We start from the raw sequence: 57,381 nt of genomic DNA on the forward strand, positions 1-57,381 counted from the left end.
CGGATGCGTTCCTCTTCCGGGGCATCGACCACCAGTACCAGGTGGAAGTTGCTTCCTTGGCCGGTCTCGACCAGGAGGGGAATGTCCTGCACCACGATGTCCCCCGGTTTCGCCATGGAGAGCAATGCAGAGGCCTTTTCGCGCACGAGGGGGTGGACGATGCCGTTGAGCACCTCGCGGCGGTCAGGCTCGGCAAACACGATCGAACCGAGACGAGCACGGTCAAGTTGTCCCGCAGCGTCCACGATGTCTTCGCCGAACTCGGCGATGATCCTGGCAAGGCCGCGTGTGCCGGGTTCCACCACTTCCCGGGCCAGGACGTCCGCGTCGATCAGTGTTGCCCCCAACTCCTTGAGCCGGGCGGACACGAGCGATTTACCGGAAGCGATGCCGCCGGTCAGTCCAATCTTGAGCACCCCTCCACACTAGACTGGGTCGGTGGCAGAACAAGAAGAGAGCCGGGCAACCGCGTATACAACGTTGGCCGATGGCGAAGATTTCCGCCACGAACTCGAGATCAAGCGTTCACGGTTCATCACGGTGTTACGCAGGTCCCCCAACGAAGATGCCGCCCGATCCTTGGTCACGGAACTCCGCAAGGAATTCCACGACGCCGGACACCACTGCTCGGCCTTCGTCCTCGGACCGGACCGGGACGTCCAGCGTTCCAGCGACGACGGCGAACCTTCGGGGACGGCAGGCATTCCAATGCTGGAAGCCCTCATCAAACGGGAAACCCAACCAGGGGTGACCGACCTCAGCGACATAAGTGCCGTCGTCGTGCGCTATTTCGGCGGGATCCTCCTGGGCGCCGGAGGGCTGGTGCGCGCCTACTCCGAATCGGTCTCGGCGGCCTTGGATTCCGCTCCCCTGGTCCAGCGGAGGAGGCTGCGGATCTGCGCAATTCCAGTGGCCCGCCACGCAGCCGGACGGCTTGAGAACGACTTGCGATCCGCTGGTTTCGTCATGGCCGGCACAAGCTATGAATCAAGCCGCGCCGTCCTTCGCCTCGCCATCGCCGACGACGCGCAGGAAATACTCAACGCCGGCGAAAGAGTGGCCGCAATGACCGCCGGATCCTCGGAAATCCACACCGAGGGAACGGAGTGGGTGGACCTCCCCGCCTGACGCAGTTCAGCGAGGGACATGCCCATCCTTGGTTTCAAGGGCTGGACATAATCCGCGCCCTGCTGAGTCCCGCCGCGGCGCATGCCCATCTCTGGTTTCAAGGGCTGGACATAATGCCTATATGTCCGCTCCTCACGGGCAAAGCGGCGCATGTCCCTCTCGTGCTTCAAGGGCCGGACATAATCCGCACCCGACCGAGCCCCGCCGCGGGACATGCTCATCCCTGGCTTCAAGGGCTGGACATAATGCCTATATGTCCGCTCCTCACCGGTAAGGCGGCGCATGTCCCCTGGGAAACCGCAGAGAATCCGAGTTAACTGAGAACAGCGGCCCCGCTGATTCATTGCTGAATCGCAGGGACCGCTGTTCTTTATGGTCCGGATTCCCGGTGTAGTCCGGAATCCAGGGCCTGGGGCAATTAGTTGCCGGTCAGCTTCTCACGCAGTGCTGCGAGGGCTTCGTCGGACGCCAGGGTACCGGCGTTGGACTCGGCAGCAGCCGGCTCGGAGGAGTAGCTGGTTGCACCGGACTCGTTGTCGCCGGAAGCGGCAGCAGCGGCGTCGTCAGCAGCGTGCTGGGAAACCTGCTTCTTGTGGGCTTCCCAACGTGCCTGGGCGTCAGCGTACTGCTGCTCCCAAGCGGCGCGCTGTGCCTCGTAGCCCTCGAGCCATTCGTTCGACTCGGGGTCGAAGCCTTCGGGGTACTTGTAGTTGCCCTCTTCGTCGTACTCTGCGGCCATGCCGTACAGAGCCGGGTCGAACTCGGTGCTGTCGGCATCCACGCCCTCGTTGGCCTGCTTGAGGGAGAGGGAGATGCGGCGACGCTCGAGGTCGATATCGATGACCTTGACGAAGAGCTCGTCGCCAACGGAAACGACCTGCTCAGCAAGCTCAACGTGGCGGACTGCCAGCTCGGAGATGTGGACCAGGCCTTCGATGCCGTCCTCGACGCGTACGAACGCACCGAACGGAACCAGCTTGGTGACCTTACCCGGAACAACCTGGCCGAGGGCGTGGGTGCGGGCGAAGGTCTGCCACGGGTCTTCCTGCGTAGCCTTGAGGGACAGGGAGACACGCTCGCGGTCCAGATCCACTTCGAGGACCTCGACGGTGACTTCCTGGCCGACCTCGACAACCTCGGACGGGTGGTCGATGTGCTTCCAGGAGAGCTCGGAAACGTGAACCAGGCCGTCTACGCCGCCAAGGTCCACGAATGCACCGAAGTTGACGATGGAGGAAACCACACCGGGGCGAACCTGGCCCTTTTCCAGCTTGTTGAGGAACGTGGAGCGGACCTCGGACTGGGTCTGCTCGAGCCATGCACGGCGGGACAGCACAACGTTGTTGCGGTTCTTGTCCAGCTCGATGATCTTGGCTTCGATCTGCTGACCGATGTACGGAGCGAGGTCGCGGACACGGCGCATCTCGACGAGGGATGCCGGCAGGAAGCCGCGCAGGCCGATGTCGAGGATAAGACCACCCTTGACAACCTCGATGACGGTACCGGTGACAACACCGTCTTCTTCCTTGACCTTCTCGATGTCGCCCCAGGCACGCTCGTACTGAGCACGCTTCTTGGAGAGGATCAGTCGGCCTTCTTTGTCTTCCTTGGTGAGCACCAAAGCTTCGACCTGGTCACCAACGGAGACGACGTCTCCGGGGTCGACGTCGTGCTTGATGGAAAGCTCGCGGGAAGGGATGACACCTTCGGTCTTGTAACCGATGTCGAGCAGGACTTCGTCGCGGTCGACCTTGACGACGGTACCTTCGACGAGGTCGCCATCGTTGAAGTATTTGATGGTGGCGTCGACGGCTGCGAGGAAGTCCTCAGCGGTACCGATGTCGTTAATCGCGACTACGGGGGTACCGGGCTTCTCGGTGGAGGTGATGGTCATGTAGTAGGGGCTCCGTTGTGGATAGAGTATCGGTCAGGCAAACCGCCCGCTCGCCGTTCCCGGTTCGCAGGACACGGCAAAATGCCGGGTCATCCTGAATTGTGGATTGTTAAATTGCGCACACCTAGTACGCGCCCGTTCATTCTAGTCGTTCGGCTCAACAAGGGTCAAAGCGGCAACGCGTCACCAAGCCGCGCAAACGTCACGCCACGGTCGAGCAGGAAAGGCAGCACGCGCGCATAGCCTTCCGCGGTACCGCCCGTCGGCTGGTTGAAATGCGAAATCACGATCTGCCCGGCGCCACGGTTCGCCGCGATCTTACCCACTTCGTTGGCCACGACGGGGGCAGGAAAGGTCGCACCGCCGTCGCCGTTTACCGAGAAGTTCACCGGTATCAAGCCGAGCGAGCGGGTGATGGCCGCTGCGACGTCGTCGTAAAAAGCGGTTCCCGGCCGGAAGAACCGCGGGGCCTTCCCGGCCAGCTGCTGCATGGCTTCCTGGTTGCCCATGATCTCGTCATACACGTCACTGACGCTCGAAGTGCCGGCGATGCCGTAAGCCGAACGCCCGTTCACCGACAACGGCTCGTGCTTGAAGCCGTGGTTGCCGAGCTCGAACAAGGGATCCGCAGCCAGTTCCGCGGCGAGTCCCGGATTGGCCTTGATCCACCGGCCGTTCACGAACAGCGTGGCCGGAACGTTGAGTTTGCGGAGGGTCGCAAGCAGACGCTGGTCGCAATCGGTTCCGCGCGGGCCGCCGCACGCGTCGAAGGTCAGAACAGCCTGGGCCGACGCCGTATTCGTGACGACTCCGGTCACCGCGAGCCCCCATTCGACGGGCTTGCGGCTGGAATACTCAGCGACGATCTGCGCTTTCGACGGCGGTGGCGGAGGTGTGTCGTCACGCGTCACGGGAACTGCGAACGGCGTCGAAACGGGAGACGGAGCGGGTGAGGCCGAAGGCTGCGGGGAGCATGCGGCCAATGTTGTCGCGGCGAGGCCTGCGGCGGCTGCGAGGAACAGCCTCCTGGCAGGCAGGGATGAAGGGCCGGCGAGTCGGCCCCCCGGCGGGAATTCCCCCATGGAATCCTTCTAGTTGTCTGGCTTTTTGGGCGTGGGGTTGCCTAGAAATGCGTCAGGCAATGGGCTGGGCGTTCGACGGCGAACAAGTGCTGGGCGGCAAGAGATGCTCCAGGCGTATGTTCCCGGATCCGACCTGCCGAAGCCAAGGTTACCGGATTGACGGCACCCAAATAGACCGACCCCAGATCGGCGACATCCATGCTCAGGTCGGCACCCTCGCCCCGCGCCGCACGGACAGTGACAGTCCCGCCGTCGGACATGATTTCCCACGTGCCGTCGGCAAGGCCGAGGCTGTCCCGGACAGCCAGCACCAGGCGGCCGTCCGTGCCGTAGCGGCGGGCCGAGAGGGCACCGGGGACATCGAGGACACGCAGCCACAACATGTCCCGCTCGTCGGACGCTGTAACGCAGCGGGCATCGTCGAGCGCCCAGCCGAGGGGGTCCTCAGCCGGTGCATCCGGCCAGGAAACCTGGTCGACGAGGTCGATGGCTCCAAGGAACTGCCACAACTCCAGGTACCCGGTGTCCGTGGCGGCTACGAGGTCCACGATTTCCACCGTGTACGGCTTGCTGTCCCAGCCCAGGAACTTGTAGGCGACGTAGCCGTCAACAGTTCCGTCGGACCCGTAGTGCAGGGCGCACTTGATGGCTTTGTCCTCGCTGCCGTCACGGTTCATGGCGCCGGAAATATGGTGGCGATAGGATTCCTGCCGCACGATCGAACCTGGCGTACGGCTGTGAAGCTGCTCGAAGACCTCCGGCGCAAGCGAGAGGAGGACCTTCGGATCGGCAATCTCGACGCGGCCGGCGGCTTCGTGGTTGATGCGGAATCGCGGTCCCGTATCCACTTTGATGCTCCGCTCGAAGGTGGCGACGCCAAAGCCGAAGCGACCGTAGATCGAGGCCTCCGACGCGGTGAGCGCAGCCATGGCGAATCCGGACCCCTTGGCCGCAGCGAGGTCCGCCGTCATGAGGGCGCGAAGGATGCCTTGGCGGCGATGCGTTCCCCGGACAGTGACGGCGGTGATCTGGTGGGCGGGCAATTCCCGGCCGTAACCGATGTTCAGCTTGTTCGCCATCGTGCCGAACGTCGCCACTGGGAAGCCCGGATGCAGCGCGTGCAGCGGCGGTTCCTCATTGACGTAGACGCCCGTGAGCTCCCGCTTGTCCGCCTGGTACAAGGCAAGGATCTTGTCGATGAGCTCATCGCTTCGCTGCTCATCGTGGAATCCGAAACCTACCGCGCGGACCCAGTCACGGGCCTGATCGCGGCCCGTGTCCTCCGCGCCGGCGGAAGCGAAGCGCTTGATGGTGTATTTGCCGTAGGTTTCCTGGGAATCAGCCACCACCCGAGCCTAACCAGACGGAGCGGGGCACGCCACCGTGTTGGCGGCGTGCCCCGCTCCGCGGGTTTGTTGCTAGTGGCCCGCTTCGTACCAGCTCGAGCCGATGCCGATCTGCACGTCCAAAGGAACCGTCAGCTGGGCGGCGGCACCCATCTGTTCGGCGAGGAGCTTCTCGACGGCTTCGCGCTCACCCGGTGCCACCTCGATGACAAGTTCGTCATGGACCTGGAGCAGCATCCGCGACTTCAGGCCCTGGCTCGCCAGCTCGGCAGAAACACCCAACATGGCCCGTTTGATGATGTCCGCGGCCGAGCCTTGGATCGGCGAGTTCAAAGCGACCCTCTCGGCGATCTCACGGTGCTGGCGGTCCGTGCTGGTCAGGTCCGGAAGGTAGCGGCGGCGACCTTCGATCGTGGAGGTGAAGCCATCGATCCTGGCCTGCTCCACGACTCCGCGCAGGTAGTCACGCACCGCGCCGAAGCGGTCGAAGTAGTCCTTCATGAGGGTCCGTGCTTCGTCCACCGAGATTTCCAATTGCTTGGACAGGCCGAACGACGTCAGTCCGTAGGCAAGTCCATAGGACATGGCCTTGACCTTGGAGCGCATGGCACTGGTCACGTCCTCCGGAGCTACGTTGAAGATGTGCGAGCCGACGTAGCGGTGGAGGTCTTCGCCGTCCTTGTATGCCTGGATGAGCCCCTCATCCCCGGAAAGGTGGGCCATGATGCGCATTTCGATCTGCGAATAGTCCGCCGACAACAAGCACTCGTAGCCTTCGCTGACCACGAAGATCCCGCGCACCCGCCGGCCTTCCTCGCTGCGTACCGGGATGTTCTGGAGGTTGGGATTGTTCGAGGAGATGCGTCCGGTGGCCGCCACGTTTTGTGCGTAGGTGGTGTGGATGCGGCCGTCCTCGGCCACCGACTTCTTGAGTGTCTCCAGCATCTGGGCGAGCTTCGAGGATTCGCGGTGTGCCATGAGCTGGACCAGGAACTCGTGTCCGGTCTTGTCGAGAAGCGCCTTCAGCGAAGCGGCGTCCGTGGTGTAGCCGGACTTGATCTTCTTGGTCTTGGGCAAGCCGAGTTCTTCGAAGAGGACAGTCTGGAGCTGCTTGGGAGAGCCGAGGTTCACTTCGTGCCCGATTGCGGCGAAGGCCTGCTCCTGGGCGTTGTCCACCACCTTGGCAAGGTCCGTGAGCTGTTCATTCAACCGCTCGGTGGAGATCCCGATGCCCGAGAGCTCCATCTGGGCGAGGACGCGTGCCACCGGCAACTCAAGCGTCGTCAGGAGCGCCTCGGCCTTGCGCTCGGCCAGTTCCCGCTCGAAGTGCTTGCTGAGCGTGTGTACGACGGCGGCCCGCTGGACAAGCGCGGAAGCCGCGGCGCCGTCCGGAGCGTCTCCGAGTTCGAGTTCCAGTTGCCCGGTGGGGGCGGCGACCGTGTTCAGCGTGATCCGGAGGTGGTGCTGGGCCAGGTCCGCAAGTTCGTAGCTGCGCCGGTCCGGCTGGATCAAATAGCCCGAAATGGCGGTGTCGTCCACAACGCCTTCAAGACCCAGCCCACGGTGATGCAAGGCTTTGAGCGCGTCCTTGAATTCGTGCAGGACCTTCGCTTCCTCGGGATCCTGCAACCATTTCGCAACCACGGACTCGGCGGCCGCGTCGAGCGACGGAAGGCTGATGTAGGCCGCGGCATCGGCGCGCACTATGGCAAGGGCCTCGGCGTCGTCGCCGATCCGGCCGGGAACCAACTGCACGGCGACAGCGGCCCGGCTCCCGCTTCCGGCGGCGAAAAAGGCCTCAATGGCGGCCGCGTCCTCAAGTACCTGGAACTCGGGGGCATCGATGGTCTCCGCCGCGGCTCCGACGGTGTCGTCGCCGTAAAGTGCGAACAAGCGGGTGCGGAGCGTCTTGAACTCGAGGGTATCGAAGAGGGTCTCGACGTCCTGGCGGTTCGGGCGCGGTTCTTCGAGGTCGGCAAGCGTGACCGGAAGCTCGAGGTCCTTCAAGAGCTGGTTGAGGCGGCGGTTTCGTTTGACGGCATCGATGTTCTCCCGGAGGGCGCCACCGACCTTTCCGCCGATCGAATCCAGGTTCTCGAGGATTCCTTCGAGGCCGCCGTAGAGCTTGATCCACTTGGCTGCGGTCTTGGGCCCGACGCCGGGCACTCCAGCGAGGTTGTCGGCGGACTCACCCACCAGTGCGGCGAGGTCCGAGTAACGGGACGGCGGAACGAAGTACTTTTCTTCGATGGCCGCGGCGTCCATGCGCGGGATGTTGGAAACGCCTTGCTTCGGGTACAGGACAAACACGTTGTCAGTGATCAGCTGGAAGGCATCCCGGTCGCCGGAGACAAGGAGGACTTCCATCCCGGCGGCGTCGCCCTGGGCCGCGAGGGTGGCAAGGATGTCGTCGGCTTCGTAGCCGGGCATCTTGATGGTCTTGATGCCCCAGGCTTCCATGACTTGGTCGATGAGGTCGATCTGGCCGCGGAACTCCGGCGGTGTTTCGTTGCGGCCGCCTTTGTACTCGCTGTACTCGGCCTTGCGGAAGGTGGTGTCGTCCGAAACATCGAAGGCCACGGCCACGTGAGTCGGCTGCTGGTCCTTGATGAGGTTGATGAGCATGGACGTGAAGCCATGCACGGCGTTGGTGTGTTGCCCTGACGAAGTGGCGAAGTTCTCTGCCGGCAAGGCATAGAACGCCCGGAATGCCATGGAGTGCCCGTCCAGGACCAGAAGGCGCTGCCGGCCGCCCGGCGTGGTGCCCGCATTGCTTGTTGAAGGGTCTGGTGCTGTGGCCGTAGTTGTGGCCACGGGCGCTGCTGCAGGTGCTGAATCCGGTTTGGTTGTTTCGCTCACAGGTGCCAGCCTAGTTGCCATGATGGACAATTTCACGCCGGACCGGTTCGCTGACGAGTTCGACGCCGCTGGTGTTCCGCAGGAGTTGCGGGGCTGGCTTTCCCGATATGGAGTGGGCGCTCTCGTAGTGAAGATGGGCATCAAGTTCCTTGAGCTCGGTCCGGAGCGGAGCGTGGCGACCATGCCTGTGGAGGGAAACACGCAGGTCGCCGGGATCCTCCATGGCGGAGCGCACGTGGTGTTGGCGGAAACCCTGGGTTCGTTCTCGGCCGCCCTGCACGCCGGAGAAGGCAACCACGTGGTAGGAATCGAGGTGGGCGCGACCCACCACCGCGGAGTGTCCAGCGGCCTGGTCACGGGCACCTGCACGGCCATCCACCTCGGGGGCACCCTGGTGACCCACGAGATCGTCATGACAGATGAGCTGGGGCGTCGCCTATCGACGGCACGGATCACCAACATGATCCGGGAGAACAGGCACCGCTAGCAGGCCAAGCGTTTCAAGGCGGGCTGCCCCGGCTTAGCCCGTCTGGCGCGGGAACCGGTACCGCAGCTCGACCGCCGCCCCGCCCAAGGTGCGGGACGAGACCAACTCAAGTGGCGCCGTCGGGCGTTCAACGGGCAGGAGCCGCTTGCCGGAGCCCAAAGCGACGGGTATCACCGTGACGATCATCTCGTCCAGCAGGCCGGCCTTGCTGAACTGGGCCACGAGGTTTCCGCCGCCGACGAGCCAGACGTTCTTGTCGCCGGCGTCGGACACGAGGTCCGGCGCGAACTCCTTCACGTCGCCGCGCACGAACGTGACGTCGGCGCCTGGCGGGGCAGCGTACTCGTGGTGCGTGAAGATCCAGCAGGGAATGCCCGGGTACGGCCATTTGCCGGGTTCGTGGTCCATGAGCCACCGGAACGTCTGGCCGCCCATGACGATGCATCCGATGCCTGCCATGAAGTCTTCGTAGCTTTCCGTGACCCCCTCGGCTTCCTCGAACTGGAGCAACCACGCGAGATCGTCTTCGTTGGTGGCAATATATCCGTCGACGGAAGCGGCCACGTAGTACTGGAAATCCGACATGGCCTTACCCTACTCAACCCGGGGTTGGGTTCCCAGACTCAGCGAGCAGGCTCGAATCTCGTGGCTACCGCTACTTGTTGAAGTACGGGACGATCAAATAGATCCCGGCCAGCACTGCGACGCCGCAGGCCGCGAAACACACATAAGCCAGTGAACGGATGGCGACGGGCGACTTGCGCTCCGGATCGCCCGCAATGGCCGTCAGCCGCACGCCGAGCGCATAGAGGACCACCAGGACGACGGCGGCCACGAGGGTTGCCCCCGCAACCTCGAGCAGTTCCAACCATTTCATGCCTGGATATCCTTACTGACGTTCTTTCCGGACCGCTGTTTCCCCGACTTTTTCTTGCGGAAGCGGACAGCGGTTCCGGCTTCCTCGACTTCCACGGCGTTGTGGTGGCCCACGTGCGATTTCCTGGAGTACCAGAACATGTAAACCACGACGCCGATGCCCGCGACGGCGGCGATGACCACGCCGACGGTGCCGGCACCGACCAGGAGGCCGGTCAGCGCACCCACGACGGCGGCGGCCGGCAGCGTGAAGAGCCACCCGACGGCGATCCGGCCGACCGTGCCCCATCGCACCGACGTGCCGCGACGGCCGAGCCCGGACCCGATGACCGAGCCGGAGGCGACCTGCGTGGTGGACAAGGCGAAACCGAGATGGGACGAAGCGAGGATGGCGGACGCGGTGCTTGCTTCCGCCGAGAAGCCCTGTGCGGGCTTGACCTCGGTGAGCCCGGCACCCATGGTCCGGATGATGCGCCAGCCGCCGGCATACGTGCCGATGGCTATCGCGAGGGCACAGACGGCGATGACCCAGATCTGCGGTCCGCTGCCGGTCGGTTGGGTGCCCGCCGCAATGAGGACGAGGGTGATGACACCCATCGTCTTTTGCGCGTCATTGGTGCCGTGGGCCAACGCCACGAGGCTCGACGTGAAGATCTGGCCGGTCTTGAAACCGCCACGCTTCTGGGTCAGTTTGTCGCCGGTTTCGGGGTCGTGCCGCGAAGTCAGGGCGTAGGCGAGCTTGGTGCAGACATAGGCAACGATTCCGGCGAGGAGGGGCGAGAAGACAGCGGGCAGGATGACTTTCTGCAGCACAGTGTCGAAGTTGACCGAGTGGAATCCGATGCCCACGATCGCGGCTCCGATGAGGCCCCCGAAGAGGGCGTGCGACGAGCTGGAAGGCAATCCTTTGAGCCAAGTGAACATGTTCCACAGAACGGCGCCCATGAGGCCCGCGAAGATGATCTCGGGTGTGATGTGGACGCCGTCGGTGCCTTCCCGGATGATTCCTCCGGAAATGGTCTTGGCCACTTCCGTGGAGAGGAACGCGCCCACGAGGTTGAGGGCCGCCGCGAGGGCAACGGCCGTCTTGGGTTTGATGGCACCGGTGGCAATGGGCGTAGCCATCGCGTTTGCGGTGTCGTGGAACCCGTTGGTGAAGTCAAAGAAGAGGGCCAACGCTATGACAAGCGCGACCATGAAGGTGATTTCCACCTGGTGCCCAATCTGCAGAGTCTAAGATGCGCAGTTCCACTCCCCCGGGCCGGCCTAGCGCACCACACGTTCAGCAAGAGTTAATCTGGCCGCAGTGGTGATATTCATGATGGCGGGCATGGAACCTTATGAATCCTACGTGGCTATGCCTGCGAGGCCAAACATAAGAATCAGTCAAGGAACCGGCGGATGGCCGCGATATCGCTGCGCGACAGGCCACGCCGCGGGTCCGGTGAGATCCAAAGCACACGGTTTCCAAGGAATTCGGCCCACGAGCGGGCCGCGGCTTCGAAGTTGAGCTGGTCGTCCATCCAGACGATGCGTTCAGCTCCGGAAACCTCGATGTCCCTTTGCACCGCATCCAGCTTCCACCACTCGGGACTGAGGTCCCAGCCTTCGCTGGTCAGGACCGGCCAGTCCTCGCCATGGAGGCCGATCGCCGGGCAAAGAAGCTCCGGGGCCAGGTGCTGCCACGTGGTCAACCAGACGAACCTGGCCCGGGGGTGCGCAGCAAGTTCGTTGAGGCCCTCCACCAATTCGGCGGCGTAGATGACGTCGAGGATGCCGGCGTCGGCAATTTTCCATTCAGTACCCCAGTCCGTGAAGCCCATGGGACCGAAGGGGTTCACCACGCCGTCGACGTCAAGATACAGCGACACTGTGGTCATGGGTCCCCTCCCTGACGTGGCCACAAACCCAGAGTAAGGCACCCCGGGGATGTCAGTGCCGTGTTGGGGCGCTTTGCCTGACCAGTTCGCGTGCCGGGTTACCGGCGAAAACGCCTTTCGCGGGAACCTCTTCGCCTTTCATCAGGAACGAGTCGGTCATGAGTTCGGAGCCTTCATGCATCGTGGTGCCATAGTGGACGAAAGCACCGACGCCAAGGGTACAGCCTGGACCAATGGAGATGCCGTCCAGCTTGAAGGCGCCGTCCTCCATTGAATGGCACTGCACCACGGATCCCGCATTCAGGGTGCAGTAGTCCCCGATGGAAACCAACGTCCTTTCGGGTATCCCGCATCCGTCGTCGAAGACCTTTTTGCCCATGCGAACCCCGAGAATCCGCCAAACCACCGGCTTGAACGGCGTGCCGCTGAACATTTGCACGATTCCCCCGGCGGTGAGCTTCCAGTAGCGCTCGTGCCGCCAGAAGCGCAGGTCGTAGATGGAGCAAAAAGTCGGTGCAAGCCTTCCGAAGCCGAGGGATGCCCGCTCCACGATGACTGTGAGGAGGCTGGTGGTTGTGAGCATTGTTGCCACGGCGGCAAGCGCCCCGAGCCCTCCGGCAGCCGGAAGGAAGTCCTGCGCTGCCCACGCTGCGAGAAGAATCACGTACAGCTCGACCCACCGGGACAGCAGGTAGAAGAGCACTGTTACCGTGTTGTGCAAGTTCTTGGCCGGGAGCCGGCGCCGCAGTTCCGCGGGCGTCCTGAAGCTGTCGAAGGTGCTGTCGCGGTTCACTGTGCGCGGTATTTCAAAAGGAGGCGACCCGAGGAGGCCCACCCCCTGGCGGAGCGGACCGTCCAACGGCACCATGGTCTTTGTCCCAAGGAGGCAGTTGTCCCCCATCCTTGCCCCGGCCGGATAGGCGATGTTGTTGCCGAAAAAGCTCTTCGCCCCGATCACGGCGGGCGAGACGCGGAATGCCGTGCTTGAGAAGTCGGCGTTGACGATCGAGAGGCCATCGGAAACCATGGTGCCGCTGCCGACGGTGGTGAGGGTGGGGCTGTCATGCTTGAGCCCGACGCCGAAATTGGATCCGGTCTGCACCATGTGCGGCTGGCTGTACCCCAGTAGATCCAGGTAGTACACGATCAGGGAGCTGTCTCCGGTCAGCTGGAGCAGTGCCTTGAGGTTGGTCAGGCGCAAGACGGTCCGCAGGAATCCGAAGCGAACGCCGTAAAGGGGATAGTCCCTGCCCGGAACCAGGAGCAAGGCCAGCAGCCTCGGCAGCGTGGCGGCGAGGGCGAAAGCGGCCAGGATGCTGCCGAAAAGGAGAACGGCCGAGAGCAGCAGGAGTGCCTCCCAGAAACGCGGCTGGGCGGGGTTTATTTCCCCCGCAGGGAGCGAGGCAAGAACGACGTCGATGGCTCCAAGCCCGATGGATGACACCAGGACCACATGGACCATGACGCTCCAGAAGCTGAAGGCGGCCCGCCGGGGGCTCCCGCAGTTGGCCTGTCCCGCCCGACGGTAGCTGACGTTGGTGGGCTCAGCCGGCGACCCGGCCCAGGCGGCTCCCGGGGGAACGCTCTGGAAGCGATGCAGGGCTGAGCTGTGCCCCAACTGGGCGTCGTCGCCCATGGCAGTGTCAATGTCCAGTGTGGTCAGTTCGCCGATCAGGACATTGTTGCCCAGGGTGACCGGCCCGGTCTGGATCCGGCCGGCGTGGGCACGGTAGCAGTTGAACGTGGAGTCCTTCCGGATGACGGTGTCCGCCCCGATTTTCAGGAGGTCGGTACAGGCCGGAATCTTCGAGGAGAGGATGGTCACCCGCGGGCCGACCCTGGCCCCCAGTGCCCTGAGGTAAAGGGGGAAGATAGGCGTCCCGACGAACATCCGGACGGGACTCGTCGCGACCAGGGTCTTGACAAACCAGAAGCGGACGTAGGCCAGGGACCAGATGGGGAACTCCTTGGCCTTCCACCGGCCGATGAGCGCCCATTTGAGCATGACGGGCAGGACTGCCAGTGCCAGGAACGATATGCTGCCGACCACGACGGAGCGCGCCACGATGTCCCCGGGCCGCCGCGAGCCGCCGATCCACTCTTCGCCGGCGAAGGGGATGAGGACAACAAGGTAGGCGTAGGCCAGGGCGGCGATCGCCTGCAAAACGCCGCACAGCACATAACGGCCGGTCGCAACGCGCAGGAAGGGTTCAGCCGCGGCGGCTTCCCTGCCTTGGGCGCCGGCTCGGTAAGCCGTCGCGGCTTTCACGGCTGAGCCGGCGTTTGCAGCGTCCAAGGCAGCCGCCAGGGCTGCGATGGTCGGATACGTGTAGACATCGCGCATTGAGACCGAGAGTGGCGTGGCTCCCCTGCGCACGTTCGCGCAAAAATGCGCCATCAGCAAAGAGTTCGCCCCGAGGTCGTCGAAGAAATTGGCGGTGGTGGAAGCCCGATCGAGTTGCAAGGCTGCGGCCAAAGCCGGGGCGAGGAGTTCCTCGGTGGGCGTCGCCGGTTGGGTATCGGCAAAGTCCGCACCGATCGCGCGCGGACCGGTGGGATTCGGAAGGCTCTTGCGGTCCGCCTTGCCGCTGGCCAGCATGGGCATGGCCGCCAGCAACTGGAAATAGCCCGGCACCATGAATCCGGGAAGGCGCCGCCGCAGCCAAGCGAGGATGTCCCCCGTTTCCAGCATGACCCCGTCCTGGTGGACCGTGTAGTAGGCGGCGAGTTCCGTTGTCCCCGGTTCGGGCTCCCAGGTTTTCACCACAGCCAACGCAATCCCTGGTAGCTGCAGGAGCACGTTTTCGATCTCGGCCAGCTCGATCCGGTATCCACGGAGTTTCACTTGAGTGTCTGTCCGGCCGTGGTATTCGATTTCTCCATCGTCGTTGAACCGACCGAGGTCGCCGGTGCGGTAGATGCGGCGGGAGGGATTTCCCTCAAGGCCGAGAAAGTCCCCAATGAATGACTTCTCCGTCAGCTCGGGGCGGTTGATGTAGCCCCGGGCGAGGCCGATGCCTGCCAGGCCGATCTCGCCCAGCTCGCCGTAAGGCAGGGCGCGATCGTGGTCGGGGTCCAGGATCACCGCCGAATAGCCGGGAAGCGGGGTCCCAAGGGTGACGGGCCGGTGGGGGTCCACCACTCCCCAAGTGGCTGTCACCGTTGCCTCGGTGGGCCCGTAGACATTGAGGAACCGGCGTCCGGGTCGATGCCATCGCGCGATGAGGTCGGGCGGGCAGGCCTCCCCCGAAACGAGCAAGAAGCGCAGCCCGGGAAGGTCGTCGTCGAGCGTGGCGAGCAGCGTCGGTACGCAGCACAGCGCAGTGATGTTCCGGGTTCCGATGAACTCCGCCAGGTCCGGCCCGAGGAGGTTGTTCCCGGCCGGTCGGGGCACCAGCGTCGCTCCGACCTTCCACGGTACCCAGATTTCCTCGACGGAGAAGTCGAAAGCCACGGTCATGCCTTGGTATACGCGGTCGTGGAATTCGTATCCATAGACGTCGGCGGCAACCCGGACGAAGTGGCAGATGCTGGCATGGGCTATGGCCACGCCTTTGGGCAACCCGGTGGATCCCGAGGTGTAGATAATGTAAGCGAGGCCATCATCCGCGATCCCAGGCCCCGCGATCTCAAGCCCCGTCCAGTCCACCCGCCCTGGATCAAATGCCGCGATGCGCTCGTCCTCTTCGTTGACGCAGACGGCTTGTGCCGCTCTTTTCAGCGGCAGGCGCTCTGCCAGGTGGGACGTGGTCAGCACGACGGTTACCTCGGCGTCGGAGAGAATATAGGAGATTCTTTCGGACGGGAATGCCGTGTCGATGGGCACATAGACGGCATGCGCCTTGAGGACTGCAAGCATGCCGACGTATGACCGCACGGCCTCGTCGAAGAACAGGGCGATCCGATCGCCTTGGCGTACTCCGCGGGCCATGAGGTAACGGGCGAGCATGTTCGCCCGGGCGTCCAGTTCCGGGTAGCTTATGGCGCCGCCCGGCGTCTCAACTGCCGGATGGTCGCCCTGTCCTTCGGTCTGTAGTTGGTCGCATCGTTCCTCGAAGAGCTGTTCCAGCCGCTCGCCGGGACTCCACCGGATGCTCTTGTCCCGAAAGGCACTGGCTAGGACCGGGGAACGGTCCGGGACCCTACCGTGGCGCATCGCCCGGGATCCCCGCGGTGATGCTGCCCTGTTTTGCGACGGCAGTCTCTTCGACCAAGGCGGCCAGCAGCAGCTTGCACGCTGCGTCGGTGATCTCTTCCGTGATGATCAGCGGAGGAAGGAGCCTGACGACGCAATCGTCCCGCCCGCCGCACTCAAGCATCAGGCCAAGCTCCAGGGCCCTTCTTTGCACAGCACGGGCCAAGTCTCCGGCGGGGCGGCCCGTCACCGGATCGGCCAGCTCGATTCCCCACATGAGGCCCCAGCCGCGCACCTCGCGCACCCAGGGATTGCCGGCCAGCGGCTCGAGAAGGAGGCCGATCTGCGTTCCGCGCCGGCGGACGTTGTCCAGGACGTTATCGCGCTGAATGATCTCCACTGCCGCGGCTCCTGCCGCGAAGGCAAGCTGGTTGCCGCGGAACGTGCCCGTGTGGGCGCCCGGGAGCCAGCGGTCCAGCTTCTTGTCGTAGATAATCACGGCAACCGGAAGGCCGAATCCGCTCAGCGCCTTGGAGGCGATGATGACGTCCGGCTCGATCCCGAACTGCTCAAACGCGAACCAGGTCCCTGTCCGGCCGCCTCCCGTTTGGATCTCATCGACAATCAACGGAATGTCCAGTTCGCGCGTTACGCGCCGCACTGTCCGCACGAATTCCTGGGTGGCCCGGACCACCCCGCCTTCCCCCTGGATCATCTCCATGATGACGGCCGCTGGGCGCGGAATGCCCCCGAGCGGGTCCTTGAGCGAATTTTCGAAGAACTGCACGCAGTTGGTCGAACAAGTTTCGGGCCGCAAGCCAACGGGACACCGTGAACAATAGGAATAAGGAAAGAAGTGAACACCGGGCAAGCCGTTCGCGACCGGTGCCTTCTGCTCGACGAGTCCCGACAAAGCCATGCCGGCCGCGCTGCTCCCATGGAATCCGCCTTGGAAGGAAACAATGTCCCCCCGTCCCGTTGCCGTCTTGCATAGTTTGATGGCAGCATCGACCGCGTTTGCCCCGGCCGGTCCGCAAAAGTGGATCTTCATCCGGTTCGCGAGCCCCTGGGGAAGCATGGATAGTTGGGCCGTCATGAACGCGTCCTTGGCAGGCGTTGGCAGGTCAAGTCCATGGGTCAGCGTGCCCGCTTGGCCTGCCACAACCTCAGTCAACTCCGGATGGCTGTGGCCCAAGGTCAAAACCCCGGCGCCCGACAGGAAATCAATGAACACATTGTCATCGACGTCCCGGACAAACGCACCGGCGCCCTCGGCAATGGCTATTGGCAGGTGCCGCGGATATGTGCGGGCGTTGGATTCATCGCGTTCCTGGCGTGCCAGCAGTTCGGCGGACCTGGGTCCCGGCAGGGCTCCGGTCACGTGGGCCGCGCTAAACGTAGCCGGCCGCGGGAGAACGTTCATGGCAATCTTGTCCTTATCTCACGGATCCGCAGACGCGGGTCGGATTATTTGCCCTCCCGGGCCCAGGTGTCCAGCCACGGGAAGAACCGGGGACGCATTGGTCCGCTAAGGCGCTGGTGCGGCCTCCTCACTCGGGTCGTGCAACCGGAAGGACCGAAGCACAGCATTCCGGGCGTCCTCAAGGACGGCCGCCCGTATGGCGACATCTATCCGGATGTCCGAGGCCGATATCAGTTCGACGTCGATTCCGGCGGCTGCAAGGGACCTGAAGAGCCGGGAAACGACCTTTCCCCCGGCACGCATTCCCAGCCCCACCAACGAAAGCCTTGCGATGCCGGCGTCGTATTGAAGGTCCTCGAAGCCGATGGCGGGCTGGGCCGCTGACAATGCTGCACGAAGGCGGTATCCGTCCCGACGATGGACCAAAAGCGAGAGTTCACTCGTGGCTCCGCTCCCGGACGGGACGTTTTGCGTGATCATGTCGACGTTGGCCTTTTCGCCGGCTATGACCTCGAAGATACCGGCGGAGCTTCGCGCTTCGTCCGCCACTCCCACCACCGTCAGTTTCCCCACGGACGTGTCACCGAGGACGGCAGAAACGACAGGCTGCTCAACGCCGGATGCCTTGTTCCAGCGCGACCCGTGATTGAGTGCCGGGAGGACCAAGGTGCCCGCCGTTCCGTTGAAGGAAGAGCGTACATGGATGGGGACGTCGAAACGGCGGGCATATTCGACGCACCTGGGGGCCAGGATCCTGGAACCGCAGGCTGCCAGTTCCAGCATCTCCTCGGTGGAGATGACGTCGATTTTCCGCGCCATTGGCACGATCCGCGGATCCGCGGTGAAGACGCCTTCCACGTCTGTGTAAATCTCGCATATGCCGGCGCGCAATGCCGCGGCCAGGGCTATCGCCGTGAGGTCGGAGCCGCCCCTGCCCAGGGTTGTCACCTCTTTGCTCTTGCGGTGTTTCCCTTGGAAGCCGGCGACGATAGCCACTTCTTCATGGTTCAGGCAGGCGCGGATGCGATGCGGATCCACTGCGACAATATGCGCCCTGCCGTGGACGCCATCAGTGATGAGCCCCGCTTTCTTGCCGCTGAACGTCCGGGAGGGAACCCCCAGGTCTGCCAGCGCAATCGCCAGCAGCGTGACGGAAATCCGTTCACCGGTGGTCAGCAACTCGTCAAGTTCGCCACCAGGCGGACGGGAGCTGAGGGCTGCGGCGAGGTGGAGCAATTCGTCGGTGGTATCACCCATCGCCGATACCACCACCACCAACGGATGCCCGACCGTGCGTGTGTCGGAGATCCTCCGGGCAACACGCTTTATGGCCGCAACGTCAGCGACCGATGAGCCACCGTATTTCTGGACGATGAGATCCTTGGCTCGAAGATTTGTAGGCGGACGAAGCGGGTCCAAAGCCAGGGATGTTGCCGAATCCGGGCGGATCCGGACCCCGGCTGCCTGTTGGTACATGGTGCCTCCTGAAGACCGCACCCCCTTTTTGAGATTACAACGTTTTGGCAACACCGGCGGTTCACTTAGGCAACTTAAAGCTCCGCTTTCGGCGCGGGAATACAGCACCCGCGCCTATCTAAATTCAAAATCTTGACGTCCGTCATGAAAATGATATCTTCGAGATATGGAAAACCACACTCCGGATTCCGGCAATTCCCCGACGTCCGCCGAACTCGACGCCGCCGATCCCCTCGCCGCGCAGCGTGCGGCTTTCTTCTCTCCTGACGAAGGGCAACTGGCGGCGTACCTGGACGGCAATTCGCTTGGACGCCCCCTCAAGGCCACCGCCTCGAACCTCGCCTCCTTCGTCCAGGACGCCTGGGGAAGCCGGCTGATCCGCGGCTGGGACGAACAATGGATGGATGAACCCACCGTGGTCGGAGACCGCATCGGCGAGGTCACCCTGGGCGCGGCGGCGGGCCAAGTCACGGTGGGCGACTCAACCTCAGTGATGCTCTATAAGCTCATCCGCGCCGCAGTCGACGCGCAGCCGGGCCGCGACGAAATCGTGGTGGACCAGGACAACTTCCCCACCGACCGCTTCATCATCGAAGGCATCGCCGCCGAAAAAGGCGCGTCCATCGTATGGGTTTCCACCAATCCCGGCAGCGGGGTCCGCACCGCCGACCTGCAGGGACTCGTCGGCGAACGCACCGCCGTCGTCGTGCTCAGCCATGTTGCGTACCGCTCGGGCTTCCTCGCGGACGCAAAGGCGATCACGGCGATGGTCAAGGACGCCGGCGCGCTCATGCTCTGGGACCTCTGCCACTCCGTGGGCTCGGTGCCCCTGGAACTGGACGACTGGGGAGTGGACCTCGCGGTCGGATGCACCTACAAATACCTCAACGGCGGGCCAGGCTCGCCGGCCTTTGCGTACGTGAATGCCTCGCAGCAGGGCCGTTTGCGGCAGCCCATCTGGGGCTGGATGGGGGCGGACAACCCCTTCGGCATGACGGAAAACTACAAACCGGCCACGGGTATCCGGAGCTTCATCACGGGCACGCCGCCGGTCTTGGCGATGCAACCGCTCAAGGACATGGTGGAACTGATCGCGTCCGTAGGCATGGAGGCAGTGCGGGAGAAATCCATCAAACTCACTGAATACGCGATCTCCCTGGCGGAGGAGCTGCTGGTCCCGCTGGGCGTCGAAATTGCGAGCCCGCGCGACCCGGCAGAACGCGGCTCCCACATCATGGTGGACCATCCCTTGTTCGGCCAAGTCACCACGGTGCTTTGGGAACGCGGCGTCATTCCGGACTTCCGCCCGCCGCACGGCCTGCGGATCGGGCTGTCGCCGCTGAGCACGGGATACGCGGAACTCGAACTGGGCATGACCGCCATCCGCGATGCCCTCGCCGAACTCTTGTGAGTGCCGTCCTCGATGACATGGACTCCCGTCCGGGGAGCACCACCTCGTTGCTCCGGACGGTAATCGGCCTGTACCTGCGTGACGCCGGCGGATGGATGTCCACTCAGCACCTCGTTGTCCTCATGGCGGCGCTTGACGTCGCCCCGGCCATCACGCGGACTGCGTTGTCGCGGCTGAAGAAGAAAGGAGTGGTCGTCCCGCAAGTGCGTCACGGCGCTGCCGGCTTCGTGATCACGGAGGGCGCCGCAGCCATGCTCGCCCGCGGCGACCGCCGTATCTTCAATCCGCGCTCGATGTCCGCAGGCGACCGCTGGTGCCTTGTCTCGTTTTCCATACCGGAAAAGGAACGGGAAAAGCGGCATCAGTTGCGCCGCAGGCTGCATTGGGTCGGGTGCGGGATGGTCGCGTCAGGACTATGGATCAGTCCGGACTTCCTGCGGGACGAGGTCGAGGAGATCCTCCAAGACCTCGGTGTGCGCGGCAAGGCCACCATGTTTACCGCCGACACCCCGCAGGTGGGAGGCAGCCTGCGCGAGGCCGCGGCCGCTTGGTGGGACCTTGACGCCGTGTCGGAACTGCATCGCGATTTCATCGGCAGGTTCGCGTCCGGCCAGGATCCTTCGGCCGAAGCCTCCGCCGAAACCTTCGCCACCTTCGTGCGGTGCATCGACCACTGGCGGACCATTCCGTATCTTGATCCCGGTTTGCCGCCGGAATTCCTTCCGACGGACTGGCCCGGCGCGGAAGGGACCAATGTCTTCCGACGGATCGTCTCCATATCCTCGCAGCCAAGCAGGGAATTTGTCCGGTCGGTAGCGGCCAATAGTACGTGATGCCCCGGGAGACCAGGAGTAGTCTGGATTCGTAAGCTTCCCAACGGCGGTTGGTTTGCGAGGTTGCCATGAAACGTGCGTGGATGCGTTGGTTGCCGGCGGCGCTGGTTCCCGTTGCCTTTACGGCCGCGGCGTTGGCTGGTTCCTACCAGGCGGGTGCGGCGACGAGCCTGCCGCACAAGTCACCGGCGGAGGTCATCGCCATGATCGGCCACGCCAATGTGCAGGCCTTGTCCGGCACGCTCCAGCAGACTTCCGACCTCGGTCTTCCGAGCCTCCCGACCACGGGGCCGGCCGCCACGCAGGGTCCAGCCTCCACGCTCGAGCTATTGACCGGTTCGCACACTGCGCGCGTGTACATGGACGGGCCCTCGAAGGCCCGGTTCCAGGTCATGGACCTCCTCGCGGAACGTGACTTGGTCCGCAACGGGAATGACGTCTGGCTTTACAACTCGGCTGACAACAGCGCGGCCCACGTGACGCTGCCGGTCCGGCAGTCCGCGGAAAGGGCGCTCCCGTCCGCTCCGGCAACGCCGGGGATGACCACTCCCGAGGCCCTTGCGCAGCGCTTCCTCGCCGCCGTCGAACCCAGCACCGACGTGACTGTGGGCGATGGAACCATGGTGGCGGGGCGCACGGCGTATCCGCTCGTCATCACCCCGAAGAGCAACGGAACGCTCGTGGACTCGGTGACGATCGCCGTCGACTCCGCGACAGGGCTCCCCTTGAGCGTGGACGTCCGGGCACGCGGCCAGGCCGCTTCGGCGTTCTCGCTTGCATTCACGGATGTGAACCTGTCGGCGCCCGACGTCGGGCTGTTCGCTTTCACGCCGCCTCCCGGTGCCGCCGTGGAACAGAAGTCGATTCCGGCGGCTCCCGGGCAAGAAGCGAGGCCAATGGTGCCGGGCGCGTCCGGGAAGGCCCTCCCGGTCCATCCGACGATCACAGGCAGCGGATGGGACGCCGTCATGGCATTCCCGGCGGGAGCGATGCCTAGCCAGGCCAGGACCGCACCGTTGCTGTCCCAGCTCACGCAAGCCGTTCCGGGTGGTCGCGCACTGACCACCAGCTTGGTGACGGTTCTCATGCTCGACGACGGCCGCGTCTTCGCGGGGATGGTGCCACTTGAGCGGCTGCAGGCTGTGGCCGCCGCGAAATGACGGAAGACACCCTGCCGGCTGAACTGGCGATAGAAACCCGTAGCCTGAGCAAGCGCTTCGGCCACCGAGCCGCCGTCGACGACGTCCACCTCGCCGTCCCGCGCGGCTCGGTCTTTGGCTTCCTCGGACCCAACGGGTCCGGCAAGACCACCACCATCCGCCTCCTGCTCGGGCTGGCGGGGGCGACGACGGGCAGCATCCGGGTGCTCGGCGGGGACATGCCAGGCCAACTCTCGGCTGTCCTGCCCCGCGTGGGTGCCTTGGTGGAAGGACCAGCGTTCTACCCTTTTCTTTCCGGCGCCGCGAACCTGAGGCGGTTGGACAGCGCCGATCCCCACGCCCCGGCGAAATCAAGGGCGGCACGCGTCGACGAAGCGCTGGAAAGGGTGGGCCTGACCCACGCGGCGGACAAAAAGGTCCGCGCGTACTCGCTCGGCATGAAACAGCGGCTGGGGATTGCCCATGCCCTGACGAGGCCGAGGGAACTCCTCGTGCTTGATGAACCCACCAACGGGCTCGACCCCCAGGGCACTCGGGAAGTGCGAAGCCTCGTGCGGTCCCTGGCTGCCGGGGGAACCACCGTCTTCGTGTCCAGCCATCTCCTCGCCGAGGTGGAGCAAATGTGCACCCATGTGGGGGTGATGAGCACAGGCAGGCTTGTGGCACAAGGCACGCTTCGCGAACTTCGGGCGGCCGGGACGGCGACGATGCGGCTGCAGACGCCGGACACCGAAACGGCGATCCGCGTCCTGGCCGGGCTGGGCCTGCACTCCGAACTTTCGACCGCGGGGCCGGGCTCCGATGGCCAAAACCTGGTCAGCACCGGACCGTCCAGTTTGCAACTGGCTCCCGAAACCGTGGTGGCGGCACTCGTGGCCGAGGGCGTGCGTGTCAGGGGTTTCGGCGTCGAAAACGCCTCTTTGGAAGAGCGCTTCGTCTCGTTGACTGGAGAAGGCTTCGATGTTGCCGGCTGAAGCCGATCCCCCAGCAACGATGCCGCGGCTGACGGCACCCCGGCCGACGAGCCCGTGGGCACTCCTTGCCTCCGAGCTCGCAGTGTTGTTCGGACGGCTGCGGACGTGGGCCTTGTTGCTGGCACTCGCCGCGATCCCGCTCCTCATCGCCGCGGCGGTCAAGCTCAGTTCCCATCCGGTAGCCCCTGGCCGTGGCCCGCCCTTCATGGATCGCATCACCCAGAACGGGCTCTTCGTGGGCGTGACTGCGATGGTGGTTTCCGTGCCCCTGTTCCTGCCGCTGACCATCGGCGTGGTGGCCGGAGACACGATCGCCGGCGAGGCGAACCTCGGCACGCTCAGGTACCTGCTCGCGGCGCCCGCGGGACGGGTCCGCTTGCTGCTCGTCAAGTACGCCGCTGCGTCCGCGTTTTGCCTGGCAGCGACCCTGGCCGTGGCCGCCGCGGGTGCCCTGGCCGGCGTCGTGTTCTTCCCCGTGGGCCCGGTGACGCTGCTGTCCGGGGACACGATCGACGTCGGCGAATCCGTGGTGCGGTTGCTGCTCATCGCCGCGTACGTCACGGTGTCCCTCTTGGGGCTGTCGGCCGTGGGGCTCGCCATTTCCACCTTCACGGACGTGCCGGTCGGAGCCATGGCGGCCACTATCGTGTTGTCCGTGGCATCCCAGGTCATGGACAGCCTCCCGCAATTGGACTGGCTGCATCCGTGGCTGTTCAGCCATTACTGGCTCAATTTCGCCGATCTGTTACGGCAGCCGGTTTCCTGGGCAACCTTCGGCGACAACGCCATCCTGCAAGCCGGGTACATCCTGGCAGGAGGCGCCGTGGCTTTCGGCAAGTTCACGGGCAAGGATGTCCTGTCCTGAACAGCGGGCTGCCGTAAGCTCGAGGGATGGCGAGATTCTTTGATGTCCATCCCGAGGACCCCCAACCGCGGGCCATTGCGCAAGTAGTCAACATCGTGCGGTCCGGCGGGCTGATAGCGTACCCCACCGATTCTTGCTACGCGCTCGGCGCGCAGTTGGGCAACAAGGAGGCGTTGGACCGCATCCGCTCCATTCGGCGGCTCGACGACAAGCACCATTTCACGTTGGTCTGCAAGGATTTCGCCCAGCTGGGGCAATTCGTGATGATCGACAACGACGTCTTCCGGAGCATCAAGGCCGTCACTCCCGGTAGCTACACTTTCATCCTGCCCGCCACCAAGGAAGTTCCGCGCCGCCTCCTGCATCCGAAGAAGAAGACAGTGGGCGTCCGGATTCCGGACCACAACGTCGTCCACGCCCTCCTGGCCGAACTGGGTGAGCCGCTCCTCTCCAGCACTTTGCTCCTGCCCGACGAGGAAGAACCGTTGACCCAAGGCTGGGAAATCAAGGAGCGCCTGGACAACGTGGTGGATGCCGTGATCGATTCGGGTGACACCGGCGCGGAACCCACTACAGTGGTGGACTTTTCCAGCGGCGCGCCGGAAGTGGTGCGGCGCGGTACCGGCGACCCCTCGCGATTCGAGTGACCGTGCGGCCCGAAGAATCCCGTATCGCCATCGACGTGGACGGGACGCAGATCTCCGCCATCTACGCCCGGCCGGAAAAGCCGTTCGCTACCCTCGTGCTGGCGCACGGTGCCGGCGCGGGCATGGAGCATCCCTTCCTCGGCGGCCTCGCCCAGGCATTGAACGACTACGGCGTAGCCACCTTGCGCTTCAACTTCCCCTACCGTGAGGCCGGGAAAAAGTTCCCCGACCGCCCGCCCGCGGCGATCGCCGCCTGGAAAGCGGTCATGAATGAGGCGGCAGCACGTTCCGATGGTGAGCCACTTTGGGCTGCGGGCAAGTCTTTCGGGGGCCGGATGGCATCCATGGCGGTGGCTGAGGGAATGCCGGCAGCCGGACTCGTCTATCTCGGATATCCCCTGCATCCGCCGGGGAAGCCGGACAAGCTCCGCGACGAGCACCTTTACGGGCTCACGCTTCCCATGCTCTTCCTCCAGGGCACCCGGGACACTTTCGCAACTCCGGAACTGCTGGAAGGCGTCGTTGCCCGGATCGGGCCGACGGCCACCATCGGCTGGCGGGACGGCGGCGACCACTCCTTTGCCCGCAAGGGAGTCAAAGAGGGCGCAGGATCGGTGGGGGCTTCGTTGGCCCCCGAAGTGTCGGCTTTCCTTCGCGCGAACAGCTAGCGTCAAGCCCTCGCTGCAGCGACCGCAATGCCGGGCGGGAGTGGTTCGTGCCTCAAGTACTCCCGCCGGAAACGGCCCCCGCCCGCGGTCAATCCCCGCAGCACGATCGCATACCTCAGTAATTCCTGTTCCGGCACTTCGGCGCTGATTTCCGTGCTTTCCCCGCCAACCGACGTCGTTCCCGTCACCCTGCCGCGGCGGGAGGAAAGGTCGCTCATGACGGCCCCCACGTGGTCGTCGGCAACCAGTACGGTGACGGCGGATATCGGTTCGAGGAGTTGGATATTGCTCGCAGCAGCGGCCTCGCGGAGCGCCAGCGCCCCGGCGGCCTGGAATGCGGCATCCGAAGAATCCACGCTGTGCGTCTTGCCGCCCACCAAGGTCACCCTGATGTCCACCACGGGGAAGCCCGCGCGGACTCCCTTGTTCATCTGCGAACGGACGCCCTTTTCAACGGAGACGACGTACGTGCCGGGGATGACCCCGCCGACGATCTTGTCGACGAACTCGAAACCGGCTCCACGTTCAAGCGGCTCCACTTCGATGTCGCAAATGGCATATTGGCCATGGCCGCCTGACTGCTTGACATAGCGCCCATGCCCTGCGGCCTGGGCGGCGAAGGTCTCCCTGAGGGGCGTGACGACGTCGACGGTCTGGAGTTTCACGCCTTGCTCGCGCAGGCGGTCCAGGACTGCCTCTGAGTGCGCCTCCCCCATGCACCACAGGACCAATTGGTGGGTCTCCGCGTTGCGTTCCACCCGGAGCGTCGGATCGCCGGCGGCGACTTTGGCGAGGCTCTTGGACAGGGCGTCCTCGTCGCCGTGCGAAGCGGCCTCGACCGCCACGGGCATCAACGGCTCGGGCATGTCCCAGGTTTCCACCAGCAAAGGGGCCTCGCGCGCCGAGACGGTGTCTCCTGTTTCGGCACTCGCCACCTTGGCCAGCGCGCAAATGTCTCCCGCCACGGCAAAGGGCACCGGGCGGAGGTTGGCTCCCAAGGGCGAGTAAAGATGCGTGATCCGCTCATCGCTGTCGTGGTCCGGGTGTCCGCGATCCGCCAAGCCATGGCCGCCCACGTGGACGGCCGAATCCTCGCGGAGCGTCCCGGAGAACAGCCGGACCAAGCAGACGCGGCCGAGGAAGGAGTCAACAGTGGTCCGGACTACCTCTCCCGCGAGCGGGCCGTCGGGATCGCACGTAAGGGGTTCGACGGGGTTGCCGGTGAGGTCGGTGGCAGGCGGAAGGTTCCGTTCGGTCGGCGAAGGGAAGGCGCGGGTCAGTACCTCGAGCAGTTCGGCGGTGCCAAGCCCTGTGGTGGAGGATGCCGCGATCACCGGGAAGAACGTACCCCGGACAATCGCTGTTTCGAGGTCCTCGATGAGGGTATCCACGGAGATGTCCTCGCCTTCGAGGTAACGGTCCATCAGGGTCTCGTCTTCGCTCTCGGAGATGATCCCTTCGATGAGTTCGCCCCGTTGCTCATCGGACGAAGCCAGTTCGGCGGCGTCCGCCGGGCGGGTCGAGGGACGTTGATCGCCCGCCGAATATTCCGAAACCGATCCGGACAGCAATCCAAGCAATCCCGTGACGCTGCCCGCGGTGCGAACGGGCAGGTAGAGAGGGAGGACCGAGTCGCCGAAGGAGTGCCGGCACTCGGCCAGGACAGCATCGTAGTCCGCCCGGGGATGGTCGAGGCGGCTGATGACCACAGCCCTTGGCATGCCTACCCGTTCGCATTCACCCCACAAAGCGATCGTCCCGGCGTCGACGCCATCAACAGCGGAAACAACGAACAGCGCCGCATCCGCCGCCCTCAGGCCGGCACGCAGTTCGCCCATGAAATCCGCGTAGCCAGGCGTGTCCAGGAGGTTCACTTTGATGTCGTCGAACACCAGGGGCGCGGCGGACAGCCCGGTAGAGCGCTGCTGGTGGACGGCGGTCGCCTCCGAATCGCCCACTGTGGTGCCCTCCACGATCGATCCCATGCGGGATACGACGCCGGTGGCGTACAGGAGCGATTCGAGCAGCATGGTCTTACCGGCACCGGAACGCCCGATCAGCACTACGTTGCGGATGTTTTCCGGCCGATCGGCCGATGCCGCCGATGCGTCCGCGCGTCGAAGGTCGGGATTGACCCGGTTCGGCCCCTTCACCGACATGAGCACCTCCTGGAGTCGCTTTGCAACCGATTCCACACCCTGGCGCGACGGACGGCAAGGGGTCAAGGCAGACTCGGCGGAAACCAGGGACCCTTGGTTCGGCACACCCCGATGCTCAGATGAGCATGCTCCACACCAGGCGTACGGACAGTGCAGCGCTCGTGGCGATGACCGTGGCGAAGCCAAAGAGCCACAACCACGACGGTACGCCGGTGGATCGGGCCAGGATGAATGCGTCCGACGACGCCAGGCGGTTGCGGCGCCGGGTATGGACGGCAGCCACCTTGAACCAGTCCCGCACCGCACCGACTTCCAGCGCCATTCCAAGGCCCAGCACAACGTGGCTTACCGTGGCGGCGTTCGCGAAGACTAAAAGCAACTGGGCAATCGCAGCGCAGCAAACCGCCACGAAGATGCCGGCGAATCCCCTCAGGAAGACCAAGGCCACCAGCAACACCAGCGCGCCGATGGACATCGCAGCACCGGAGTGGCCGGCTGAGACAGACCAGATAAGTGCCACCCCGACCACCGCGGGACTCGGGTATCCCCAGAACCCGGACCAGACGGCTCCGAACTTGCCGCGGCCGCTGCTCAACAGCTGCCCGGAATGGTCCAGCCCGATCCGCAATCCGTGGACCACCCGTCCCGTCATCAGTGCAGCGAAGGCGTGCCCGAGCTCGTGGACGAAGGTCACATAGAGGCCGAACCACCGCCACGTCTGCCGCGGACCGCTCAGCAGGACCGCGGCAACGAGTATGCCGAGGACAACTGGAGCAGAGATGGGAGGAAGCTGCGTCGTGTTGAAGCCACTGATTACGGCGTGCCACCAGTCTGCCGCAAGGTCACCTGGCCCCGGATCCAAATTCGTCACCGTGGCATCCTAAAGGGACAGCCTGTGAATCCCTGCCAGCATCACATCTTCCGCTTCGTTTTGGCCGTTGCCGGCGCCGTCCAGGGGTCTTCGGGCCAGGGGTGTTTCGGATACCGGCCCCGCATTTCCGCACGGACCTGGGCGTAGGGTCCGGACCAGAACGAAGCGAGGTCGTCCGTCACGGCCAAGGGTCGGCGCGCAGGCGAAAGCAGGTGGAACAGGACCGGCACCCGCCCTCCCGCCACCCTCGGGGTTTCGGACCAGCCGAAGCACTCCTGCAGCTTCACCGCGACCACCGGCCGTCCGCCGTCGTCCGCTGCGTCCGGATAGTCGATGCGCACGCGCGAACCGCTCGGCACGTTAAGCGACTCAGGGGCCAGCTCGCCAAAGTTCGCGGCGTCGGGCCACGGGAGCAGCCGGCGCAGCGGCTCGGCAAGGTCGATGCCCCGCGCGGGAGTTCCGCTCGCCAAGGCGTCGAGCTCGGGACCGAGCCACGCGTCCAGGCTGGACAGCAGCGCCGCTTCCGAGACGTCGGGCCACGGCGCGCCGAGCTCCCTGTGCAGCATGGCCAGCCTCCGGCGCAACCCGTCCGCAGCCGTCGACCATCCGATCATTCCCAGTCCTTCGGAAGCCAGGGCGTGGGCCACCGCCTTTCTCCCGTCCTCGGCGGACGCACGCACTGGCGTCGAAGACAGGACGATCGCCCCAAGCCGGCGTTCCTTGCGGGCCGTGACGCGGCCTTGGAGGAATTCCGCCTCGACCGATTCGGCGATGAGGTGGTTGGCGGCCGCTTCCGCGGACTCCGGGTCCAACGGGGCGGCCGACCGGATCACGGCGCCCGTTCCTGCGGCGTCGCGCCCGTCCGAACGCGATACCTCCGCCACCGCAAGCCACTCGTGTCCGCTGAGCGAGCTTCCAAACGGCAGCCCCGCCCGCGTCCCGGAACTGAGAAGATAGCGTTCCGGCCCCGCGCCCGGAACACGCCTTGCCACGCGGTCCGGGAAGGCAAGCGCGATAACGTAGCCAAGGGATTCGGACGGACCCGCCGGATGCGGCACCACTGCAGTCTCTTCAAGGGAGCGCCCGACGCCGGATCCGGCCTGCCGTACGATTCCCTCCAAGCGCCGTGCCTCCTCTGACCAGCGCCGACTTGCGGGGTCCGTGCCCGGGCGTAGCATCGCCAGAAGGCGCGTGAGGTCGGCTCCCGGTGCCCGCTGGTCCCCCGCGACAAGGGCCACGGCCTCGGCGGCCGTCCGGAGGCCGACGGCGTCGGCTCCGTCCAGCAATGCGCGGGCGAGTCGCGGATCGGCGGGAATCCGCGCCAGTGCCTTCCCCAGCTCGCTCGCGTGTCCGCCGTCCGAGATCGCGCCGAGTTCACTGAGGACTTCCACGGCGTCGTCCATCGCGGCTGCGGGCGGCGCGTCAGGCAGATTGAGGCCGGCCCCGCGCGGGGATCCCCAGCATGCGAGGATGAGGGCCGCGCTTGTGAGGTCGGCTACCGCGATTTCCGGTGTGGGATGTGCCGGTGCGGCGGCGAACGCCTTTTGCTCGTAACAGCGGACCACTCGTCCCGGGCCTTGCCGCGCCGCGCGTCCCGCGCGTTGCTCCGCCGATGCCCTGGAACAGGAAACGGTCACCAATCCCGACATGCCGCGCCCCGCGTCACGCCGCAATTCGCGGGAGAGTCCGGAGTCGATGACGAGCCTTACTCCGGGGACGGTGAGCGAGGACTCCGCCAGCGCCGTCGACACGATGATGCGCGGCGGCCCGCCAGGCTCGCGGCCGGACACTGCCCTGTCTTGTTCCGCAGGGCTGGCCTGGCCGTGGAGCTCGAGGACTTCCGCGTCAACCCTGCCACGGAGACGGGAAGCTGTCAGGGATACTTCGCGGGCGCCAGGCACGAACACGAGGGCGTCAATGTCCTGATTGCCCGCGAGCATTTCCGCATGCGCTGCCGCGGCCGTGTCTGCCACGTGGTCGAGGAAGGCCGTCGCCACGCCGCGCCCGTCAACGCGCGGCACGGCCGCCGGTGCCCAGTCCACTTCCAAGGGGTGGAGGGCGGAAGGACAGTCGACGACGGCGGCCGGATTCCCGCCGTCGAACGCTGCTCCCTGGCTTGCACCCGCACCGCCGGCTCCGCCGATGAGGGCCGCGAACCGCGGGGCATCAAGGGTGGCGGACATCGCCACAAGGGTGAGGTCGTTCCGTAGTTCGCGGACCTCTATGAGCATTCCGAGCAGCAGGTCTGTTTCGAGGCCGCGTTCGTGGACTTCGTCCAGGATGACCGCGTGTGTGCCTTCGAGGCCCGGGTCGTCGAGCAGGCGGCGAAGGAGGATTCCCGGAGTGACGAACTCTACAATCGTGTCCGCCCCTGCCTTCCGTTCGCCCCGAACGGCATAGCCGACACGCCCGCCAAGTGTTCCGCCGTCGAGGGCCGCGAGCCGACGCGCCGCCGATCGCGCGGCGACCCTGCGCGGCTGTGTCACCACAACGCGAGGACGCCCACCTTCCGAAATAGTGCCGGCTGCGAGGTTCGCCAGGAGCGGCGGAACCAGGGTGGTCTTGCCGGTTCCCGGAGGAGCTTGCACGACGGCGGCGCCCGCGGCTCCCGGAGAAGCGGTGAGGGCTGCGGCGAGGACCTCCAACGAATCCCGGAACACCAGGCCGGCACCGATCGACTCAAGGTCGAAAGGGCGGTAACCGGTCCGGGCGTCACGTGTTGTGTCAGTGGGATTCACCCTTCCATTCTCCCTATCCGCTGGACACGCCTCGGACGATGGACTGCGTAACGGATCGGGAGGAGGATTAATGTGCAGTCGCTGGAAGGAGGTCTGTGATGTGCTACGGGTACTACAAGGATTACCGGCGGGAAACAAAGACGGAGACGAAGCCGGAACCCGAGGAACGCCCTGAGCCCAAGGTGGAGGTAAAGGACTTTACGTTCTGGCCCTTCCCTCGCCGCCACCGTGAGTTCACGAACGATCCCGAGCCTGTTATCGACCGGACCCGCGAGAGGGTCTAAGCAGGAAATATGAAAGGAATGCCCCAGGAGGGGCGTTCCTTTCGTTTGCGGACCCTCAAAGCCAGTAGCCTTGGGAACAGCATGAGCAAAGGAGGAAGACCATGACCGACCCCCGCCGGGGCCGTTCTCTCGCCTTCCTTCGCCGCGTAGGGCTGTTCGCGACTTTGTTGTCCGTGGTCGCCGGCATCCTGGGCATGCACGTCCTGTCCCCCGGCCACGGCACCCATGCCGTAGGCACCCATGCTGTGGGCACCGGGCACGGCATCATCGCGCATGCCGACCACCACGAACAGACCGCCATGGCAGCGCACTCCTGCGAAAGTCCAGGTACGTGCACCGCAATGTCAGCAGGCGGCGACATGTGCGTTCCTGCGCCGAGCCATGCCACTTTGGCCGCGCCCCTGCCGGGCGTCCTGGCGTTCGTGACTGAACCGGCCGGCTCGACGGCTGCCGGGATTTCACGTTACCCGCACCGTCCGGAGAGTCCTTCACCGGGCGATCTCTGCATCAGTCGCACGTAAATTGCACCCGCACCGGTCCTGCCGATCCGGTGCAGCAGATTTCGCCACCACGCGCGCATCCGCGGGCTTTGCCGTGCGCGTCCCATGCACATGCGCGCTCCATGCAGCCGCGACCTGCCGGCTGATGATTGAAGGACTACACACATGAAGAAAAACGTGACTATCACTGCAATTGCCCTCGCCGCCGCGATCGGACTTACCGGCTGTGCCGGCGGTAACGACAGCAACAACGGAGGCGCCATGTCCGGCATGGACCACCAAGGCACGTCGGCAACGGCATCGGCGACTGCCTCTGCAGCCGCATCTGCAACCGCCTCAGGACCGGCGGCTGCGACGGACCGCAACTCGGCCGACGTCAGCTTCGCGCAAATGATGATTCCGCACCATACCCAGGCCGTCCACATGAGCGACGTGGTTCTCGCAAAGAAGGACATCCCGCTCCAGGTCTCTGAACTGGCCAACAGGATCAAGGCCGCGCAGGGCCCGGAAATCGAAAAGATGCAGGGTTGGCTGAAGGAATGGAACCAACCGGCGGAGATGGCGGGAAGCCATGACATGGACGGGATGATGAGCGAAGGCGACATGAAAGCCTTGGAATCCGCCCAAGGTACCGAGGCAGCCAGGCTGTACCTCACCCAAATGATCGCCCATCACGAAGGGGCCGTCGCCATGGCCACGTCGGAAATCAACGACGGCACGAACGCGGACGCCCTGGCGCTTGGGAAGGACATCGTGTCCGCGCAGCAAGCGGAAATTGCGGAAATGCAGGGCCTGCTGAAATCCCTCTAGGGATTAAACAGGGTCCCTTAGGGATTAAACAGAGTCCCTTAGGGATTAACAGAGTCTCTTAGGGATTAAACAGAGTCTCCTAGGGATTAAACACAGTGCGCCGGCCTGCTGTGGCTTTCACCACAGCAGGCCGGCGCTCACGGAATGACCAGGCTCAGGCGAGGGCGTCCGCGGAGTCCTCCGTAGCCTGCAGTACGGCTTCGGCCACGTCTTCACGGAGGTGGTAGTCCCTGGCTTCGACGGGATAGAGGGAGCCACTGACGACGTAGTAGCCCCGGCCTTCCCCCGGACCGCCGGCGGCTGTATCAATCGCGTCGATCAAGTCGGAATCAAGGGATCGCTCCTTGCCGGATTTGCGTAATCGCGCGAGCTCTTCGGCCTCGAGCCGGCTGATCAATCCCGGAATATCGCACATGGAGGCACCGTCCTGTCGGTCCGTTGGAAAGGTTTGCGCCGTCGCCCCAGCCGTTGGTGCATGCCAAGAAGATTAAGCCCGGGCATGGTGCGTGGCAAGGGTCGGATGGTTAAGAAACCGATCATGAAGTGATGAGGCGAAGCCGGCCGCGAACCCACACTGTGGCCCCGATTAAAGGGGGCACTCCCAGTACCCCTATCAGCAGTGACTCCCTTGGTTCGAGAAAGTCCTGTTGGATGGATAGAGTCGTTCGGGGCCGAAGGGCCATCCCAGACTCAAGCGGCGTGGCGCCGCACTCGCCCTGGAAGACACCGCGAACACCGATCCTCCGTCCACAAGCAGGAGAAACATGCTTAGCGTTAATGCATACGCCGCCCCGTCCGCGAGCGAAGTCCTCGTTCCGACCACTATTGAGCGACGCGACGTCGGCCCACACGACGTGCTGATTGAAATCAAGTATGCGGGCATCTGCCATTCGGATATCCACACTGTGCGCGGCGACTGGGGACCCCAGGCGTACCCCCTTGCCCCTGGCCACGAAATCGCCGGCATCGTCACGGAAGTCGGCTCGGAAGTCACCCGGCACAAAGTCGGCGACCGGGTAGGTGTCGGTTGCATGGTGAATTCATGCCGCGAGTGCGCCAACTGCCTCGCCGGCGAAGAGCAGTACTGCCTCAAAGGCAACGTCGGCACCTACGGCGCCGTCGACCGCGACGGGACCATCACGCAGGGTGGCTATTCGACCCACGTCGTGGTTACCGAGGACTTCGTGGTGCGGATTCCCGAAGGCATCGACCTCGACGTCGCCGCTCCGCTGCTGTGCGCCGGAATCACCACCTATTCGCCGCTGCGGCACTGGGGTGCCGGACCCGGGAAGAAGATTGCCGTCGTCGGGCTCGGCGGACTGGGACACATGGCAGTCAAGCTCGCGCATGCGATGGGCGCCGAGGTGACTGTCCTGTCCCAGTCGCTGAAGAAGATGGAGGACGGCCTGAACCTGGGCGCCGACCACTATTACGCCACGTCCGATCCCGCGACCTTCGAAAAGCTGGCAGGCTCGCTGGACCTCATCATCAACACGGTCAGCGCGTCGATCGAGATCAGCTCCTACCTTCAGTTGCTGAAGCTCGACGGTGCCCTGGTGAATGTGGGGGCGCCTGCCGAGCCACTGCCGGTCAACGCGTTCGCGCTTATCGGGGGCCGCAGGTCCTTCGCCGGATCCATGATCGGCGGCATCAGGGAGACCCAGGAAATGCTCGACTTCTGTGCCGAGCACGGACTGGGAGCAGAGGTCGAAGTCATTCCGGCCGAGAAGATCAACGACGCCTACGAGCGCGTCCTTGCCTCCGATGTGCGGTACCGATTCGTGATCGACACGTCCACCTTCGCCTGATCAGTCGCTCCCGACATTCCCTTCGCGAAGTTAACGCCCCTGCGGTTTCGTCCCGCGGGGGCGTTCTGCGTTGACGAAGAGCCCTGCGGACGGGCGTTCTGCGAAGGTGCACTTTGCGAAGGTGACGCGCCACCAACGATGATGTGCTCATGGAGGCAACCCGATGAACAAGAACCGGCTCGAGGCATTCAGCGACGGCGTCCTCGCCATCATCATCACCATCATGGTGCTGGAGCTTCGCGTGCCTCCGGAACCCACGTGGCATGGCCTGCTCGAGGTGCTGCCCACATTCCTCAGCTACCTGCTTAGCTTCGTCTACGTGGGAATCTACTGGAACAACCACCACCACATGATCCATTTGGCCGACCGCGTCAACGGCGGAATCCTCTGGGCCAACCTGCACTTGTTGTTCTGGCTGTCGCTCTTTCCGTTCAGCACGCGCTGGATGGATGAGACAGGATTCGTCGAAGTCCCAGTGCTGGCTTACGGATTCAACCTGCTTTGCGCCGCGGTTGCCTACTTCGTCCTGCAGCAGGGGTTCATCCGCCAGCAGGGCCGGCAAGGCGCACTCTCCCTGGCCATTGGACGCGACTGGAAGGGCAAGACCTCGCCCTTGATCTATTTGGCGGGTCTGGGGCTCTGCTTCGTGCACCCGCTCCTGGCTGTTGCCGCCTACACCGTGGTGGCCTTGATCTGGCTTGTGCCGGACCGCCGCGTGGAGCATTACGTCGTCGCGGCGCACCAAGAGTAAAGGGAACTCGCGGGATCCCGCGCGGGCCTCCCCCGCGAAGCGACAGACCATTGTCCAGCCCGCTCACCCGGCACTATGCTCCGTGGAAACGCTACTTCCGTTCCTGGCCAGGAGTGTCCCATGAGTAACGAGCAGCTCATCATCATCGGTTCCGGCCCTGCCGGCTACACGGCGGCAATTTACGCCGCGCGTGCGGGCCTGAGCCCGCTGGTCCTCGCCGGATCCGTGACGGCCGGCGGTGCCCTGATGAACACCACCGAAGTAGAGAACTTTCCAGGGTTCCCGGCAGGTATCCAGGGGCCGGAGCTCATGGACGGCCTTCAGGAGCAGGCGGAACGGTTCGGCGCCAAGATAGTGTTCGACGACGTCACGGCGGTCCGGTTGTCCGGCCACCTTAAGAGCGTGGTCACCGGAGGTGGTAAAACCCATCAGGCACCGGCCGTGATCCTGGCGACCGGTTCCGCTTATAAGGAACTCGGCTTGCCGGAGGAGAAAAAGCTCAGCGGGCATGGCGTCTCCTGGTGCGCTACGTGCGACGGCTTTTTCTTCCGGGAGCAGGACATCATTGTGGTGGGCGGCGGGGACTCCGCCATGGAGGAAGCGATGTTCCTCACCCGCTTCGCGACGTCGGTCACAGTGGTTGTGAGGCGCGAACAGCTGCGTGCCTCGCGGATCATGGCGCAGCGGGCCAAGGGCAATCCAAAGATCCGCTTTGCCTGGAACTCGGCCATCACCGCGATCCACGGGGACACCAAGGTCAGCGGGGTCACCATTACTGATACCCGGAGCGGTGAAACACGTGAGCATCCAGCCACCGGAATTTTCGTGGCCATTGGACATGTCCCGCGCACGGACCTCGTCGAAGGCCAGGTGGAACTGGACGACGAGGGCTATATCAGGGTGGACTCGCCCACCACGGTGACAAACCTCGCCGGCGTCTTCGCCTGTGGCGACGCCGTCGACCATCGCTACCGGCAGGCCATCACAGCGGCAGGCACAGGTTGCTCGGCCGCTTTGGACGCCGAACGGTATCTGGCCGCCCTTGATGATGCGGACAGCATCGCCACTGCACTGGTGGAAGAAACCACCCACGCGTGAACCCGAACCGGACGCAGAAAGGAGTGGCAGTTCCGGCATTCATACAGTGCGCCTAAAAATAGCTTTTCGGTGCACCTAAATTTGCGGTATCCTCATTGTGTCCGTATCCCCGATGATGAGGAAACCATGGCTTCCACCCTCGCCCGGCCACCTGTAACCACTTCGCGGTGGCGTTCCAGGCTGCTCTTGCTGGGTCCGGCTTTCGTGGCGGCAATTGCCTATGTTGATCCGGGAAACGTCGCAGCGAACCTCACGGCGGGCGCGAACTACGGATACCTGCTCGTCTGGGTGTTGGTCGCCGCCAACATCATGGCGGTCCTCGTGCAGTACCAATCGGCAAAGCTTGGCTTGGCCACCGGCCACAGCCTCCCCGAACTCCTCGGCAAGAGGCTCGGCACCCGCCAACGCAGGCTTTACTGGGCACAGGCGGAACTCGTCGCGGGAGCCACGGACATGGCCGAGGTCATTGGCGGCGCCGTGGCGCTCAACCTCCTTTTCGGCGTGCCGCTCCTCTTGGGCGGAGTGATCATCGGGTTCGCGTCCATGCTGATCTTGACACTCCAATCATCACGGGGCCAGAAGACATTCGAATCCGCCATCATCGCGCTCCTCGCGGTCATCGCCGTCGGATTCGTGTCGGGGCTGCTCGTCAGCCCTCCGCAGGCCGGAGGCGTCCTGTCCGGCCTGGTGCCGCGGTTCGAAGGCCCTGACACCGTCCTCCTCGCGGCCAGCATGCTGGGGGCCACCGTCATGCCACACGCGATCTACGTGCACTCTGCCCTCGCGAGGGACAGGCACGGCTTCTCGGCGGACCCTGTTGTACGGACCAGGCTCATCCGCACAACCCGCGTGGATGTCATCGGCGCCCTCCTCCTCGCAGGAATCGTCAACGTCGCCATGCTCCTGCTGGCCGCCACCAGCCTGCGCGGCGTCGAGGGGACCAACACCATCGCCGGCGCCCACGCGGCAGTCACCTCCGCGTTGGGCCCTGCAATCGGAGTCGCGTTCGGGGTGGGCCTCCTCGCGTCCGGCCTGGCCTCGACCTCCGTGGGATGCTACGCCGGGGCCACCATCATGGGCGGACTGCTCAAGTTCCGCGTGCCGTTGCTGCTTCGCCGGGTCATCACGCTCGTCCCGGCCTTGATCATCCTCGGAGCGGGAATCGAACCGACTTTGGCATTGGTCTTGAGCCAGGTCCTGTTAAGCTTCGGCATTCCGTTCGCCTTGATCCCCCTGATCAGGTTGACCGGAAAACGCGAGGTCATGGGCATCCATGCCGATTCTCCCGCCTTGAAAATCGCTGGATGGTCCAGCGCAGCGCTCATCGTTGGCCTCAACTGCGTCTTGATCGTGCTGACCGTCACAGGGAAGTCTTAGGCCCCCTCAAGGGACGTAGGCTGGGGGCGAGCCCAGGAGGAACCCCGATGAGCAATCCCCCAACCCTGGCCAGGCGGCTGGGTACCTTTGACGCGGTTTTGATCGGGCTAGGCTCGATGATCGGTGCGGGAGTGTTTGCCGCGTTTACCCCGGCTGCTGCCGCCGCCGGCTCCGGACTACTCATTGCATTGGCCGCCGCGGCCATTGTGGCCTTCTGCAACGCGACGTCGTCCGCCCAGCTCGCTGCCGCCTACCCGACGTCCGGCGGAACGTACATTTACGGACGCGAGCGATTGGGGCCCTGGCCCGGATACCTGGCCGGATGGGGGTTCGTGATCGGAAAGACCGCCAGCGCCGCCGCCATGGCCATGACCTTTGCAGCCTACGCGGCACCGGCCGGGTGGGAGCGTCCCATGGCGATTGCCGCCGTCGTCATCCTTGCCGCTGTGAACTACCACGGTGTCACCCGTACGGCAGGCCTCACGCGCGTCCTCGTGATCGCTGTCCTGGCCGCCCTCGCCGTAGCGGTGGCCGCGTGCTGGGGCGGTTCCGCACCCACGCTGGGCAACGTCCCCGGAGACGGGCTCCTCGCGCATGGCTGGTACGGGATCCTGCAATCGGCCGGGCTTCTGTTCTTCGCCTTCGCGGGTTACGCGAGGATCGCGACCATGGGAGAAGAAGTCAGGAACCCGCGTCGCGCCATTCCGCGCGCTATCGGGATCGCGCTGGGAATCACCGTGGTGGTTTACGCGGCCATTGCACTGACGCTGTTGGCGACGCTTGGCCCGGACGGTATAGCGGCCACGGCGGCACCGCTGGTGGCCGCCGTCGGGCACGGTTCCCTCTCCTGGGCCGCACCCGTGGTGCGGGTCGGGGCCGCTGTTGCTTCCTTAGGCGCCCTCCTCGCCCTCATCGCGGGACTGGGCCGGACAACCTTGGCGATGGCCCGTCACCATGACTTGCCGCACTGGCTCGCGGCGGTCCACCCCCGCTACCGCGTTCCCCACAAGGCCGAGATCGCCCTTGCGGCGGCGATTTGCGTGATCATCAGCGTCGCGGACCTGCGTGGGGCGATCGGCTTCTCATCGTTCGGCGTGCTTATCTACTATTTGGTGGCCAACATCGCCGCGTTCACCCAACCGGCCAAGGACCGTCGATACCCGAAGGCGCTCCAGGTCTTCGGCGCGGTGGCTTGCGTGGTCCTCATCGCCACGCTTCCGCCGCTATCGGCAGGGCTCGGCGTCTTGATGTTCGCCGTGGGCATCGCCCTGCGTTTGGTGCGAGTTCGCCGTTAGCATCACGATGACGCTGCGGCCGGCGGCACCGCTTCGGCCTGTCGCTCCGTCGGCGGAGCGCCGCCTGCCTTCCTGCCGCTCAGCACTATGAGCGCCAGCGCCAGAACAGTGAGCGCGGCACAAGCAGCGAAGACACCCGGGTAGCCGATCGCCGTCGTCGAACCGAACGCGATGATCGGACCGGAGACGATAGCGCCAAGGCGCCGAGTGTTGGTGTAGAGGCCTGAAGCGAGGCCGGGCCGCGGGATCAACCGCTGGAAAAGCGTCAGGCCCACGCCCGCCACGATGCCGAAGAACCAGGCGTTCAATACTTGCAGTGCTATCAGCGCGGCGGGGTTGCCAACGAAAGCCATCAATCCGTAGTAGGCGATTCCTGCCACGCAGCCCGAGGCGATGAGCGCCCGGCTGGAGAAACGGCGGGCCAGCCTTCCGATCAGGAAGAGCGCCGGAATTTCGAGCGCAGCCGAGACACCCAGCGCAATTCCCGCCCACACGACGTCGGCACCAATCCCCTGGGTGACGAACAGTCCCATGATCGATACGGCCGCGCTATTGGTCGCCTGCAAGGCGATAAAGCCGATAACGACGGCGGCGACTCCCGCCTTCGAGAAGCCGCGGCCGCCGTCGGGGTCCTCGTGACGCGGCTGGTCGTCCGCGTCAACGGGGCGCCGCCGCTTCAGCATGGCCGCCGTGGTGGCGACGTTCAGGATCGCCACTGCGGCGAGGGCCAGCAAGATGGCGCGATTGCCCAGCGCCCCCATAATGAGGGTTGCCAAGGGCGGCCCCGCGACCCAGGCGAACGAAACAATAGCCCTCATGTTCATCACATCCGCCGGGCCTGCCCCGGAATGCTTGAGTTGGGCGAACAAGAGGGAACTGCCCACCCCGGCCGGCCCTCCTAGGACAATCAAGCCCACGACGGCGAGCGGCAGGGCCGTGCTGGCCGCGAGCAGCACGGACAACGCCAGCGTCAGTGCCCCGCAGGCCAACATGGGCCGCAAGTAGTCCTTTGCACGGTCTGCATAAGCGGGCAAAAGAAGCGAGGCAACGAACCCGCTCGCATTGTAGACAGCAAGCACCCAGCCCACCTCGGCCGGAGTCGCGTTGAAGAGGGCCACCAAGAGGAGGGCCAAGGCCGGATTGAGGAAGGCGAACTGCAGTCCCCACAACAACGCCGCGGACGGCACAAGCAAACGCCTCATGCCTTGGCACTCCCCTGGCGGGGTTCAATCGGTCGATCCATGCATTCCACCCTAGAATCGCGGCCATGCGCATGGGAGGGCCTGCCGGTACCTGTATGAACAGGCCTTCCCGCTGCTCAGGGGCACTTTTTGGCCATCCAACCGTGAGCGTCCCGGCCGGGGATCAGCTCGGACAATTTCCTGGATCAGGGGTGGACGGCGGGAGGCGCACAGAGCAGGATTGAGCCATGAGCAACGATGACGCACTTCTGAAGCAGGCCAGCATCACCGCCACGGAAGCCACGCTCGTGGCCAAGTTCGAGATCGAGGGCAACATCCCCGGTTCCGGCGCGTACGTTGTGGGCCTGGTCGCGGCGAGTCCCGACTACTCCTCCCAGCGAAGACTGGGCATCGAATTCATGAACGGGGAGGCGATTGCCTTCTTCTCGTTCAACCATGACCAAAGCGCCGAAGAGAACTACGACCTCAAGGGCGTGGAACACGAGGGAAGCACCATCACAGGCCATTTCCCCCTTTCCGCGATCAACGGCCTTGGCAAAGGGCACGTGATGACGGCCTTCAGTGAAGCGGACGGCCGGGATTTCCAATCGGGCGTCGCCGTCAACGAGGCCATCTAGGTTCGGTCCTGACCCTGTGGAACCGCGCGTCGATTTCATCTCTTTGGGCGTGCGCGACGTCGATGCGTCGCGCCGTTTCTATGTGGACGGCCTTGGCTGGCCGGTCCACGCCGAGTATCCAGGGGATGTCCTCTTCCTCCAGGTGAACCACGGACTGATGCTGTCCTTGTGGAACGTGGAGCAGATGCAAGGGGAAGCCGCCGTCGACCCACCCACGGGTGTCCCGTGCATCACTTTGAGCCATAACGTCTCCGGTCCCGAAGAAGTGGACCGGATGATGTCCGAAGCGCGGGCCGCCGGCGCCGTCGTCGTCGCTCCCCCGAAGTCCCAGCCTTGGGGCGGATACACCGGATACTTCGCGGACCCGGACGGGTTCCGCTGGGAGATCGCCTACAACCCGACCTGGACGGTCGACGACGGCGGAAAAGTCACCGTTTGAGCGCCGCCTCGACGTCTCCGTGGGCCGTGCGTGTCATGTGACACATGCGCTCCAAGGAATAGCCGGCACCGGGTTACCGTTGATGCGAACAGTTCGTTAAAGCATCGACAGGAGAAATCCGTGGACTTCACTCCCGAAGCCGGCACCATCACCATGTTCTCGACCACGTGGTGCGGCTACTGCAACCGCTTGAAGAAGCAGTTGGACGCCAAGGGCATTGGCTACAACGAAATCAACATCGAAGAGGTTGACGGCACCGCCGAACTCGTGGAGAAGCTCAACGGAGGCAACCAGACCGTTCCCACCGTCTTGTTCCCGGACGGTTCCGCCGCGACGAACCCGTCCGCGGCCGAGGTTGAAGCACGCCTCGCGGCCTGAGAGAGCAGCGTGCTGGCGGGGGCTGCGTGTACGGTGCCGCCCTATTGGGGCGGCACCGGGCTCCCTGTCGGCAGTGTGCTCGCCGCCGGCAGTGTGCTCGCCGCCGGCAGTGTGCTCGCCGCCGGCGCAGTGCTGGCTGACGGCGCAGTGCTGGCTGACGGCATCAGGCTCCGGAAGTCGCCGTCGAGCAATTCCGCGTATTCCGAATAAGCCGCGATAATCGCATCCTCGACGGCCGGCACATCCAATTGGGGCAGAAGGTCGTTGGCCGCCCCTGCCGTTGAAGGATCCCATTCGAGGCCTAAAGCCTCATAGCTCGCAGTCAAGACCGCGCGGATGGGCGCCGAGTCCTCCACGACAACCACCGAACTGAAGAGCCAACCGCCGGACACCACGCGCTGCGCGGTCCCGATCAGCTTGATCTGGTGGGCGGGGAAGTCCGGGTCAAGCCCGTGGACGCTGAATTCACCCGGGCAGTACTCGCCGGGAATTTCCCCTACGCCGGCGTGGAGTCCTACCCGGCGGAGCGCGCCCGCCAGTAGCTCGCCAAAGAGTGCGAACCGCGCCTTCGCCCCGGCGATTGCGTCCGCGTGCGGCTCAACGTGGTCGATCACCAGGGTGCCCCGGTGGTAGGCGGCGGCCCGTCCCCCGGCTTTGCGGATCAGTGGCTCGAAACCAAGTTCGCGGCAGGCCTCGGAGGCCGCCGGGAATCCCGCCAGCTTGGCATCGCGTTGGCCGAACGCAACCGTGGGCTGCGGCCGGTACAGCCGCAGCGTGGGCGCCAGGAGTCCCCTGCGCGCGCGATTGAGCAGTTCTATCCCGAAGTCGAGGTCCTCGGTGGCGCCAAGCGATTCCTGCTGGCGGACCACGGTGAGCGTACGATTTGCTCCCTGCATCTCGGCGGCCATCAGCTCTTCCTCAATGTGAGGATCTGTTCGGCGCGGCCGAACGGTCCCTCGAGGTCGTGCAGGACCGAGGACGTCAGCCCAATGCCGTCGCTTCCAAAGGAGACCATGTTGTCCACTCCGAGCCACTCGCCCCCAGGCTCGCGATACATGTGGATCTGGAGGTCGAGGTTGGGAAAGATGTAGCTGTTCTTGCCAGGTGACACCCGGGCAGCGATGCCGTTAGCGGTATCCACGAGTCCTACGAGCCTCGCGACGTCGCTGCTGTCATCAGCATCGGTGAGGGGGTGGTCGGTGCGGATCCAGACCTTCCCCGAACCTGAGCGGTGTCCTTCGGCGATCCTCATTTCGAGTGACCGGATGTAGCCGCCCGGCCACACACTCGCGCCGTCCCACGGTTTGCATTCATCCGGTGCGGGCATCGGGAAGTCCTCGATGGCGGCTACGGCGCTTGTGTCGCTCGTCGCCATTCGCCAAGCGGTGGCACGGATCGCCACCCGACCAGCCGCCGTGAGTTCCGCCTGGACCAGTTCGATGGTCCTGCCGGGGCGCAAAGTCTTGGTGGTGACCTCGAACTCGCCACCGGGAATGAGGCCCAGGATCTCGTAGCTCAGCCGGGCCATGCGGACGTCCCCGCGCGGCTCATGGCGGAGAAGCGCATCGGCCATGATGCCCGACGCCGGGGCCATGTGCTGCTCTTGTGGGTTCCACGCACCTTGGGCGTGAATAGTGGACCTGAACCGTCCACCTCCCTGCGATTCGTAGTAGAAATCGCCTTCCGCAAGTTCCGGAAGCTCAATACCCACGCTCGCCCTTTCGCTGGCCGGAAGTGGAAACTCAGACCACTGTATCTTCTGGAGCCACTGTATCCCCCCGAAGGTCCTGTTCCGGTTTTGCCTGTTCCGGGATTCCTTGTCCCCGGGCCTCGGCTGCCCGCCGCCTGCGCCAAACAACCGCTCCCAGGACGGTACCCACAAGCGCAAGGGCGAGAATGAGCGCACTCAGTGGCGAGGCCGCCATGACTGTGAGCCAAGCGTCGATGGCCGCAAGCCCGATCGTGGCATAGACGAACGCCCAAATCGCTGAACCCGCGATTGCTGCGGGGAGGTAACGCCGCAGCGGCATCCTCGCGGCACCGGCCGCGAAGTTGACGGCGGTCTGGAGTCCGATTGTCAGGAAGGTCAGTACGACGGCGTAGGGACCCAAGCGCTGTATCAGGACTTGGGCTTTGGCTGCTTGCGGGCCCTTCAATGCGGCGGCGAATCGCGTGCGTTCGACGCCCGCTGCCGCGCTCCTGCCGATCCAATACGTAGCGTTGACGCGGAGCATCACCACCCCGAACAGGGCTGCAAGCGCCGCTTCAAAGGGCAGGTCCAGGATCTGGTCCACGCGCCGCCCTCCCCGGTGTCATCAGCAAAGTAAGTCTTACCTTACCTCACTGCCGGACGCAGGCTTGGGCCTTGGCCTGGCGGGCTGCTTCCCTATCCTGGTGGGCTGCTTCCCTAGCCTGGTGGGCTGCTTCCCTAGCCTGTCCGGCTGCTTCCCTATCCTGGTGGGCCGTTCCCTAGCCTGGCGGGCTGCTTCCCTAGGCTGTCCGGCTGCTTCCCTATCCTGTCCGGCTTGAGTGATCGACGCTGAAATCGCCTCCCGGATACAGGATGGTTTCGTGGCCGTCGTCAAAGCGCACGAAATACGGCGGGGCACCGTTGTCACCTCGGACTTCGATGATCTCTCCGTGCCGGTCCGACGCGCCGACCGTCCTGCCATGAATGATGATGCGATCTCCCTGGGCTGCTTCCACAGGAACCACCTCCCAGGATCAGATTACGAGTCCCGGCCCGGAGAAGGAACAGGGCGCGTTGACCTATTGTGCGGGACTTGTCCTACGCGCCGATGGTCCGTTGCCTTCAATGTCCGACCCCCTCGCTAACTTCAATAACAGCATTCGGAAGTTCCGGAACCAACCGTGATCGAACAAGGCCAACAGGTCGAGGAGGGAGACCAGCATGTCGAGTCGAGGGGTGCAGAGCAGCCCGTCCACTGAGGTGGACACCGGACCGGGCACGCGCAAGCATTCCGGGCGCGCTTCTTTTCCGGGCACTCCGGCAAGAAGCACCATGCCCGGGTGGTACAACGAGCTACTCGACTCCATCTCGCAAAGGGTTGAGCTTGGCCGGCGTGCGGCTACAACCGCCGTCAACCGCGAACTCATCGCCACAAATTGGGCGATCGGCAAGCTCATTCTCGATCGGCAAGGCAGTGAGGGGTGGGGCGCAAAAGTCATCGACCGGCTCTCCGCCGACCTCCAGTCCGCGTTCCCCGGGTCTGCCGGCTTTTCTCCCCGCAACCTCAAATACATGCGCGCATTTGCCGAAGCGTGGCCGGACTATGCAATTGTGCAACGCATTGCACAATTGCCCTGGGTCCATCAGATCTCCTTGATCCAGAAGCTCAGCGATCCCGAAAGCCGCCTCTGGTACGCAGCTGCCGCCGTCGAACACGGCTGGTCACGGAACGTGCTGGTCCACCACATCGAGACCAAACGCATGGAACGTTCGGGCAAGGCCATCAGCAACTTTGGCTCCACCTTGCCGCCAGTCGATTCCGATCTGACGCAGGAAGCCACCAAAGACCCGTACGTCTTCGACTTCGTCGCCATGACGGACCGGCGCAACGAACGTGAATTGGAATCGCAATTGGTCAAGCACGTCGAGAAATTCCTCTTGGAACTCGGGCACGGTTTCGCCTACGTCGGGCGCCAGGTCCGGCTCCTCATCAATGACCAGGAGTTCTTCGCGGACCTGCTTTTCTACAACTTCAAGCTACGCTGCTTCGTGGTAATCGAGCTCAAGGCCACGGACTTCAAGCCGGGATACCTCGGCCAGCTCGGCATGTACATGGCGGCCGTGGACGATTTGTTGGCCCACCCCGATGACAAACCGACAATCGGGCTCTTGTTGTGCAAATCAAAAGACAGCCTGGTAGCTGAATACGCCCTGCGAACTACATCCATGCCAATCGGAGTCTCGGAGTGGAAGACGGAAATCATGGAATCGATGCCGGAGGAATTCGCTTCCAACCTGCCCAGCATCGAACTCATCGAAGCCGAACTGGCCGGCGGACCTCCGCTGCGCGACTCCACAACAAACCGCGACTCACGCAACTGACGGAGGGAATTGCAACTCCGGCCGGCGTTTCGCCAATTCAGCCAAAATGGTGGAAACTGCGTCGCGGACTTCCGCTTCATCTTCCCTGTCCCGGGCGGCATCGAGCGCCGAGGAGGTGTCCTTGACGAAGGCATCCCAGTCCCCTCCTCCGGAGCGGAGGCCAGCCAGCGGCGACATCAGGGCCGCGCGGCGAAGCCACTTGTCGGACCCGGTCAACCAACGCTGCCGGACGCCCTCGGCACGGGCCTTCGCTTGACCTTCCAGCCCCGCGATCAAGGGTCCGATCACATCTGCCGCGAGGGGATCCACGAGTTCGCGGACGCGCGACTCGCGGACAAATCCCTCAAGGCGCGTCAGGTCGGTGTTATTGAGCAAACGGACTTTGGACTGCAACAGCACAACGGCAGCGAGGCGACGCTCATAGACCGGAAGCTCCCACAGTTCCGAGCTCAACATGGTGATGTCATCGTGCGTGAGGTCCGGGTGGCGCCGCAGCGCGTCACGCACGGTTCCGCGAATAGCACCTACCGACGAACCATAGAATCGCAGGTCTGTTCCGAGCCGAGCTTCGGTCTCTTCAGCCCGGAGCCACGAGCTCTCCCTCTGCAAAGTCTCATCGATGAACTCAGCGGCCTCACTCATGCAGACATTCTTTCGCAGCCTGCTCGGCCTCAACGAATTGGCCAGGTGCATGGAGAGGCCGGGACTTGCGCGCCAAGCGGTGGGAGACTCGACTCCATGCGCGAATTCGTGGTGCTTGGCACTTCTTCCCACGTTCCTACCCGGGAGCGCAACCAGAACGGCTACGTCCTCATCTGGGACCGCGAAGGCTACCTCTTCGACCCCGGAGAAGGGACGCAGCGACAAATGATCCACGCCGGCGTCTCGTCGAACAAGATCACACGCATTTGCATTACCCACGTCCACGGCGATCATTGCCTCGGCTTGCCCGGAGTGGTGTCGCGCATGGTTCTGGACGGAGTGCAACATCCTGTCCACCTGCACTATCCCGCCTCCGGCGAAGACGCGATCCGTGCGCTGCTCTCTGTCGCGACCCCGGGCCTGGACCTTCGGCTCCATGCGCATGGCAGTTCGGGAGAAGTCGCCCCCGGCCTGGAGGTGCGGCCCCTCCTGCACCGGATCGAAGCCTTCGGTTACCGGCTGACCGAGCCCGATGGCAGGCGCCTCCTCCCCGCGCGGTTGGCCGCTGCCGGGATCGCAGGACCCGACATCGCACGCTTACTGCGCGAAGGCAGCTTGCGTGGTGTGCGTTTGGAGGATGTAAGCGTTCCGAGGGCCGGGCAAGGTTTTGCCTTCGTCATGGACACTGAACCTTGCGCCGGCGCTGAGGAGCTGGCCGACGGCGTCGACCTCCTCGTCGCGGAGTCCACCTTCAGCGACCACGACGCCGGGCTCGCGGCGCATTATCGCCACCTCACCGCCGGGCAGGCCGGCTCCCTGGCGGCCACTTCCGGCGCCGGCGCTCTTGTCCTCACCCACTTTTCGTCGCGCTACCCCGACGTCGGAGTGCTCGCCGAACAGGCCAGTGCACGCTCTGGAGCAACCACCGTGGTGGCCGCGAACGATTTTGACCGGATTTCCCTCCCCAAGCGGCCAAGGTCAGCTTAACTGGAAGGAAAGTCGGCTTGGGTGAACGGCGGCCGGAAAACAAGTAGGCGATACTCGTGCCTTGGAGCCGCGTTCGCGGTTGAATATTACTAATAGAACATCCGGCAGTCGATGAGCTACCGGCCCTACGGGACCGGCAAAGACGGGGCCGACGGCGGGAGGGCCCCTGGAGCCCGGGGCTCGGGGCTCTCTACCCCAGACGCCGCCGGCCCCCCATTTTGCGCGGCGGCGGGTTGTTCGGCGCGAGATCCTGCGGGCCGCTACGTCAGCGGCAGGAGAATAATTCGATCGCCGTCGCGTGCACGATTCGCTCTTTGACTGGGCCAAGGCCTTCCGCGGCCGCGCCTGCGTACGGCTGGGTGACTCTGTTCCTGACCCTCTTTGGGTCCACGAGCGTCCGACAGGCCGTGATTTGCCGGCGCGCCGCCGTAGGAGTCTGGTCAAAATCGGTCAGGAACACTGTCAGCCGCATCGCTTCACTGGCCTTTCCGGGCGTGGACCATCACAGTTGAATCGTCAACTGGGAGCATTTGTTCGCCTTATGGGAGGACTATGTCGCGACTCAAATCGCGAAAGCGGAGAACGGGACATCTCCGGCCTCTTCGATGGCCGCGTAGTTGGCGAGCCTTATTTTGTCGTACCCCTTTGGCAGGCTGGAGGTATGGAGCGAGGGGCAGCGTGGAGCGCGGAGGGCGCGGCGGCAGTTGAGGCTGTTGCGGCGTCCGTCGCTGTGCTTTCTTCGCTCGTGACCGGTGCGACCAATCCGTCTGGCGTGGCTGGTTCAGACGGCGTGTCCGGTCTCGACGGGGTAGTCGGCGGCCGCCGCGTGGCTGCTCCCGACGGCAGGGCCAGCGGTTCGGGACCAGATGCCGCGGTTGAACCAATTGGTGCGGCTAAACCAGCCGGGACCGGTTTTGGTGCCCTTGACTCAGGGTCTTCCCGCGCCCGGGCCCAGGGCCTGGAACCTTCCCGCGGCGCCTGCACGTCCGATTCCCCGGACTCGGCGTCATTCGGTGCCGATGCGCAAGGCCTGGAACCTTCCCGCGGCGCCTGCACGTCCGGAGCCGGTTTTGGTGCCCTTGACTCAGAGTCTTCCCGTGCCGGGGCCCAGGGCCTGGAACCTTCCCGCGGCGCCTGCACGTCCGATTCCCTGGACTCGGCGTCATTCGGTGCCGATGCTGGAGCGTTGGAAGATTCTGATCCGTTGCGGGTGATGGCGGATGGGTGTCTGGATGCGTTGGCGGAGGTGGCGCGTTTGGAGGCCAGGACGGCGGCGTTAAAGGCCCGGCTGCTCACGCAGTATGTGGACGCGGCCAGGGGGTTGGCACCGTCCGCAGGCTCCCCTGCCGAGGCGACGGCGCAGGAACTGTCCGTGGTGGCGGAGATCGCGTGCGTGCTGACCGTGTCCGAACGCACCGCGTCCGGACTGATCGGTGACGCCCACGCCCTCACTGGTCTGCCATTGACCGCGGCCGCGCTCAGTGCGGGGAGGATTTCCTGGCAGCACGCCCGGATCATCATCGACCAAACCGCGACCCTGGACCGTGCCGGAGCGGCGTCGTTGGAGGAACATTTCCTGCACCCGGACACCCCTGCCCTAGCGAATTCTGCCGGGGAATTGGTGCCGGCACGGTTCCGGGCCAAGGTGCGTACCTGGCGGGAACGGCACCACCGGGACAGCATCGAAGAACGCCACGCCAAAAGTGTCCGCGACCGCAGAGTCGAATACGTCCCCGACGCCGACGGGATGGCCTGGCTCTCGGCCTACCTGCCGGCCGGGACCGCGGCCGGGATCTGGAACCGGACCACCGCCGCCGCTCGCGCCTGCCAAGGCCGCAACGAACCCCGCACCCTGGCCCAACTCCGCGCCGACATCACTGCCACCTGGCTCCTCACCACCAACGAACTACCCCGCGTAGGTGGACTGCCCGACGGCGGTCCCGGAGTCAAGGGCAGCAGCGCCCCCGCCACTGGTGTAGCCGTGCTCGCTAGTGTGCCCTCGAATGGTGCTGACGTGGCCGGCGGCGCACCCACCGTTGGTATCGCCGTGCCCGGCAGCGCACCCACCAATGATGTAGCCGTGCCCGGCAGCGCACCCACCACTGATGTAGCCGTGCCCGGCAGCGCACCCACCAATGATGTAGCCGTGCCCGGCAGCGCACCCACCACTGATGTAGCCGTGCCCGGCAGCGCGCCCTCGGATGGTGCTCACGTGCCCGGCAGCGCACCGCCGGCTGGTGCTCACGTGCCCGGCAGCGCTCCCTCGGATGGTGCTCACGTGGCCGGCAGCGCGCTCCGCAACCTGGAGGCAACTGACGACGACGGCGTACCTGGACTTCCCGACCGCGGAACCGGCGACGCCGATATCCTCCGCAACGGACCAAGGCTCCCCGACACCGTGCCCGGACTCCCCGGTGGTGCCGACGTCATTCCGGATGGCGTACCGCACGAGACCGTTTCTAATGGCGGGGTGTGCCAGACGGTTCCGGTGCCGCGGGCCCAGGTGCTTGTCACGGTGCCGGTGCTCTCATTGCTGGGCGTGACGGAGGAAGCGGCGATGCTGGACGGGTACGGGCCGATCCCGCCGTCGATGGCCAGGGATTTAGTCGCGGGCGGGGCGGGGTCGTTTTACCGGGTCCTGACCGATCCGCGGGACGGTGCGCCGTTGGAAATCGGGCGGACGAGTTACCGGTTGACGAAGGCTATGCGGCAATGGTTGCGGCTGCGTGATGGCAAGTGCCCGTTCCCGGGCTGCGGCAACCAGTCTCCGGACAACGAAGCCGACCACCTGCTCGCCTGGGCAAAGGGCGGCACGACCGGAATCAGCAACCTCGGCCAGCCTTGCCCAAAACACCACCGCCTCAAACACGGCGCCGCCTGGACACCGACCCGTGCGGACAAACACCATCCACCCGGCTGGACCTCACCCAGCGGACGGCAATACCCCAGCGAACACCAAGACTGGGAACCACCCCACCTCCCAGACACCATCACCCACCGGAACCAGTCCCCGGGCCGGGACGCGTCTTCGGCGATCCCACCTGCGATCTCTCCGCACCAGGATGTCTCCTACCCGCCCGCGCCCGGCTACGATCCGGACCTGCCCGAGGACCTGCTGCCCGAAGACCCTGACTTGCAGCAAGACCGGGAGCTACCCCCGGACCCGCTGCCGGACTGGCGTTCTTTCATCACTGCACACCCTTGGCCCGAATCAGACCCCCATGACCTACCCGACGACGAAGCCCTGCCCAGCTACCCTGTGCCCATCGACGACCCGATTCGGGGCCACCCCTATGTCCGGGCCGCCTAAAACATGCGGCACCCCTACAACGACAACCGAGGCAACAACCCAACGCACGCACCGCCGTCGGGCACTGAGCCGGTCCCGCCCGGGACCTAAGAGGTCGCGATTGATCGTGGACCGAGCCAATAAGATCGCCACGCCGTTGAGGATATGGCGTCCCGACAAGATGCCAAGATCTCGGCGTCCGGCAGAACGCCTGCACGGCGGCAACCAGGCAACCAGACAACCAGGCAACCAGGCAACCAGGCAACCAGTGAGCCAGTTCCGGCGCCGCCGCGCCGGCCTCACCTGTTGACGCAAACCTGTCGCTGATCACCAGCGGGCGACGGCCCACAAGGCCTGTCCACGAATCCGGGGCCAGACTACGATTTTCTCCCCGGGCGCAATAGATTGTGCCAAGTGCCGCAGCAGCAAAAGACAACATGCAAAAAGTCGTGAGGACAGCGTAGTGACCAGACGAACCGAGCCGGGAGGTCCGCACTGGCGGCGAGTGATGGCCGCCCTCGCCAATAAGGACGCGCGTATCGTCTACGCAGAAACAGTGCTCGGCGCAAAAGTCCCCGGCGGTCCGCACGGAAGCACGCTGAGCGACCGTCGTCGAAACCAAGCTACCGCCCTCCTGCTCGAATCCGGCCTCATCGAACGGAAGGCAGAGAACCAACTAGCGGCGTCCGAGACAATCTTTCGCGACCTCCTCACGCAGCAGCCCAGGCGCCAGGCCCAAACCGGGTTGGACCGCTTCATGCGGCTGGGCAGAATCGAAAGGTATCCAGCAAACATAAGCGAACGACGGGAACTGTTGGCCCGGATCGTCAGTGAAGCATTCAGCCCCGGAGAACACCTGACTGAGAGGCAGGTGAATGAACGTCTCCTCAGCTACACCGACGACGTCGTCATGCTGCGGCGCTACCTGGTCGACTTCGAATTCTTGGATCGGACACCGTCAGGCTCATCGTACTCACGGAAGATGGCACCATAAGCTAGTTCCCGCAGACCCTACACACTCGCCGTTTGCCGGGCGCGATAGGCGTCAGCGGCATACACGCCCAGAATCCGAATGTCCGTGGTGAAGAATTCCAGCTCTTCCAGTGCTCGCCGAAGACGTGGGTCATCGGGGTGGCCTTCAACGTCGGCAATGAAGGTGGTAGCGGTAAATTCGTTGCCCACCATGTAGCTTTCCAAGCGGGTCATGTTGACGCCGTTCGTCGCGAAACCGCCCAGCGCCTTGTAAAGGGCGGATGGGACGTTTCGGACACTGAAAACGAAGCTGGTGATCGCGGGACCAGTGAGTTCGTCCCTTGAGGGAAGTTCCCCTTCCCGCGCCAGGACCACGAAGCGGGTGGTGTTCGTGGGGTCGTCCTCGACGCTGGACGCCAGCACCTCAAGCCCGTAGAGCTTGGCTGCCAGCGGCGGAGCGAGCGAGAGTTTGCGGGGATCGTTCCAGTCACGCACCTCCCGGGCTGAGCCGGCGGTGTCTCCGGCAATAACCGGCTTCAGTCCTGCCTGGCGGATGATCCGCCGGCACTGGCCTAGGGCATGGATGTGGCTGTGTACCTCGGTGGCGTCTTCGATGGTGCTTCCCGGTATGCCCAAAAGGTCGAAACGGATGGGCAGGAAGTACTCGCCGACAATCTGCAGCTTGGACTGCGGAAGCAGGATGTGGATATCGGCGACACGGCCGGCGATCGAGTTTTCGATCGGGATCATGGCCAAATCCACGGACCCCCCGGAGACCTGTTCAAATGCGTCCTCAAAGCTGGCACAAGGCACGCTCCCGAGCTCGGGAAACATTTCCCTACACGCCATATCCGAGTTGGCTCCCGGCTCTCCTTGGTACGCAATCTTCTGGGTCATGCTGCCCATCGTTTCACGCGTCGCTTGGCGGCCCAACTATGTCGTCAATGGGCTAGCGGGCAGCCAATGCCTCCAGCACCTCGGCGGTGGTCCCGAGCTCCCCCAGCTTTGGGAACTGGTGCTTGACTGAGGCCTAATGCGCTTCGGCATTGCCGTCAGTCATCGCGTCCAGCACGAAGGCAACGTGGTAACCAAGCTCGTAGGCCGAGCGGGCCGTCGACTCCACACCGGACGTGGTGGAGACCCCGGTCAGCACGATCTGGTTTGCCCCGACTCCCTTGAGCTTTGCATCGAGATCGGTCGACAGGAAGGCACCAAAAGTCCTCTTCGTGACGGTGATGTCACTCTGCTGTTGGTTCAACTCCGGAACGAGAACGGTGGCCTCAGCCGGCAACGACTGCGGACCGGACCTCCCCAGCGCTTTGTTCCGCTCAGTGCGGCCGGGTGCGGTGGCATCGACATTGACGAGCACAACGGGCAAACCCTTCGCCCGGAACGCCTCAGCAAGCTCCGCCGAATTCCTGATGACCTGCTCGATCGGGTGCGCGGCCGGCTGACCGACAATGCCGGACTGCAGATCGATGACAACAAGGGCAGGAATCTGTTCGAGTTCGATGCTCACAGTTCTCCTTTGCAGGGGCTTCCTTGGCAGGAATCCGGTCCCTCCATCCTGACAGTCTGCGTGACGAACTCCAACTATTCTGCCCGGAGGCGAAGAGACGAGCACGGCACTGGGCGAGGTCCGCCACTATTCTCGAGTAGTTGCTCGTAATCGCTGCGCATGGCGCCAATCCGGTTTTCAGGTACCAGGCACCCAAGGGGTGGAATGCTCTGAGTGGGTCGATCTGGCGCTCCATCGGTTAGGCGGTTTCTACATCGCAGGGTCGATTCCCGAAGGGACCCGAGCCTGTTCATCGATGCATTGGAGCGTCCCGGCTCAAGGGAAACTTCCATACGCGTGCATCCGGCCAGGGCTTCCGGCCGGTAGTAAGGGTGTAAGCACAACCACAGCCCCCTGTGGGCCTCAATGAGGAGTTGGAAATGCGTAAAACACTCTCTGCGGCCGCCGGAGTAATGACGCTGCTCGCAGCGCTGGCCTTGGCTGCCCCGGCCCAGGCCAGCACCTGTCATCATGGCGACGACGGCACAGCGAAACTGTCCGTCCTCCACGGCGTCCCTGGCCTGACGGTGGACGTCTGGGTCGATGGCAAACTCACCCTGGACAACTTCGCCCCAGGCACCTTGGCCGGGCCGCTGAACGTCCCCGACGGTGATCACAAGATTGCCATCACCGGTGCCGACGCCACCAGCGCCGACAATCCTGTGATCGGCCCCGTCACAGTGGACCTGGAAGCCGGCCGGGACTACACGGCTGTCGCGCACCTGGCCGCTGACGGCAGCCCCACGGCCACTCTGTTCACCAACGACACCTCGGCCAGCCCGGACGGGCAGGGCAAGCTGACCGTCCGCCACGTCGCTGCGGCTCCCGCCGTCGATGTCTTGGCTGGCGGGACGCCGGTCATTGAAGGCTTGGCCAACGGGCATCAACGGACCCTCACCCTGAAGGCAGAAACCGTCTCCGCTTCGGTCGCCGCCGCGGGAACCACAGCTGCCCTGATCGGCCCCGCTGACCTCACGGTCGCTGCGGGGAAGAACACCATCGTCTACGCTTGGGGAAGCCTGGCCGATAACAACCTTGGCGTTGCCCTCCAGATCGTAGACTCCGCATCACACGGACACGAACACCACGGCGGGTAGCCCTCCGTAGCTCCCGCACCCAGCAGATTCCCTCCAGGGCGGGACCGCGTTGACCGCGGTCCCGCCCTCATGTGTACCGCAACCACCCGGACGGCTACGAGACCCGGCCATGGCGCAGCTGGCGGGTCGAGCGGCATAATGTGGTTGAACAAGGCCCGTTGCCGCTCGAAGGAGCACCCCATGGAGGCTGCCGCCGCGCATGATTGGGACCCCGGTCTCGATCAGGCCTTTGCCGGCGGCGACGAACGCGTCCTCGCCGAGGCCTACCGGCGGTTCAGCCCGCTGGTGTACACCCTGGCGATGCGGTCCCTGGGAGAACGTGCCGCCGCCGACGACGTTACCCAGGAGGTCTTCATCCGGGCCTGGAAATCGCGGACCAGCTATCGCCCCGAGGCGGCACGGCTGCCGGCATGGCTTATCGGGATCACGCGCAATTCCATCTCCGACGCGTTATCGGTGCGATCCCGACAGCACCATCTGGAACAAGCCGCCATCCAACTGGTCGCAGACCCGTCTGCGGGACCGGATACCGGCGATGTCGAAGAGGTCGCCGACCGCCTGACCCTGGACGAAGAACTGGAACACTTAGGGGATCCACAACAGACAATAATGCGGCTGGCATTCTACGAAGACCTGACCCACGACCAGATCTCCTCGCGACTGAACCTGCCGCTAGGCACCGTCAAAAGCCACATCCGGCGCAGCCTCGCCCGTTTGCGTACCCGCTTGGAGGTGGAACATGGAACACCTTGACGCCGAACTTCTCAGCCTCCTGGCCCTTGGCGAGCCCGTGGGAACAGACACGGACGCAACCCATCTCGCCAACTGCCCTCAGTGCACCGAAACCCTCCGGAGCCTGCAGCACGCCGTGCACATCGCCACCCTCGATCCCACGGGCATCGAACTCGAGAAACCCGGCAGCCAGAACTGGACCGCCATCCATCAGGCCCTCGGGCTCTCCCCCGACCTAGCACCGGACCCCCTCACCCGGGAAACCGGTTGGCCTGCTGCATCAGCGGGGACGCCGCCGATCAATCCGGCCGCAGATCAAACACCCGCACGCCACGGCGAACAACCACAGGCCGCACCGATTCCACTACAGCCCGGCCCCAAAAGCCGGCATGCCCGCCCCCGGTTCTGGATCAGCGCCGCCGCGGCCGGCATCGTCCTGGGCACAGCAGCCGGATGGACCGCAGCGGGAGTCCTCGGACACGCCGGCTCCCCCGCCCCCGCGCCCACCCAATCGGCCCCCGCCGCCATCATCCTCGCCCGAACACCCCTGGCTCCCCTGCCCTCGCACACCGCGAGCGGAGACGCAACCGTCAAACAACTCCCGGACGGAACCCGCCAACTCGCGATCCAGCTCTCCAACGACCACATCACCGGATTCCGTGGAGTATGGCTGGGGTCCGCCGACCTATCCAGAATGGTCAGCCTGGGCGTCCTCGCCAACGATTCCGGCGTCTTCACCATCCCCGCCGGCGTCGACTTGGCCCAATACCCCATCGTCGACATCTCCAACCAGCCATACAACGGAAATCCCGCCCACTCGGCAGACAGCATCGCCCGCGGAACCCTCAACCCGAAAACCTGACTCTCCCGGCTTTCCTCCGAAGCCCACACGGCTGTTCCGGTTCAAGCGGTTCTCAGCAATACGAAGCCTCTCTGGCGGCGGGCGAAAATCAAGCAAACTCGATATGCGGCGAGGCCCAGTGAGGGTGGTGGCGCGCGTCGCCGACGCCCTACGGAGCGATGTGTCGCCGCATTGCGTTTGTGTACAGTTCGCGCCTTTAGGACGCCCCTCGAGGGTCATAATCTGTCCACAAGCTCTCAGCCGGACCGCCGCCAGAGCGTTCGCCGTATTCCATGATGTGAAAATTATATTTCCTCTTGTGGAATGATGTGAGCGGGATTACATTGAAATCAGTCCCCGAAATCAGGGGCCATCCTCAAACTGATTGGTTCAGATCAATGAAGATCCCAGACTCTGCGGCGCTGAAGGCGAGTTCGGCCCCGCGGAAGAAGAAGCCACTGTACAAGTCGCTCTTCTTCCAGATTCTGATCGCCGTCGTCGCAGGTGTACTCATCGGCCATTTTTGGCCGAATATCGGGTCCGCCCTCCGGCCACTGGGCGATGGTTTCATTCAACTCATCAAGATGATCATCGCTCCGCTGATCTTCCTCGTGATCGTCACGGGCATCTCAGCAGTCGGCGACGTCAAGGCGGTCGGAAGGGTCGGGATCAAGGCGCTCCTGTACTTCACCGGCGCAACGGTATTCGCATTGGTTTTCGGCTTGATCGTTGGAAACCTTGTCCAGCCTGGTGCAGGACTTCGCATCGACCCCAGCACGCTGTCGCAGGACGCGCTCAACGCTGCCACCGGTACCGCGCCGCCCAAGAACGCGGCATCGTTCATCCTGGATATCATCCCGACCTCCGTCATCGGTGCGTTCGCCAGCAACAGCCTTCTCCAAGTTCTCTTCTTCTCGGTCTTCTTTGGTGCGGCCATCGTCGTGATCGGGCGCGAACGGTGCCTCCCGGTGATCAGCCTCATGGAAACGGTCCTGGAGCTTATTTTCAAGATCATGTCGTGGATCATGAAGGTCGCCCCTATTGGTGCCTTCGGTGCCATGGCGTTCATCATCGGCCAGTACGGGCTGGACACCCTGGGGACCTATGCCCTCCTGATTGCCTCTTGCTACGGGGCTGCTGTGATCTTCATCGGTCTGCTGTTCCTGGTCGCCTGGAGCTTCGCCCGCGTGCCCTTGTGGCACTTCTTGAGGTACACGCGTGAGGAATTCCTCCTCGCGCTCGGCACTGCGTCCACTGAAGCTGTCATGCCGCGGATCATGACCAAGCTGACCAACGCGGGATGTTCCCGTGCCACGACCGGCCTGGTGGTTCCGACCGGGTATTCTTTCAACCTCGACGGTGCCGCGATCTATCTTTCGATCTCACTGCTGTTCCTGGCCCAGGCCTTCGGACACCACCTTGACCTCGGTCAGCAGTTGGCTGCCCTCGGCGTCCTGCTCCTGACCTCCAAGGGCATGGCCGGGGTCCCAGGTTCATCCTTCCTGGCACTCTCGGCCACGGCAACGGCTCTGGGCATCTTCCCAGTCGCTGGCGTCGCGCTCCTCCTGGGCGCAGACCGCCTCATGGACTCCATGCGCGTCGTCGTCAACCTCCTCGGCAATTGCGTGGCAACCTTTATCGTCGCGAAATGGGAAGGCCAGTTCGACCGTTCCGTCATGGTCCGGGCCTTCCGCGGTGAAATCACCAACGAGGATTCCGC

52 protein-coding genes (2 of these 52 running past the window's edge) are annotated in these 57,381 nt (G+C 64.5%); 28 read left to right on the plus strand and 24 right to left on the minus strand.

The window, feature by feature from the left end:
* Positions 1 to 416, minus strand: partial view of a dephospho-CoA kinase gene (gene coaE / locus ABCW42_RS12060; protein WP_423181477.1) — the 5' end (the start) only. 814 nt of this gene lie to the left of the window's left edge; 416 of the gene's 1,230 nt are visible here — the first part of the coding sequence; the start codon lies at positions 414 to 416; the stop codon falls past the left edge of the window.
* A gap of 22 nt (positions 417 to 438) precedes the next feature.
* Between coaE and ABCW42_RS12065 the strand changes: the two genes are divergently transcribed.
* Complete coding sequence (locus ABCW42_RS12065; RefSeq protein ID WP_423181478.1) at positions 439 to 1,128, plus strand: IMPACT family protein; 690 nt, start codon at positions 439 to 441, stop codon at positions 1,126 to 1,128.
* Between the two features lie 418 nt (positions 1,129 to 1,546).
* Here the strand turns inward: ABCW42_RS12065 and rpsA are convergent, their stop codons facing one another.
* The 4 genes from rpsA to polA all read right to left on the minus strand — a co-directional run bounded on the left by rpsA (position 1,547) and on the right by polA (position 8,165).
* Complete coding sequence (gene rpsA / locus ABCW42_RS12070) at positions 1,547 to 3,022, minus strand: 30S ribosomal protein S1 (RefSeq protein WP_133203004.1); 1,476 nt, start codon at positions 3,020 to 3,022, stop codon at positions 1,547 to 1,549.
* A 167-nt stretch (positions 3,023 to 3,189) separates the two neighbouring features.
* Positions 3,190 to 4,104, minus strand: coding sequence for a polysaccharide deacetylase family protein (locus ABCW42_RS12075; RefSeq protein ID WP_423181479.1), 915 nt, complete (start codon positions 4,102 to 4,104; stop codon positions 3,190 to 3,192).
* A gap of 41 nt (positions 4,105 to 4,145) precedes the next feature.
* On the minus strand, positions 4,146 to 5,450 hold the full coding sequence (locus ABCW42_RS12080) for a GNAT family N-acetyltransferase (RefSeq protein ID WP_423181480.1): 1,305 nt from the start codon (positions 5,448 to 5,450) through the stop codon (positions 4,146 to 4,148).
* A 72-nt stretch (positions 5,451 to 5,522) separates the two neighbouring features.
* Entirely contained in the window at positions 5,523 to 8,165 is a 2,643-nt protein-coding gene (gene polA / locus ABCW42_RS12085) for a DNA polymerase I (RefSeq protein ID WP_423184877.1), read from the minus strand.
* Positions 8,166 to 8,328: 163 nt separating this feature from the next.
* Between polA and ABCW42_RS12090 the strand changes: the two genes are divergently transcribed.
* Positions 8,329 to 8,796, plus strand: coding sequence for a hotdog fold thioesterase (locus tag ABCW42_RS12090; protein WP_423181481.1), 468 nt, complete (start codon positions 8,329 to 8,331; stop codon positions 8,794 to 8,796).
* A 33-nt stretch (positions 8,797 to 8,829) separates the two neighbouring features.
* Here ABCW42_RS12090 and ABCW42_RS12095 read toward each other — a convergent pair whose 3' ends face one another.
* The 7 genes from ABCW42_RS12095 to ABCW42_RS12125 form a co-directional block, all read right to left on the minus strand.
* Complete coding sequence (locus tag ABCW42_RS12095) at positions 8,830 to 9,381, minus strand: dihydrofolate reductase family protein (protein WP_423181482.1); 552 nt, start codon at positions 9,379 to 9,381, stop codon at positions 8,830 to 8,832.
* A 70-nt stretch (positions 9,382 to 9,451) separates the two neighbouring features.
* The gene (locus ABCW42_RS12100; protein ID WP_423181483.1) at positions 9,452 to 9,673 is read right to left on the minus strand and encodes a hypothetical protein; all 222 of its coding nucleotides are present in this window, start codon (positions 9,671 to 9,673) and stop codon (positions 9,452 to 9,454) included.
* Positions 9,670 to 10,884, minus strand: coding sequence for an inorganic phosphate transporter (locus ABCW42_RS12105; protein ID WP_423181484.1), 1,215 nt, complete (start codon positions 10,882 to 10,884; stop codon positions 9,670 to 9,672). Before ABCW42_RS12105 ends, ABCW42_RS12100 begins: the two co-directional genes overlap by 4 nt.
* Before the next feature lie 170 nt (positions 10,885 to 11,054).
* Positions 11,055 to 11,552: an HAD domain-containing protein gene (locus tag ABCW42_RS12110; protein ID WP_423181485.1), complete on the minus strand. Its 498-nt coding sequence runs from the start codon at positions 11,550 to 11,552 to the stop codon at positions 11,055 to 11,057.
* Positions 11,553 to 11,604: 52 nt separating this feature from the next.
* Entirely contained in the window at positions 11,605 to 15,708 is a 4,104-nt protein-coding gene (locus tag ABCW42_RS12115) for a Pls/PosA family non-ribosomal peptide synthetase (RefSeq protein ID WP_423181486.1), read from the minus strand.
* Positions 15,695 to 17,110 carry a diaminobutyrate--2-oxoglutarate transaminase family protein gene (locus ABCW42_RS12120; protein WP_423181487.1) on the minus strand — a complete coding sequence of 472 codons (1,416 nt, stop codon included), beginning with the start codon at positions 17,108 to 17,110 and terminating at the stop codon, positions 15,695 to 15,697. The genes ABCW42_RS12115 and ABCW42_RS12120 overlap by 14 nt, the downstream gene beginning before the upstream one ends.
* A 105-nt stretch (positions 17,111 to 17,215) precedes the next feature.
* Complete coding sequence (locus ABCW42_RS12125; protein WP_423181488.1) at positions 17,216 to 18,586, minus strand: aspartate kinase; 1,371 nt, start codon at positions 18,584 to 18,586, stop codon at positions 17,216 to 17,218.
* A gap of 166 nt (positions 18,587 to 18,752) precedes the next feature.
* Between ABCW42_RS12125 and ABCW42_RS12130 the strand changes: the two genes are divergently transcribed.
* The 7 genes from ABCW42_RS12130 (at position 18,753) to ABCW42_RS12160 (ending at position 25,144) form a co-directional block, all read left to right on the plus strand.
* Positions 18,753 to 19,997 carry a kynureninase gene (locus tag ABCW42_RS12130; RefSeq protein ID WP_423181489.1) on the plus strand — a complete coding sequence of 415 codons (1,245 nt, stop codon included), beginning with the start codon at positions 18,753 to 18,755 and terminating at the stop codon, positions 19,995 to 19,997.
* Positions 19,994 to 20,830, plus strand: a complete 837-nt coding sequence (locus ABCW42_RS12135) for a PaaX family transcriptional regulator C-terminal domain-containing protein (protein WP_423181490.1) — start codon at positions 19,994 to 19,996, stop codon at positions 20,828 to 20,830. Before ABCW42_RS12130 ends, ABCW42_RS12135 begins: the two co-directional genes overlap by 4 nt.
* Positions 20,831 to 20,913: 83 nt before the next feature.
* Positions 20,914 to 21,990, plus strand: coding sequence for a DUF2092 domain-containing protein (locus tag ABCW42_RS12140; RefSeq protein ID WP_423181491.1), 1,077 nt, complete (start codon positions 20,914 to 20,916; stop codon positions 21,988 to 21,990).
* Positions 21,987 to 22,964, plus strand: a complete 978-nt coding sequence (locus ABCW42_RS12145; RefSeq protein ID WP_423181492.1) for an ABC transporter ATP-binding protein — start codon at positions 21,987 to 21,989, stop codon at positions 22,962 to 22,964. The genes ABCW42_RS12140 and ABCW42_RS12145 overlap by 4 nt, the downstream gene beginning before the upstream one ends.
* A 19-nt stretch (positions 22,965 to 22,983) precedes the next feature.
* Positions 22,984 to 23,829: an ABC transporter permease gene (locus ABCW42_RS12150; protein ID WP_423184878.1), complete on the plus strand. Its 846-nt coding sequence runs from the start codon at positions 22,984 to 22,986 to the stop codon at positions 23,827 to 23,829.
* Between the two features lie 26 nt (positions 23,830 to 23,855).
* On the plus strand, positions 23,856 to 24,476 hold the full coding sequence (locus ABCW42_RS12155; protein ID WP_423181493.1) for an L-threonylcarbamoyladenylate synthase: 621 nt from the start codon (positions 23,856 to 23,858) through the stop codon (positions 24,474 to 24,476).
* A 2-nt stretch (positions 24,477 to 24,478) separates the two neighbouring features.
* Entirely contained in the window at positions 24,479 to 25,144 is a 666-nt protein-coding gene (locus ABCW42_RS12160) for an alpha/beta family hydrolase (RefSeq protein ID WP_423181494.1), read from the plus strand.
* Positions 25,145 to 25,146: 2 nt separating this feature from the next.
* On the opposite strand, the gene ABCW42_RS12165 is transcribed toward ABCW42_RS12160, so the two are convergent.
* The 3 genes from ABCW42_RS12165 to hrpB form a co-directional block, all read right to left on the minus strand.
* On the minus strand, positions 25,147 to 27,303 hold the full coding sequence (locus tag ABCW42_RS12165; protein ID WP_423181495.1) for an elongation factor G-like protein EF-G2: 2,157 nt from the start codon (positions 27,301 to 27,303) through the stop codon (positions 25,147 to 25,149).
* Between the two features lie 115 nt (positions 27,304 to 27,418).
* Complete coding sequence (locus tag ABCW42_RS12170; protein ID WP_423181496.1) at positions 27,419 to 28,174, minus strand: M50 family metallopeptidase; 756 nt, start codon at positions 28,172 to 28,174, stop codon at positions 27,419 to 27,421.
* Positions 28,175 to 28,215: 41 nt separating this feature from the next.
* A complete protein-coding gene (gene hrpB / locus ABCW42_RS12175) occupies positions 28,216 to 30,912 on the minus strand; it encodes an ATP-dependent helicase HrpB (protein ID WP_423181497.1) in 2,697 nt (898 codons plus the stop codon).
* Positions 30,913 to 31,297: 385 nt separating this feature from the next.
* Here hrpB and ABCW42_RS12180 point away from each other — a divergent pair, with 385 nt between their 5' ends.
* A complete protein-coding gene (locus ABCW42_RS12180) occupies positions 31,298 to 31,717 on the plus strand; it encodes a DUF6153 family protein (protein WP_423181498.1) in 420 nt (139 codons plus the stop codon).
* Positions 31,718 to 31,873: 156 nt separating this feature from the next.
* Positions 31,874 to 32,506 carry a DUF305 domain-containing protein gene (locus ABCW42_RS12185; RefSeq protein WP_423181499.1) on the plus strand — a complete coding sequence of 211 codons (633 nt, stop codon included), beginning with the start codon at positions 31,874 to 31,876 and terminating at the stop codon, positions 32,504 to 32,506.
* Between the two features lie 154 nt (positions 32,507 to 32,660).
* On the opposite strand, the gene ABCW42_RS12190 is transcribed toward ABCW42_RS12185, so the two are convergent.
* On the minus strand, positions 32,661 to 32,921 hold the full coding sequence (locus ABCW42_RS12190) for a hypothetical protein (protein ID WP_423181500.1): 261 nt from the start codon (positions 32,919 to 32,921) through the stop codon (positions 32,661 to 32,663).
* A 349-nt stretch (positions 32,922 to 33,270) separates the two neighbouring features.
* Here ABCW42_RS12190 and ABCW42_RS12195 point away from each other — a divergent pair, with 349 nt between their 5' ends.
* The 5 genes from ABCW42_RS12195 (at position 33,271) to ABCW42_RS12215 (ending at position 38,835) form a co-directional block, all read left to right on the plus strand.
* Positions 33,271 to 34,314: an NAD(P)-dependent alcohol dehydrogenase gene (locus tag ABCW42_RS12195; RefSeq protein WP_423181501.1), complete on the plus strand. Its 1,044-nt coding sequence runs from the start codon at positions 33,271 to 33,273 to the stop codon at positions 34,312 to 34,314.
* Positions 34,315 to 34,477: 163 nt separating this feature from the next.
* Positions 34,478 to 35,065: a TMEM175 family protein gene (locus tag ABCW42_RS12200; protein WP_423181502.1), complete on the plus strand. Its 588-nt coding sequence runs from the start codon at positions 34,478 to 34,480 to the stop codon at positions 35,063 to 35,065.
* A gap of 120 nt (positions 35,066 to 35,185) precedes the next feature.
* Positions 35,186 to 36,163: a thioredoxin-disulfide reductase gene (gene trxB / locus ABCW42_RS12205; RefSeq protein WP_423181503.1), complete on the plus strand. Its 978-nt coding sequence runs from the start codon at positions 35,186 to 35,188 to the stop codon at positions 36,161 to 36,163.
* Positions 36,164 to 36,289: 126 nt separating this feature from the next.
* A complete protein-coding gene (locus ABCW42_RS12210; protein WP_423181504.1) occupies positions 36,290 to 37,540 on the plus strand; it encodes an Nramp family divalent metal transporter in 1,251 nt (416 codons plus the stop codon).
* A 47-nt stretch (positions 37,541 to 37,587) separates the two neighbouring features.
* Entirely contained in the window at positions 37,588 to 38,835 is a 1,248-nt protein-coding gene (locus tag ABCW42_RS12215; RefSeq protein WP_423181505.1) for an APC family permease, read from the plus strand.
* A gap of 2 nt (positions 38,836 to 38,837) precedes the next feature.
* Here ABCW42_RS12215 and ABCW42_RS12220 read toward each other — a convergent pair whose 3' ends face one another.
* On the minus strand, positions 38,838 to 40,037 hold the full coding sequence (locus ABCW42_RS12220; RefSeq protein WP_423181506.1) for an MFS transporter: 1,200 nt from the start codon (positions 40,035 to 40,037) through the stop codon (positions 38,838 to 38,840).
* Between the two features lie 227 nt (positions 40,038 to 40,264).
* Here ABCW42_RS12220 and ABCW42_RS12225 point away from each other — a divergent pair, with 227 nt between their 5' ends.
* The 3 genes from ABCW42_RS12225 (at position 40,265) to ABCW42_RS12235 (ending at position 41,471) form a co-directional block, all read left to right on the plus strand.
* Positions 40,265 to 40,654, plus strand: a complete 390-nt coding sequence (locus ABCW42_RS12225; protein ID WP_423181507.1) for a hypothetical protein — start codon at positions 40,265 to 40,267, stop codon at positions 40,652 to 40,654.
* 16 nt (positions 40,655 to 40,670) lie between these two features.
* Positions 40,671 to 41,093 (plus strand): VOC family protein, encoded by a 423-nt coding sequence (locus ABCW42_RS12230; protein WP_423181508.1) that lies wholly within the window; start codon positions 40,671 to 40,673, stop codon positions 41,091 to 41,093.
* 120 nt (positions 41,094 to 41,213) lie between these two features.
* Positions 41,214 to 41,471 (plus strand): mycoredoxin, encoded by a 258-nt coding sequence (locus ABCW42_RS12235; protein WP_133203036.1) that lies wholly within the window; start codon positions 41,214 to 41,216, stop codon positions 41,469 to 41,471.
* Positions 41,472 to 41,512: 41 nt separating this feature from the next.
* On the opposite strand, the gene ABCW42_RS12240 is transcribed toward ABCW42_RS12235, so the two are convergent.
* From ABCW42_RS12240 to ABCW42_RS12255, 4 genes are all read right to left on the minus strand, one after another.
* The gene (locus ABCW42_RS12240; protein WP_423181509.1) at positions 41,513 to 42,379 is read right to left on the minus strand and encodes a lipoate--protein ligase family protein; all 867 of its coding nucleotides are present in this window, start codon (positions 42,377 to 42,379) and stop codon (positions 41,513 to 41,515) included.
* A complete protein-coding gene (locus tag ABCW42_RS12245; protein WP_423181510.1) occupies positions 42,379 to 43,182 on the minus strand; it encodes a thioesterase family protein in 804 nt (267 codons plus the stop codon). The genes ABCW42_RS12240 and ABCW42_RS12245 overlap by 1 nt, the downstream gene beginning before the upstream one ends.
* Before the next feature lie 31 nt (positions 43,183 to 43,213).
* Positions 43,214 to 43,765 (minus strand): DedA family protein, encoded by a 552-nt coding sequence (locus ABCW42_RS12250; RefSeq protein ID WP_423181511.1) that lies wholly within the window; start codon positions 43,763 to 43,765, stop codon positions 43,214 to 43,216.
* Positions 43,766 to 43,982: 217 nt separating this feature from the next.
* A complete protein-coding gene (locus tag ABCW42_RS12255) occupies positions 43,983 to 44,177 on the minus strand; it encodes a DUF1918 domain-containing protein (RefSeq protein ID WP_423181512.1) in 195 nt (64 codons plus the stop codon).
* Positions 44,178 to 44,382: 205 nt separating this feature from the next.
* Between ABCW42_RS12255 and ABCW42_RS12260 the strand changes: the two genes are divergently transcribed.
* Positions 44,383 to 45,543, plus strand: a complete 1,161-nt coding sequence (locus ABCW42_RS12260) for a PDDEXK nuclease domain-containing protein (protein ID WP_423181513.1) — start codon at positions 44,383 to 44,385, stop codon at positions 45,541 to 45,543.
* On the opposite strand, the gene ABCW42_RS12265 is transcribed toward ABCW42_RS12260, so the two are convergent.
* Positions 45,532 to 46,185, minus strand: a complete 654-nt coding sequence (locus tag ABCW42_RS12265; protein ID WP_423181514.1) for a DNA alkylation repair protein — start codon at positions 46,183 to 46,185, stop codon at positions 45,532 to 45,534. The two genes, ABCW42_RS12260 and ABCW42_RS12265, sit on opposite strands and share 12 nt — an antisense overlap.
* A 96-nt stretch (positions 46,186 to 46,281) precedes the next feature.
* Between ABCW42_RS12265 and ABCW42_RS12270 the strand changes: the two genes are divergently transcribed.
* The 3 genes from ABCW42_RS12270 to ABCW42_RS12280 all read left to right on the plus strand — a co-directional run bounded on the left by ABCW42_RS12270 (position 46,282) and on the right by ABCW42_RS12280 (position 51,455).
* Complete coding sequence (locus ABCW42_RS12270; RefSeq protein ID WP_423181515.1) at positions 46,282 to 47,172, plus strand: ribonuclease Z; 891 nt, start codon at positions 46,282 to 46,284, stop codon at positions 47,170 to 47,172.
* 661 nt (positions 47,173 to 47,833) lie between these two features.
* Entirely contained in the window at positions 47,834 to 50,482 is a 2,649-nt protein-coding gene (locus tag ABCW42_RS12275) for a DUF222 domain-containing protein (RefSeq protein WP_423181516.1), read from the plus strand.
* A 442-nt stretch (positions 50,483 to 50,924) separates the two neighbouring features.
* Positions 50,925 to 51,455 carry a DUF2087 domain-containing protein gene (locus ABCW42_RS12280; protein ID WP_423181517.1) on the plus strand — a complete coding sequence of 177 codons (531 nt, stop codon included), beginning with the start codon at positions 50,925 to 50,927 and terminating at the stop codon, positions 51,453 to 51,455.
* A 17-nt stretch (positions 51,456 to 51,472) separates the two neighbouring features.
* Here ABCW42_RS12280 and ABCW42_RS12285 read toward each other — a convergent pair whose 3' ends face one another.
* Positions 51,473 to 52,330, minus strand: a complete 858-nt coding sequence (locus ABCW42_RS12285; RefSeq protein WP_423181518.1) for a prephenate dehydratase — start codon at positions 52,328 to 52,330, stop codon at positions 51,473 to 51,475.
* On the opposite strand from ABCW42_RS12285, the gene ABCW42_RS12290 reads away from it, so the two are divergent.
* Positions 52,329 to 52,460, plus strand: coding sequence for a hypothetical protein (locus tag ABCW42_RS12290; RefSeq protein WP_423181519.1), 132 nt, complete (start codon positions 52,329 to 52,331; stop codon positions 52,458 to 52,460). The genes ABCW42_RS12285 and ABCW42_RS12290 overlap by 2 nt on opposite strands.
* A 3-nt stretch (positions 52,461 to 52,463) precedes the next feature.
* Here ABCW42_RS12290 and ABCW42_RS12295 read toward each other — a convergent pair whose 3' ends face one another.
* Positions 52,464 to 52,952: a cysteine hydrolase gene (locus tag ABCW42_RS12295; RefSeq protein ID WP_423181520.1), complete on the minus strand. Its 489-nt coding sequence runs from the start codon at positions 52,950 to 52,952 to the stop codon at positions 52,464 to 52,466.
* A 419-nt stretch (positions 52,953 to 53,371) separates the two neighbouring features.
* Between ABCW42_RS12295 and ABCW42_RS12300 the strand changes: the two genes are divergently transcribed.
* The 4 genes from ABCW42_RS12300 to ABCW42_RS12315 form a co-directional block, all read left to right on the plus strand.
* Positions 53,372 to 54,088 (plus strand): DUF4397 domain-containing protein, encoded by a 717-nt coding sequence (locus ABCW42_RS12300; RefSeq protein WP_423181521.1) that lies wholly within the window; start codon positions 53,372 to 53,374, stop codon positions 54,086 to 54,088.
* Positions 54,089 to 54,268: 180 nt separating this feature from the next.
* A complete protein-coding gene (locus ABCW42_RS12305; RefSeq protein WP_423181522.1) occupies positions 54,269 to 54,841 on the plus strand; it encodes an RNA polymerase sigma factor in 573 nt (190 codons plus the stop codon).
* Complete coding sequence (locus ABCW42_RS12310) at positions 54,828 to 55,682, plus strand: hypothetical protein (protein WP_423181523.1); 855 nt, start codon at positions 54,828 to 54,830, stop codon at positions 55,680 to 55,682. Before ABCW42_RS12305 ends, ABCW42_RS12310 begins: the two co-directional genes overlap by 14 nt.
* Before the next feature lie 377 nt (positions 55,683 to 56,059).
* Positions 56,060 to 57,381, plus strand: partial view of a cation:dicarboxylate symporter family transporter gene (locus ABCW42_RS12315; protein ID WP_423181524.1) — the 5' portion only. 169 nt of this gene lie beyond the right edge of the window; the window shows 1,322 of its 1,491 coding nt (coding positions 1–1,322); it begins with the start codon at positions 56,060 to 56,062; its stop codon lies beyond the right edge, outside the window.

It is taken from the genome of Arthrobacter sp. NyZ413 (genome assembly GCF_049390645.1).
In the GTDB taxonomy this organism is placed as follows: Bacteria; Actinomycetota; Actinomycetes; order Actinomycetales; family Micrococcaceae; genus Arthrobacter.

Coding starts and splice junctions, on each gene's coding strand:
- ABCW42_RS12190 (WP_423181500.1), bottom strand. CDS start 32,921: ATGTGCGATATTCCGGGATTGATCAGCCGGCTCGAGGCCGAAGAGCTC.
- ABCW42_RS12275 (WP_423181516.1), top strand. CDS start 47,834: ATGGAGCGAGGGGCAGCGTGGAGCGCGGAGGGCGCGGCGGCAGTTGAG.
- ABCW42_RS12310 (WP_423181523.1), top strand. CDS start 54,828: ATGGAACACCTTGACGCCGAACTTCTCAGCCTCCTGGCCCTTGGCGAG.
- ABCW42_RS12090 (WP_423181481.1), top strand. CDS start 8,329: ATGATGGACAATTTCACGCCGGACCGGTTCGCTGACGAGTTCGACGCC.
- polA (WP_423184877.1), bottom strand. CDS start 8,165: ATGGCATTCCGGGCGTTCTATGCCTTGCCGGCAGAGAACTTCGCCACT.
- ABCW42_RS12075 (WP_423181479.1), bottom strand. CDS start 4,104: ATGGGGGAATTCCCGCCGGGGGGCCGACTCGCCGGCCCTTCATCCCTG.
- ABCW42_RS12260 (WP_423181513.1), top strand. CDS start 44,383: ATGTCGAGTCGAGGGGTGCAGAGCAGCCCGTCCACTGAGGTGGACACC.
- ABCW42_RS12285 (WP_423181518.1), bottom strand. CDS start 52,330: ATGACCCAGAAGATTGCGTACCAAGGAGAGCCGGGAGCCAACTCGGAT.
- ABCW42_RS12240 (WP_423181509.1), bottom strand. CDS start 42,379: ATGGCCGCCGAGATGCAGGGAGCAAATCGTACGCTCACCGTGGTCCGC.
- ABCW42_RS12120 (WP_423181487.1), bottom strand. CDS start 17,110: ATGAACGTTCTCCCGCGGCCGGCTACGTTTAGCGCGGCCCACGTGACC.
- ABCW42_RS12165 (WP_423181495.1), bottom strand. CDS start 27,303: ATGTCGGTGAAGGGGCCGAACCGGGTCAATCCCGACCTTCGACGCGCG.
- ABCW42_RS12130 (WP_423181489.1), top strand. CDS start 18,753: ATGGAAAACCACACTCCGGATTCCGGCAATTCCCCGACGTCCGCCGAA.
- ABCW42_RS12290 (WP_423181519.1), top strand. CDS start 52,329: ATGCTGCCCATCGTTTCACGCGTCGCTTGGCGGCCCAACTATGTCGTC.
- ABCW42_RS12145 (WP_423181492.1), top strand. CDS start 21,987: ATGACGGAAGACACCCTGCCGGCTGAACTGGCGATAGAAACCCGTAGC.
- ABCW42_RS12095 (WP_423181482.1), bottom strand. CDS start 9,381: ATGTCGGATTTCCAGTACTACGTGGCCGCTTCCGTCGACGGATATATT.
- ABCW42_RS12140 (WP_423181491.1), top strand. CDS start 20,914: ATGCGTTGGTTGCCGGCGGCGCTGGTTCCCGTTGCCTTTACGGCCGCG.
- ABCW42_RS12305 (WP_423181522.1), top strand. CDS start 54,269: ATGGAGGCTGCCGCCGCGCATGATTGGGACCCCGGTCTCGATCAGGCC.
- ABCW42_RS12195 (WP_423181501.1), top strand. CDS start 33,271: ATGCTTAGCGTTAATGCATACGCCGCCCCGTCCGCGAGCGAAGTCCTC.
- ABCW42_RS12110 (WP_423181485.1), bottom strand. CDS start 11,552: ATGACCACAGTGTCGCTGTATCTTGACGTCGACGGCGTGGTGAACCCC.
- ABCW42_RS12270 (WP_423181515.1), top strand. CDS start 46,282: ATGCGCGAATTCGTGGTGCTTGGCACTTCTTCCCACGTTCCTACCCGG.
- ABCW42_RS12265 (WP_423181514.1), bottom strand. CDS start 46,185: ATGAGTGAGGCCGCTGAGTTCATCGATGAGACTTTGCAGAGGGAGAGC.
- ABCW42_RS12300 (WP_423181521.1), top strand. CDS start 53,372: ATGCGTAAAACACTCTCTGCGGCCGCCGGAGTAATGACGCTGCTCGCA.
- ABCW42_RS12100 (WP_423181483.1), bottom strand. CDS start 9,673: ATGAAATGGTTGGAACTGCTCGAGGTTGCGGGGGCAACCCTCGTGGCC.
- trxB (WP_423181503.1), top strand. CDS start 35,186: ATGAGTAACGAGCAGCTCATCATCATCGGTTCCGGCCCTGCCGGCTAC.
- ABCW42_RS12115 (WP_423181486.1), bottom strand. CDS start 15,708: ATGCGCCACGGTAGGGTCCCGGACCGTTCCCCGGTCCTAGCCAGTGCC.
- ABCW42_RS12220 (WP_423181506.1), bottom strand. CDS start 40,037: ATGAGGCGTTTGCTTGTGCCGTCCGCGGCGTTGTTGTGGGGACTGCAG.
- ABCW42_RS12200 (WP_423181502.1), top strand. CDS start 34,478: ATGAACAAGAACCGGCTCGAGGCATTCAGCGACGGCGTCCTCGCCATC.
- ABCW42_RS12215 (WP_423181505.1), top strand. CDS start 37,588: ATGAGCAATCCCCCAACCCTGGCCAGGCGGCTGGGTACCTTTGACGCG.
- ABCW42_RS12210 (WP_423181504.1), top strand. CDS start 36,290: ATGGCTTCCACCCTCGCCCGGCCACCTGTAACCACTTCGCGGTGGCGT.
- ABCW42_RS12180 (WP_423181498.1), top strand. CDS start 31,298: ATGACCGACCCCCGCCGGGGCCGTTCTCTCGCCTTCCTTCGCCGCGTA.
- ABCW42_RS12155 (WP_423181493.1), top strand. CDS start 23,856: ATGGCGAGATTCTTTGATGTCCATCCCGAGGACCCCCAACCGCGGGCC.
- rpsA (WP_133203004.1), bottom strand. CDS start 3,022: ATGACCATCACCTCCACCGAGAAGCCCGGTACCCCCGTAGTCGCGATT.
- ABCW42_RS12225 (WP_423181507.1), top strand. CDS start 40,265: ATGAGCAACGATGACGCACTTCTGAAGCAGGCCAGCATCACCGCCACG.
- ABCW42_RS12125 (WP_423181488.1), bottom strand. CDS start 18,586: ATGTACCAACAGGCAGCCGGGGTCCGGATCCGCCCGGATTCGGCAACA.
- ABCW42_RS12150 (WP_423184878.1), top strand. CDS start 22,984: ATGCCGCGGCTGACGGCACCCCGGCCGACGAGCCCGTGGGCACTCCTT.